General features: G+C 64.9%; 49 protein-coding genes (2 of these 49 cut by a window edge). 28 read left to right on the top strand and 21 right to left on the bottom strand.

What is annotated here, in order from left to right; all coding sequences use genetic code 11:
* The 6 genes from KUV82_RS04115 to KUV82_RS04090 form a co-directional block, all read right to left on the bottom strand.
* Positions 1–643, bottom strand: the 5' portion of a protein-coding gene (locus KUV82_RS04115; protein WP_219955626.1) for a serine hydrolase domain-containing protein. Its footprint begins 341 nt before the window's first position; only the first 643 of its 984 coding nucleotides appear in the window; it begins with the start codon at positions 641–643; its stop codon lies beyond the left edge, outside the window.
* A 34-nt stretch (positions 644–677) separates the two neighbouring features.
* Positions 678–2,660 (bottom strand): tetratricopeptide repeat-containing sulfotransferase family protein, encoded by a 1,983-nt coding sequence (locus KUV82_RS04110; RefSeq protein ID WP_219955625.1) that lies wholly within the window; start codon positions 2,658–2,660, stop codon positions 678–680.
* Positions 2,661–2,738: 78 nt separating this feature from the next.
* Positions 2,739–5,399 (bottom strand): TonB-dependent receptor, encoded by a 2,661-nt coding sequence (locus KUV82_RS04105; RefSeq protein ID WP_219955624.1) that lies wholly within the window; start codon positions 5,397–5,399, stop codon positions 2,739–2,741.
* A 377-nt stretch (positions 5,400–5,776) separates the two neighbouring features.
* The gene (locus KUV82_RS04100) at positions 5,777–7,459 is read right to left on the bottom strand and encodes a BCCT family transporter (RefSeq protein WP_219955623.1); all 1,683 of its coding nucleotides are present in this window, start codon (positions 7,457–7,459) and stop codon (positions 5,777–5,779) included.
* Between the two features lie 164 nt (positions 7,460–7,623).
* Entirely contained in the window at positions 7,624–7,896 is a 273-nt protein-coding gene (locus KUV82_RS04095; RefSeq protein ID WP_219955622.1) for a hypothetical protein, read from the bottom strand.
* A 50-nt stretch (positions 7,897–7,946) separates the two neighbouring features.
* Positions 7,947–8,570, bottom strand: a complete 624-nt coding sequence (locus KUV82_RS04090; protein WP_219955621.1) for a TetR/AcrR family transcriptional regulator — start codon at positions 8,568–8,570, stop codon at positions 7,947–7,949.
* 125 nt (positions 8,571–8,695) lie between these two features.
* Between KUV82_RS04090 and KUV82_RS04085 the strand changes: the two genes are divergently transcribed.
* Complete coding sequence (locus tag KUV82_RS04085) at positions 8,696–11,026, top strand: TonB-dependent receptor (protein WP_219955620.1); 2,331 nt, start codon at positions 8,696–8,698, stop codon at positions 11,024–11,026.
* A gap of 56 nt (positions 11,027–11,082) precedes the next feature.
* Here KUV82_RS04085 and KUV82_RS04080 read toward each other — a convergent pair whose 3' ends face one another.
* A complete protein-coding gene (locus tag KUV82_RS04080) occupies positions 11,083–12,384 on the bottom strand; it encodes a sulfotransferase family protein (RefSeq protein ID WP_258319841.1) in 1,302 nt (433 codons plus the stop codon).
* A gap of 131 nt (positions 12,385–12,515) precedes the next feature.
* On the opposite strand from KUV82_RS04080, the gene serS reads away from it, so the two are divergent.
* The 3 genes from serS to KUV82_RS04065 are packed head-to-tail and all read left to right on the top strand — an operon-like array spanning position 12,516 to position 15,737.
* Positions 12,516–13,796 (top strand): serine--tRNA ligase, encoded by a 1,281-nt coding sequence (gene serS, locus KUV82_RS04075; RefSeq protein ID WP_219956205.1) that lies wholly within the window; start codon positions 12,516–12,518, stop codon positions 13,794–13,796.
* The gene (gene surE / locus KUV82_RS04070) at positions 13,796–14,560 is read left to right on the top strand and encodes a 5'/3'-nucleotidase SurE (RefSeq protein WP_219955619.1); all 765 of its coding nucleotides are present in this window, start codon (positions 13,796–13,798) and stop codon (positions 14,558–14,560) included. The genes serS and surE overlap by 1 nt, the downstream gene beginning before the upstream one ends.
* 52 nt (positions 14,561–14,612) lie before the next feature.
* Positions 14,613–15,737 (top strand): potassium channel family protein, encoded by a 1,125-nt coding sequence (locus tag KUV82_RS04065; protein ID WP_219955618.1) that lies wholly within the window; start codon positions 14,613–14,615, stop codon positions 15,735–15,737.
* Between the two features lie 4 nt (positions 15,738–15,741).
* On the opposite strand, the gene KUV82_RS04060 is transcribed toward KUV82_RS04065, so the two are convergent.
* The gene (locus KUV82_RS04060) at positions 15,742–16,152 is read right to left on the bottom strand and encodes a DUF1761 domain-containing protein (RefSeq protein WP_219955617.1); all 411 of its coding nucleotides are present in this window, start codon (positions 16,150–16,152) and stop codon (positions 15,742–15,744) included.
* A 92-nt stretch (positions 16,153–16,244) separates the two neighbouring features.
* Between KUV82_RS04060 and rimO the strand changes: the two genes are divergently transcribed.
* The 8 genes from rimO (at position 16,245) to KUV82_RS04020 (ending at position 26,903) form a co-directional block, all read left to right on the top strand.
* Positions 16,245–17,618 carry a 30S ribosomal protein S12 methylthiotransferase RimO gene (gene rimO / locus KUV82_RS04055; protein WP_219955616.1) on the top strand — a complete coding sequence of 458 codons (1,374 nt, stop codon included), beginning with the start codon at positions 16,245–16,247 and terminating at the stop codon, positions 17,616–17,618.
* 241 nt (positions 17,619–17,859) lie between these two features.
* Positions 17,860–20,220, top strand: coding sequence for an EAL domain-containing protein (locus tag KUV82_RS04050; RefSeq protein ID WP_219955615.1), 2,361 nt, complete (start codon positions 17,860–17,862; stop codon positions 20,218–20,220).
* Positions 20,221–20,442: 222 nt separating this feature from the next.
* Positions 20,443–21,240 carry a transglutaminase-like domain-containing protein gene (locus KUV82_RS04045; RefSeq protein ID WP_219955614.1) on the top strand — a complete coding sequence of 266 codons (798 nt, stop codon included), beginning with the start codon at positions 20,443–20,445 and terminating at the stop codon, positions 21,238–21,240.
* A gap of 87 nt (positions 21,241–21,327) precedes the next feature.
* Positions 21,328–22,770 (top strand): glucose-6-phosphate dehydrogenase, encoded by a 1,443-nt coding sequence (zwf, locus tag KUV82_RS04040; protein ID WP_219955613.1) that lies wholly within the window; start codon positions 21,328–21,330, stop codon positions 22,768–22,770.
* Positions 22,760–24,577, top strand: coding sequence for a phosphogluconate dehydratase (gene edd / locus KUV82_RS04035; protein WP_219955612.1), 1,818 nt, complete (start codon positions 22,760–22,762; stop codon positions 24,575–24,577). The genes zwf and edd overlap by 11 nt, the downstream gene beginning before the upstream one ends.
* Before the next feature lie 2 nt (positions 24,578–24,579).
* Positions 24,580–25,551, top strand: coding sequence for a glucokinase (gene glk, locus KUV82_RS04030; RefSeq protein ID WP_219955611.1), 972 nt, complete (start codon positions 24,580–24,582; stop codon positions 25,549–25,551).
* A complete protein-coding gene (eda, locus tag KUV82_RS04025; protein ID WP_219955610.1) occupies positions 25,548–26,159 on the top strand; it encodes a bifunctional 4-hydroxy-2-oxoglutarate aldolase/2-dehydro-3-deoxy-phosphogluconate aldolase in 612 nt (203 codons plus the stop codon). The genes glk and eda overlap by 4 nt, the downstream gene beginning before the upstream one ends.
* A gap of 84 nt (positions 26,160–26,243) precedes the next feature.
* The gene (locus KUV82_RS04020) at positions 26,244–26,903 is read left to right on the top strand and encodes a L,D-transpeptidase family protein (RefSeq protein ID WP_219955609.1); all 660 of its coding nucleotides are present in this window, start codon (positions 26,244–26,246) and stop codon (positions 26,901–26,903) included.
* Between the two features lie 7 nt (positions 26,904–26,910).
* On the opposite strand, the gene tilS is transcribed toward KUV82_RS04020, so the two are convergent.
* The 5 genes from tilS to KUV82_RS03995 form a co-directional block, all read right to left on the bottom strand.
* Complete coding sequence (gene tilS, locus KUV82_RS04015) at positions 26,911–27,747, bottom strand: tRNA lysidine(34) synthetase TilS (protein ID WP_219955608.1); 837 nt, start codon at positions 27,745–27,747, stop codon at positions 26,911–26,913.
* 103 nt (positions 27,748–27,850) lie between these two features.
* Entirely contained in the window at positions 27,851–28,771 is a 921-nt protein-coding gene (locus KUV82_RS04010) for a hypothetical protein (protein ID WP_219955607.1), read from the bottom strand.
* A gap of 106 nt (positions 28,772–28,877) precedes the next feature.
* Positions 28,878–29,714: a helix-turn-helix domain-containing protein gene (locus KUV82_RS04005; protein WP_219955606.1), complete on the bottom strand. Its 837-nt coding sequence runs from the start codon at positions 29,712–29,714 to the stop codon at positions 28,878–28,880.
* Between the two features lie 140 nt (positions 29,715–29,854).
* Positions 29,855–32,125 carry a phosphoenolpyruvate--protein phosphotransferase gene (gene ptsP, locus KUV82_RS04000; protein ID WP_219955605.1) on the bottom strand — a complete coding sequence of 757 codons (2,271 nt, stop codon included), beginning with the start codon at positions 32,123–32,125 and terminating at the stop codon, positions 29,855–29,857.
* Between the two features lie 71 nt (positions 32,126–32,196).
* A complete protein-coding gene (locus KUV82_RS03995) occupies positions 32,197–32,352 on the bottom strand; it encodes a DUF465 domain-containing protein (protein WP_219955604.1) in 156 nt (51 codons plus the stop codon).
* Positions 32,353–32,520: 168 nt separating this feature from the next.
* Here KUV82_RS03995 and KUV82_RS03990 point away from each other — a divergent pair, with 168 nt between their 5' ends.
* Together KUV82_RS03990 and KUV82_RS03985 are read left to right on the top strand one after the other, a co-directional pair.
* Positions 32,521–32,730, top strand: a complete 210-nt coding sequence (locus KUV82_RS03990; RefSeq protein WP_219955603.1) for a YdcH family protein — start codon at positions 32,521–32,523, stop codon at positions 32,728–32,730.
* A 93-nt stretch (positions 32,731–32,823) separates the two neighbouring features.
* A complete protein-coding gene (locus tag KUV82_RS03985) occupies positions 32,824–33,279 on the top strand; it encodes a DUF1465 family protein (protein WP_219955602.1) in 456 nt (151 codons plus the stop codon).
* On the opposite strand, the gene KUV82_RS03980 is transcribed toward KUV82_RS03985, so the two are convergent.
* Positions 33,280–34,743 (bottom strand): glycerol kinase, encoded by a 1,464-nt coding sequence (locus KUV82_RS03980; protein ID WP_219955601.1) that lies wholly within the window; start codon positions 34,741–34,743, stop codon positions 33,280–33,282.
* Between the two features lie 63 nt (positions 34,744–34,806).
* On the opposite strand from KUV82_RS03980, the gene KUV82_RS03975 reads away from it, so the two are divergent.
* From KUV82_RS03975 to KUV82_RS03950, 6 genes are all read left to right on the top strand, one after another.
* On the top strand, positions 34,807–35,679 hold the full coding sequence (locus KUV82_RS03975) for an MBL fold metallo-hydrolase (RefSeq protein ID WP_219955600.1): 873 nt from the start codon (positions 34,807–34,809) through the stop codon (positions 35,677–35,679).
* Positions 35,664–36,350 carry a DUF4230 domain-containing protein gene (locus KUV82_RS03970; protein ID WP_219955599.1) on the top strand — a complete coding sequence of 229 codons (687 nt, stop codon included), beginning with the start codon at positions 35,664–35,666 and terminating at the stop codon, positions 36,348–36,350. The genes KUV82_RS03975 and KUV82_RS03970 overlap by 16 nt, the downstream gene beginning before the upstream one ends.
* 89 nt (positions 36,351–36,439) lie before the next feature.
* Entirely contained in the window at positions 36,440–37,210 is a 771-nt protein-coding gene (locus tag KUV82_RS03965; RefSeq protein WP_219955598.1) for a hypothetical protein, read from the top strand.
* Positions 37,211–37,312: 102 nt separating this feature from the next.
* The gene (gene nadA / locus KUV82_RS03960; protein WP_219955597.1) at positions 37,313–38,299 is read left to right on the top strand and encodes a quinolinate synthase NadA; all 987 of its coding nucleotides are present in this window, start codon (positions 37,313–37,315) and stop codon (positions 38,297–38,299) included.
* A 27-nt stretch (positions 38,300–38,326) separates the two neighbouring features.
* Entirely contained in the window at positions 38,327–40,447 is a 2,121-nt protein-coding gene (locus KUV82_RS03955) for a prolyl oligopeptidase family serine peptidase (RefSeq protein WP_219955596.1), read from the top strand.
* Between the two features lie 59 nt (positions 40,448–40,506).
* Positions 40,507–41,823: a DUF2254 domain-containing protein gene (locus KUV82_RS03950; RefSeq protein WP_219955595.1), complete on the top strand. Its 1,317-nt coding sequence runs from the start codon at positions 40,507–40,509 to the stop codon at positions 41,821–41,823.
* 4 nt (positions 41,824–41,827) lie between these two features.
* Here KUV82_RS03950 and KUV82_RS03945 read toward each other — a convergent pair whose 3' ends face one another.
* The gene (locus KUV82_RS03945) at positions 41,828–42,733 is read right to left on the bottom strand and encodes a DMT family transporter (RefSeq protein WP_219955594.1); all 906 of its coding nucleotides are present in this window, start codon (positions 42,731–42,733) and stop codon (positions 41,828–41,830) included.
* Positions 42,734–42,786: 53 nt separating this feature from the next.
* Here KUV82_RS03945 and KUV82_RS03940 point away from each other — a divergent pair, with 53 nt between their 5' ends.
* Positions 42,787–43,899 (top strand): alkene reductase, encoded by a 1,113-nt coding sequence (locus tag KUV82_RS03940; RefSeq protein ID WP_219955593.1) that lies wholly within the window; start codon positions 42,787–42,789, stop codon positions 43,897–43,899.
* Between the two features lie 31 nt (positions 43,900–43,930).
* Positions 43,931–44,806: an HpcH/HpaI aldolase/citrate lyase family protein gene (locus KUV82_RS03935; RefSeq protein ID WP_219955592.1), complete on the top strand. Its 876-nt coding sequence runs from the start codon at positions 43,931–43,933 to the stop codon at positions 44,804–44,806.
* On the opposite strand, the gene KUV82_RS03930 is transcribed toward KUV82_RS03935, so the two are convergent.
* Together KUV82_RS03930 and lipB are read right to left on the bottom strand one after the other, a co-directional pair.
* On the bottom strand, positions 44,803–45,126 hold the full coding sequence (locus tag KUV82_RS03930; protein ID WP_219955591.1) for a hypothetical protein: 324 nt from the start codon (positions 45,124–45,126) through the stop codon (positions 44,803–44,805). The genes KUV82_RS03935 and KUV82_RS03930 overlap by 4 nt on opposite strands.
* Entirely contained in the window at positions 45,123–45,794 is a 672-nt protein-coding gene (lipB, locus tag KUV82_RS03925) for a lipoyl(octanoyl) transferase LipB (protein WP_219955590.1), read from the bottom strand. Before lipB ends, KUV82_RS03930 begins: the two co-directional genes overlap by 4 nt.
* A gap of 59 nt (positions 45,795–45,853) precedes the next feature.
* Here lipB and KUV82_RS03920 point away from each other — a divergent pair, with 59 nt between their 5' ends.
* Positions 45,854–46,684, top strand: coding sequence for a glycerophosphoryl diester phosphodiesterase membrane domain-containing protein (locus KUV82_RS03920; protein ID WP_219955589.1), 831 nt, complete (start codon positions 45,854–45,856; stop codon positions 46,682–46,684).
* Positions 46,685–46,702: 18 nt separating this feature from the next.
* Here KUV82_RS03920 and KUV82_RS03915 read toward each other — a convergent pair whose 3' ends face one another.
* Complete coding sequence (locus tag KUV82_RS03915) at positions 46,703–47,275, bottom strand: class I SAM-dependent methyltransferase (protein ID WP_258319879.1); 573 nt, start codon at positions 47,273–47,275, stop codon at positions 46,703–46,705.
* Positions 47,276–47,423: 148 nt separating this feature from the next.
* Between KUV82_RS03915 and KUV82_RS03910 the strand changes: the two genes are divergently transcribed.
* Entirely contained in the window at positions 47,424–48,779 is a 1,356-nt protein-coding gene (locus KUV82_RS03910; RefSeq protein ID WP_219955587.1) for an MFS transporter, read from the top strand.
* Between the two features lie 3 nt (positions 48,780–48,782).
* Here KUV82_RS03910 and arsC read toward each other — a convergent pair whose 3' ends face one another.
* Positions 48,783–49,127 carry an arsenate reductase (glutaredoxin) gene (arsC, locus tag KUV82_RS03905; protein WP_219955586.1) on the bottom strand — a complete coding sequence of 115 codons (345 nt, stop codon included), beginning with the start codon at positions 49,125–49,127 and terminating at the stop codon, positions 48,783–48,785.
* A gap of 162 nt (positions 49,128–49,289) precedes the next feature.
* Between arsC and KUV82_RS03900 the strand changes: the two genes are divergently transcribed.
* Positions 49,290–51,404 carry a TonB-dependent receptor gene (locus KUV82_RS03900; RefSeq protein ID WP_219955585.1) on the top strand — a complete coding sequence of 705 codons (2,115 nt, stop codon included), beginning with the start codon at positions 49,290–49,292 and terminating at the stop codon, positions 51,402–51,404.
* On the opposite strand, the gene KUV82_RS03895 is transcribed toward KUV82_RS03900, so the two are convergent.
* Both KUV82_RS03895 and KUV82_RS03890 read right to left on the bottom strand, forming a co-directional pair.
* On the bottom strand, positions 51,401–51,949 hold the full coding sequence (locus KUV82_RS03895; RefSeq protein WP_219955584.1) for a (2Fe-2S)-binding protein: 549 nt from the start codon (positions 51,947–51,949) through the stop codon (positions 51,401–51,403). The two genes, KUV82_RS03900 and KUV82_RS03895, sit on opposite strands and share 4 nt — an antisense overlap.
* Before the next feature lie 25 nt (positions 51,950–51,974).
* Positions 51,975–52,742, bottom strand: a complete 768-nt coding sequence (locus KUV82_RS03890) for a class II aldolase/adducin family protein (protein ID WP_219955583.1) — start codon at positions 52,740–52,742, stop codon at positions 51,975–51,977.
* Positions 52,743–52,869: 127 nt separating this feature from the next.
* Here KUV82_RS03890 and KUV82_RS03885 point away from each other — a divergent pair, with 127 nt between their 5' ends.
* The 3 genes in view from KUV82_RS03885 to KUV82_RS03875 are tightly spaced (at most 47 nt apart) and all read left to right on the top strand, a layout consistent with a single transcriptional unit that may run on beyond the window.
* Positions 52,870–54,237 carry an MATE family efflux transporter gene (locus KUV82_RS03885; RefSeq protein ID WP_219955582.1) on the top strand — a complete coding sequence of 456 codons (1,368 nt, stop codon included), beginning with the start codon at positions 52,870–52,872 and terminating at the stop codon, positions 54,235–54,237.
* A 47-nt stretch (positions 54,238–54,284) separates the two neighbouring features.
* Positions 54,285–56,672, top strand: coding sequence for a chemotaxis protein CheA (locus KUV82_RS03880; protein WP_219955581.1), 2,388 nt, complete (start codon positions 54,285–54,287; stop codon positions 56,670–56,672).
* On the top strand, positions 56,669–57,010 hold the 5' portion of the coding sequence (locus KUV82_RS03875; protein WP_219955580.1) for a chemotaxis protein CheW. 93 nt of this gene lie beyond the right edge of the window; 342 of the gene's 435 nt are visible here — the first part of the coding sequence; its start codon is at positions 56,669–56,671; its stop codon lies off the right edge, out of view. Before KUV82_RS03880 ends, KUV82_RS03875 begins: the two co-directional genes overlap by 4 nt.

The raw sequence follows: 57,010 nt of genomic DNA, 5'->3' as shown, positions 1-57,010 counted from the left end.
GCAAGAGGTCCGCCGGTGTCGATACCAGCCCGCCGGAGCACTTGAGGAACGGCGGCAGGGGCCGCACAGGCGCGGCCGGTTCGGGCGAGTTGACGAGGTCCGGTATGCCGAACGACAGCCGCGTGTGCTCCAGTCCGGCCGGAACAAGCAGCTTCTCCGCCATCACGCTTTCCAGCGAAGCGCCGGTGACCTGCTCGATCGCGGCCTGCACCAGTATCCAGTTTCCCAGGTCGTAGGACCATTCCTTGGCGCCATCGATCGATCCGGCAGCGAAGCGATTTGACGCTTCGAGCGCGCTCAAATGCGCGCGGGCGATCGTCGGATCGGCCCGAAAGGCGGGAAGCAAGTCATCCGGCAGGCCCGATCGGTTGGCGAGCAGGTCGCGCTGGAGGATATTCTGCGCATCGGGGCCCGAATAGTCCGGTAGAAGATCGCCGATCCGATCGTCGAGCGAAAGGTGCCCTTCTTCGGCCAGTTTTAGCACGGTCAGGGTGCACGCGTATTTCGCCAGGCTGCCCGCCTGGAACTGGCTCTCTGACGACAGCCCCGAATCCGCTCGAACCACGATGGCATCGTGCGCATCGATTTGCGCTTCCACCCCGAGGGACAAGGGGGCGCTGGCAAGGAGGAGGAATGACATCATGGAAGGGATCTCGAGATTCGAATGAGAGTTGGGTCTAGGATGCCGAGACTGGGCCAGCCAGATTGCCTAGCGCCTCGCGCAGAGGGCCAAGCCAGGGATCGTAAGGCTTCCAGGCATCCTGCCCGCTGCGGTTGATCGGTTGGCGCACCTGCTCGCTGCTCGCGGTCCTCACCGCACGTTCGGTTTTGTGGAACGCCAGGCACTGCTCCTCGAAGGGCAGGCCGAGGTAATCGAGCATCCGCCGCGTCTGTCCTTCGAGATCATCAAGCACGTCCTCGTGCTGAACACGCAGGACCTTGCCCGGCAGGACCGTGTCCCATTGGTCCATCAGGTCGACATAGTCCGCGTAATAGCGACCGATCTCGGTGAGGCCGTAAGTGAACTCCTGCCCTTCGGCGAAAAGCTGTTTGAAGCCCGAGAAACAGCAATCCATGGGCGCGCGGCGCGCATCGATGATCTTGGCGTTGGGCAAGATCAGGTGAATGAGGCCGATATGCCGGAAGTTGTTCGGCATCTTGTCGATGAAGAAAGGCGCGTCCTGGCGATGGATGCGGGTGTCCTCGATGAATTTCGCGCCAAAGGCGGTCAGCTGTTCGGCAGTGAGATTGTGCAAGATTTCGGGATAGCGTGACTGCCCAGCCTTGCGCCCGCGCAAGCGGTGGGCAAGCGCGAGGATGTTGGGCAGTTCGAGCGTGCCATCGATCTGGCTGTGGCTGGCAAGGATCTGCTCCAGCAGCGTGGATCCAGCGCGCGGGAGGCCGAGGATGAAGATGGGATCGGACGCCGCATGCCCGGCCCCTGCATGCCGCTCGAACAGCTCCGGCGTGCATTCAGTCTTCTGCTTGGCGAGCTCCGCGCTCATCGCATCGGCGCTGTAGCGGGTCTGCGCGCGCTTGAGGTCGTTGCCGCGCTCGTACTGCGCGAAGCTTTCCTCGTATTCGCCCCGGTCTTCAAGAGCCTTACCAAGTGCGAAGCTGAGATGGACCCGGTCCATGAACGCCAGGTCTGCGCGTTCGACCTCGGCGCGCATCCGGGCGATCTCCCCGTCCTCGAACCGATAAGTCTTGAGATTTGCCAGCGCGTACCAGGCATCGCCATGGTCGGGCTTGGCTGCCACGGCCGCGCGGTAGCTGGCAACCGCATCCTCCTGCGCGCCGGTGGTCTTAAGCGCATGGCCCCTGCTGGTCAGAGTCGCGGGATCGTCTGGCAGCTTTTCGAGGATCGCGTCGAACAGCGTGAAGGCCTGGTCGTAGTCGCCTGTCTGCATGCTCTCGATTGCCAGGTGCGACTGGAACAGGGGGTTTTCGGGATCGCGCGCGTACAGCGCCTCGGCCTCGCCCCGTGCGGTTTCGAACTTCTGCCTCCGGCGCAGCGCATCGATGTAATCGAGCCGCACCTGGACGTTGTCCGGCTCGAAAGTCTTGGCGCTGTCGAGCAGGAACTCCGCATCATCGAGAATGCCGAGCTTGATGCCGATCTGCGCCAGCAGCCGCATGCCTTCCACATTCTTCGGATTGGCGCGCAGGAAGTGGCGGCAGATTTCCTCGGCGCGGAGCAGGCGCCCTTCGTGCAGGTGGTGCGTCACCGCCACCAGCTCGCGCGGGAGCTGGGCAATGCGCTGGGCCTGCGCGCTGGCGGCCTGCGCCTGCGCGCTATGTCCCGCCGCCGTTTCCAGCTCGGCCAGAGCACGCCAGCTCGCCTCGAGCGCGGGGTTGAAACGTGCGGCCCGGCCATAGGCGGCAACAGCCGCCGCGTTGTCTCCCCGCGCACGCGCCAGATGCCCCGCCTCCTGCCAGGCCCTGCCGTATTCGGGCATAGCGGCGTGGAGCGCGGCTAGATGGCGCTCGGCTTCCGGATAGCGCTTGAGATAGCGGGCCGCGACGGCGGCCATGTAGAGCGCGTCGCCATCCGCCGGATCGGCCGCCACCAGCGGCTCGACCAGCGCAAGCCCGCCGGCAAAGTCGCTCGCCTGCAAAGCCTTTTGCGCGCGCGCCAGAATTTCGTCGCGATTGCTCATCCAAAGCGCCCTAACAAAGGGAAACGGCGGAGGCGAACCCCTGTTCGCCCCCGCCGCCCGTTTTTCGCGTTGCTACGCTTAGTAGTCGTAGCCGACCCGGATACCCACCGTCAGCGGACGGTTGGTGGCGATCCGCTCGCGGTCGTTGACGTAGTTGCCCGAAATCTGCGCACGCTCGTCGAAGAGGTTGTCGCCGAAGATTTCGAACTTCCAGTTGTCCGACCGGATGCCGGCAGCAAAATCGACGATCGTGTAGCTGTCGAGTTTGAGCTTGTTGATCTCGATCACGTCGGTGAACTTCGAAGCCGAGTGGCTGACCTGCGGCTGGACATAGGCTTCCAGCGTGTCGGTCAGGTCCCACTCGTAGCGCACTCGCAGGTTCCCCTGGAACGACGGAGCGAAGGCAAGGTCGGAGCCCACCAGCACGTCGTTCGTCGGGATCAGCACCTCGGTGATCTCGGTGTCGAGGATCGAGAAGGCACCAGCGATCGTCAGCCCCGGCGCCGAATAGGGCGCAAAGGTGAAGTCGGCCTCGACGCCCTTGATCCGCGCATCCGCCGCGTTTGCGGAGAAGAACAGGTTGGTGATCGAGGGATCGAAGATCGTCGTTTGCAGACGGCTGATGTCGACATAGAAGGCGCTGCCGTTGAAGCGGAACTGGCCATCGGCAAGATCAAGCTTCCAGCCCAGTTCGTAGTTCTTCACCTCGTCGGTTTCGAGCTCGAACGGGACAGTGAAGCCCGCGCCGTTGGTCGCGCCACCGGGACGGTTCAGCAGGCCCGGACGGAAGCCTTCCGAATAGGTCGCGTAGAACAGCAGGTCCTCGGTCGGGGTGACGGTGACCGTACCCTTGTAGATGAACCCGTCGGTCTGGGCGACATCGGGCGCGCGGATGGCGTTGAACACCTGCTGCGCCTGCGTGGCCGAGAGGCCCGCCGCCTGGATCGTCGCCAGCGTATCGCTGGTGTCGAAGGTCTGGCGCAGGGCCGCCGAACACGATCCGATGAAGGTGAACTGGCCGTCCCCGTCATACAGGTCGTTGATGTTCGTACCGAAGGCGTTCTGGTCATCCGCACTGAACGAGTTACAGAACGAGCCGTTGGCGCTGCCTTCGAAATCGACTTCGATATCGTAGTAACGCGCGCCCAGCGTGATCGTCAGCAGGTCCGGCACGATGTCGAAGCTGGCTTCCCCGAAGATGCCGTACTGCTCGTCCGTGCGGCGAATGTCGTTGCGGAAGATCGTATCGGCCGGGAACGGGCCCGGATCGGTGATGAAACCGGCCTGCGGGAAGTTCGGCTTGAACGGACCGAAGGGCTGCGCGATCACATTGCCCGGATAGGCAAAGTCGTTGCGCTCCTTCAGTTCAAGATCCGAGTAGAACCCGCCTGCGGTCACGCGCCAGCGGTTTTCCGACGGGGTGCTGAACCGCAGCTCCTGCGTGAACACGGTCGTCTTGCTGACCGAGTTCACATAGAGGTTCGGCGCCTGGCAGGTCCCGGTCGGGCCGCCGGCCCCGGGGTAGGTCACGCTGCCATCGCAGATGTAGTAGGGCAGGTACTGGCCGACGAAGAGGTAGTCGGTGTAATCCACCCGCTGCTCGGTCTCGCGGTCGGTGTAGGCACCGGTGTAGACCACATCGAGCATCGCCAGGCGGCCTTCGACCGTCCAGCTGGTGTTCGAGAAATCGTCTTCCAGGCGGTCTTCCTCGAAGCGCTGGATTTCCAGATCGTCGAGCCCGCCAAGGTTGGGATCGGCGAAGAACACCCCGTCGCTTTCCACGCTCTGGCGCGAGTGGGCGACGGTAACCGTCCAGTCGGGGCTGATTTCCCACAGCGCGGTGGCGCGGAAACCGGCGTATTGCGTATCGTTGAAGTCGTCCTCGACGAGGCCGGCGTTGTCGGCCTGCAGGAAGGTCACGTTTGCATCAAGCTGCGCACGCTCGGTCGCCGTCGATTGGAAGCCGCCGCGCAGCGCACTGACGGGGACACCGTTTGAACGGACAGTGCCAGCCGGGCGGAAGCGCGCGCTTTCGCGGGCGCTGCGGGTTCCGGCGATGTTGTCGATGTAGCCGCCCTGGTCGTCGAGGTAGACGACACCGCGCAGCGCGAAGCTGTCGGTAACCGGCACGTTGACCATGGCGTCGACCTTGTAGCTGGTCTCGCCGCCCTTGGTGAAGGACACGCCCGCGTTGAAGCCGGCGTCGAAACCCGACAGGTCGGGCTTGTTGGTGATGAGGCGAACCACGCCCGCCTGCGAGCTGGCGCCGAAGAGCGTACCTTGCGGACCGGACAGCACCTCGATACGCGCCAGGTCGGCAGCGTAGACGTCAAGGTTCCGGCCCGGCTGCGCCAGCGGCTGCTCGTCGAGATACATGGCGACGTTGGGCGCGAGGCCTGCGACACCGGCAGTGGTGAGGTTCGGCGTGGTCGAGGCGAGGCCGCGGATGTAGATCGTGCTCTGGCCCGGACCGCTGCCGCCCGCGGTGACCGTGGGAAGCTGTTCGAGGTAGTCCTCGAAAGTGTCGATGGCGAGCTCTTCGAGCTGCTCTTCACCGATGGCGGAGACCGAAACCGGCACGTCCTGCAGATCTTCGCTGCGCTTTTGTGCCGTCACGATGATGACGTTGACGCCGCCGCGACGCTCTTCTGTCGCCGGCGCGGCATCCTGCGCAGCGGCGGGTACTGCCGTTGCCACAGCCAGCGCGCCAAGCGACGCGCCGCTTACAAGATATTTCATACTGGGAAGCCCCTCTGCCTCAGTTCAAATTCTTCGCAGGCGCGCAACCAGACCCGAAAGCGCCCGACATAATCACGACGCAAATTCGAGTGGGAATTTCCGCCTGTGAGAGCCTTAACAATTGAAGTGAGGACTCACCACCGGACTCCGATACACAACAGGGGATTGATTGTTGTTATGTTGCAGGGAAACAACATTCAAATGCGCATCGAACCTTATTTAAAGAAAAGGCGATGTAATCGAAAAATATTCAGTTTGGGGACTTGTTTTTCGAAGTGTTCGAGATTTTTTACATCCACGCTTCGTAAGTGGCGAGCAAGTGCCCGCGCCTATCCATTTCAACGCGCAACCGATTTAGGAAAGCACTAGGAAATCGGTTACTTGGCCGCATCCAGCTCAGCGCAGCCCTGCGCAGTTGTCGGTACGCCGTGGTGCTTGCGGCGCAGGTCGAAGGCCACGGCCTTCAGGATCGCGACAGCCATGATGGCCACCACGAAGCTGAACGGCAGCGCGCCGATGATCATGGTGATGCGGATCGCATCGATACCGCCCAGGATCAGCATACTGCCGACCACGAAGGCCAGCGCGGCGCCCCAGAACAGGATGTGATGGCGCCGCTCGCCTTCGCTCTCGCCCGCACCGTTGATGGTATTGACGATCAGGATCGCGCTGTCGGCAGACGTGATGAGGTAGGTCATCAGCAGCAGGACGACGAGGCCCGAGACGAGGCTAGCCACAGCAGGGTCAAGCAGGACCGCGAGAGTCGCGAAGAGCTGGTCGGAAATGCCGGTGTCGACGATGGCGCCCTGCGCCACGCCACTGAGTTCCAGGTCGATCGCCGTCCCGCCAACGATTGTCATCCACACGAAGCACATGAGCGAGGGCACGAGGATGACGCCGAAGACGTACTCGCGGATCGTGCGCCCGCGCGAGATGCGGGCGATGAACATGCCTACGAAGGGCGCAAAGGCGATCCACCAGGCCCAGTAGAACACCGACCAGTCGAGCTGCCACTGCACCAGCGCCTCGCCAAAGGGTTCATTGCGGTCAAACAGGCTCAGCGAATTGGGCACCAGCGTACGCACGTAATCCCACAGGCCCACGCCAAGCAGCTGGAGGCCGTAGAGGCCCGAGCCAACAAGAACGAAGAGCGCGAGGAGCGCAAACGACAGACCCATATTCAGGTTGGAGAGCCACTTGATGCCCCGCCCCACGCCGGAGAGCGCGCTGAGCGTCGAGGCACCCACCAGCACGACGAGGGCAAGGATGACGGCCGCAGCGCTGGAAGACCCGTCCTCATCGAGCAGCCAGTCGCCAAGGCCCAGTCTGGCGAGGCCCGCAACGAATTGCTCGACCCCGAACCCCATGGTGACCGCGACGCCGAGAATGGTGGCGACAACGGCAACGATGTCGACCACATGCCCCCAGATGCCCGACAGGCGCAGGCCGAAGAGCGGCGCCAGGCCCGAGCGGATCGTCAGCGGCAAATTGCGGCGGTAGGCGACGTAACCGATCGACAGGCCGACCAGCGCGTAGGTGCCCCAGGCGGCAAAGCCCCAGTGCAGGAAGGTGTAGATATAGGCCGGCCGAACAGCCTCGGCCGAGCGCGCTTCGATCGTGCCGCGAATAATGTCCGGATTGTTCGAGAAATGCGCCAGCGGCTCGCCCGTGGAATAGGTCAGCATGCCAATCCCGATGCCCGCGCCAAACAGCATGGCGAACCAGGAGAACCGCCCGAATTCGGGCTTCTCGCCAGGATTTCCGATCCTCAATGATCCCGATTGCGGGATCACAGCAAGGATGAAGCAGGCCAGCATTAGGAAGGCCACGAGGTAGACGTACCAGCCGGAGAACGATGCAATGATGCTGGAGTTGGCGGCCGAGAGAGTTTCGCTGGCGCTGACCGGAAAGAAGATCGCCCACATGATGATCAGCGAGACGATGATCTTCGAAGGGATCGTCACCTCGCGGCTAAAGCCGTCGTAAAAGCCGCGCTCGGCGGTCTTGATGGGCAATTCAATCAGCGGAGGCTCGATCGGTGCATCGGTCTCGGCTGTCATTGTCTCTCCTGACCCGGGTTTTGTCGCCGGGCGTTTGCGTTATGGTTCTTTCGGAAGGTGCGTGGCGGCCAGCATAGGGAAGGCTCGCCACATTGCAACGCGCACCCCGGAACGCAAAAGGGCCGCCCGTGACGGACGGCCCTCAAAACCCGATTGGGTGCGTGTCAGGCTGCCTTCGAGGGCTTCGCCGAAGTCGTGCCGGAGGTTTCCTTGGCAGAGGTCGATTCCGGCGTCGTATCAGCACCCGAGGTGTTCTTGTCGATCACCTTCTTGGCGACGTAGCCGCCGACACCAAGCGCGATCATGGCGGGCAGGCTCATCCGCCGCAGGACGCTGGTCGCAATGACGCCCAGCGCCGCGCCGCTTGCGCCGCCGATGCCCTTGGTCTGCTTGGCGATCCTGTCGCCCACGAATGCTCCGATAACCTTGCCGATCATATTGAAATCTCCTTTGCCAAACCAACGACAAGGGGCGGCAAGGGTTCCGCTCAGCTCTTGGGCCCCGGCGCGATGCCCGTGGCCAGCAAGGCGTTGGCGCGCCGCGCGATTTCCGCAAAATCGGGGTCTCCTTCGCGCGCCCAGATGACGTAGCGGAGGCCGAGAAAGACGTTCATGCCCATCAGCGCCCAGGCTTCGGGCGTACCGAGGCCCGGGGCAAGCGCGCCGCTCTCGCCGCCGCGCTGCAGGCGCTCCTCGATGCGCAGGCCGATCGTCTCATAGTGCGTCCGGTAGCTTTCCGGATCGACGAACTCGGCTTCATCGATGATCCGGTAGATTTCCTTGTGCTCCCCCGCAAACTCGAGGAAGGCGCGCAGGGCCTCGCGCTCTATCTCGAGGGCATCCATGGCCGGATCGAGCGCCTCGCGCGCGGCGGCCGCCACGCCGTTGCTCATGTCGCTCACTAAGGCCCGGAAGATGGCATCCTTGCTGTCGAAATAGGTGTAGAACGAGCCCAGCGCGACGCCGGCCGAACGGGTGATCCCGCTGATCGAGGCTTCGTGAAATCCCTTTTCGGCAAACTCCTGCGCCGCTGCGTCGAGCAGCTTGCGCAGGGTTTTGCGCCCGCGTTCCGTGCGCGGCGTCTTGTCACCCGATACCTGCGGTGCAGCCATAATCCATCCCCCCGACCCCTGCTGCCTAAGCAATACGTCGCATGCAAGCAACATGTAACTTGAAAGGTGGTTCAGGTTTCAGTATCGGAGTCGAAACAAGGGAATTCGGGAGGGAGAAACCCAACATGCGTGAGACATCCATTCTGTCAGCCGGCCTGCTGTGCTCGACCGCCGCGCTGGCTCTTTGGGCCGCACCGGCCAGCGCGCAGTCCACCGCCGCAGAGGCTGCGGACGCCGGTGAGCAGGCGCAGGGCAACACCATCATCGTCACCGCGCGTCGCCGCGAGGAACGGCTGGTCGACGTGCCGCTCGCCGTCACAGCGCTGAGCGGCGACGAACTCTCGCAGCGCGGCGCGCTCGACATCACCGATGTCGGCCAGACCGTTCCCAACGTGACGTTGGAAGCCAGCCGCGCGACCAACTCGACCCTCTCAGCCTTCATCCGCGGCATCGGCCAGCAGGACCCGGTTTCAGGCTTCGAACAGGGCGTCGGCATCTATCTCGACGATGTCTACCTCAACCGTCCGCAAGCCGCGGTGCTCGATATCTACGACGTCGAGCGGATCGAGGTGCTGCGCGGGCCGCAAGGCACGCTCTATGGTCGCAACACGATCGGCGGCGCGGTCAAATATGTGACCAAGCGCCTGCCGCTCGAAACCTCGGTCAAGGCGCGCGCCACCTACGGCACTTACGATCAGGCCGAAGGCGTCGTGACCGCGTCCACCCCGCTCGGCGACCTCGCCCGCCTCGGCGCGAGCTTTGCGCGCCTGTCCCGCGGCGGCTTCGGCGACAATCTCACCACGGGGCTGGAGAATTACAACAAGGACATCTGGGCCGGCCGCGCCAGCCTGGAGGTCGGCGGCTATGGCGAACCGGTGTTCATCCGGGTGCAGGGCGATTACACCAAGGACAAGAGCAACCCGCGCGGCGGTCACCGTCTGATCCCCGGCCTCGCCTCGGGCGCGCCGGTGCTGGACAATGTCTTCGACACGCGCGGCGCGCTCAACGATCCCGAACAGGACGTGGAAAGCTACGGCCTGTCGCTCCACGCTGAAATCGAGGTGAGCGACGCGCTGACGCTCCGTTCCATCTCGGCCTGGCGCAAGGATGAGAGCTTCACGCCGATCGATTTCGACGCCCTGCCCGCTGTCGACCTGGACGTGCCGGGCGCCTACCTGAACGAGCAGCTCAGCCAGGAAGTGCAGCTCCTGTGGGACGATGGCGGCCCGTTCAGCGGCCTGCTCGGCTTCTACTATCTCGACGCCAAGGCGGACACTCTGTTCGACGTGCGCATCTTCACCACCTTCCCCGGGCTGACCGCGTTCACGCAGGCCAATGTCGATACCGAGACCTACGCGATCTTCGGCGACTTCACCTACGACATCACCGAACAGCTGAGCCTGTCGGTCGGCGGGCGCTACACCTGGGATGAACGCAGCGCGGAAATCCTGCGTCAGAACTATCTTGGCGGCGGTTCGCCCATCTTCGGCGGCGCCGGCGTGCCCTTCGGCGGTCCGAGCACCGATTTCGACGGCAGTCGCAAGTTCAAGAAATTCACCCCGCGCGCGTCGATCAGCTTCATGCCGACGCCCGACCACAACATCTACGCAAGCTATTCCAAGGGCTTCAAGGGTGGCGGCTTCGACCCGCGCGGCGTGGGCGCAAACGCACCGGCTGCCGTCCCGGGCGCGCCGACCGATGCCGAAGTGGCGGCCTTCCTGAGCTTCGCTCCGGAAGAGGTCGACAGCTACGAGATCGGCTACAAGGGCGTGATCGGGATCCTGAACCTCGCCGCGGCAGCCTTCTATGCCGATTACAGCGATGTGCAGATCCCCGGTTCGGTCGCCTGCCAGGTTGCCGGCCTTCCGACCTTCTGCGGCGTGGTGACCAACGCGGGCAAAGCGACCTTCAAGGGTGTCGAGCTGGAAGCCAACCTGCGCTTCGACAGCGGCTTCGGCCTGGCCGGTTCCTTCGGCTACATCGACGCGCAGTACGACGAGTACATCACCAACATCGGCGCAACTCCGACCGATGTTGCCGCCTTCCGCGTCGTGCAGAACACGCCGGAGGTCACCGGCAGCTTGACTGCCAGCTACGATACGCCGCTGGGCGACGGGGATCTCTACCTGGGCGCGACGGTTTCCTACCGCAGCAAGACCAGCCAATTCGAAATCCCGAACCCCTTCCTTGACCAGGACGGCTTCGCGCTGCTCGACGCGAGCATCGTCTACACCACGGCCGATGATCGCTGGAGCTTCGGCATCTACGGCAAGAACCTGCTGGACAAGGAATACAAGACGAGCGGCTATACCTTTGTCGCCACCGATCCGGTGACGGGTGCGATCGTCAACGGGGCCAACGGTTTCCCCATTCCGACGCTGGGGCCCGAAGGCACGCTGACCGCCTTCTACGGCAACCCGCGCCAGGTGTTTGCGACGGTCACCTTCTCCTACTGATCGCAAACCGCGAGTGAGGGGGTGCGGGGGCTGGCCTTCCGCACCCCCTTTTCGTGTCAGCGCCGGAAGCGGCGCCGCTGAGGAAGGTTCTCGCTTTCGACCGGGATGCTGTATGTGTCGATGTAGTCGGCAAAGCGTTCGGCAACCTCGCCCTGGCTCAAGCCGAATTCTTCGAGACTGTATTGGTGCGGCGTCCGCTTGAGCTTTGCCGAGCGGTCGAGATAGCGCTGCATGCCATCGACCGCGGGCTCCATATCGAGCTTCAGGAAGCGGTAGACACGCTCCATCGTGCCGCGCCAGTCGCGCTCCATGTCGTCATACTGCACGTCGATCATGCGCTCGCGCGGAATGCTGTCTCGCGCTGCGCGCATCCGTTCGATCATGGTGGATGTCTTCTCCAGCCACTCGCGCCCGGTGCGCTGCGGGTCGTGGTAGTCGGAATAGATGATCGTCTGGTTCCAGGCGAGCGAGGCGGCGCTACCAACGATCTTCTCAGGATCGCGGTGCGTGAAAATCAGACGCGCATCGGGGAACACTTCGAGCAGCGCGGGCAGGTCGAGCATGTGCTGCGGCGTCTTGAGAATCCATGGGCGCAGCGAGCTTTCCTGCTGCGACCAGCCGATCAGGCGCAGGAGGTTCGCCATGTGGCGATAAGCAGGCACCGCGCTCTCGCCCTCGCACCACTGGGCGTAGGACGGCACGTGCCACTGCGCGTCGTGCTTCATGCTCCACATGCTCGCCACCAGAAGTCCAAGTTCCTCTTCGGGCTCATACGGCCCGGTGGGGTGGATCGAGAGCGTGCGCGGGTTGGCCAGCCGCGCGACTTTCATGATGCGCGCGGCGAGCTTGGGCCGGAAGTCCTTCTTCTCGCCCGCCAGCACTGCCTCGAATTCGGGCCGCGGTACGGGGCTGATCGTCTCGAAACTGCGCAGGAAGGCAAAGCGCTTGTCGCTCGCCAGCAAGCGATGAAGCCGCGTGGTGCCCGAGCGCATGGGGCCGACGATGACCACCGGAGCGCGCAAGGGACGCTCGAGGATTTCCGGATGCCGACCGAACCACATCTGCGCATAAAGCCGGTCTCGCAGCACGTGGTGAAACTGCTTCACGGCGGAGAAATCGCCCGCCGCGTTTAGCCGCGCCTCGCGCTTCACGCTGTCGAGCAGGGCTTCGAAGGGCCGCTCGAACCAGTGGTCGCCGAAATCGCACAGGCCGGTCGCTTCGACTGCCTGGTCGAGCAGGAAATCCTTGTCGAGATTGGCCTTGCCGATCCAACCCATTCGTCGCCCGCCCCGGATCACGCTGTCGGCGATATCGATGAAGCGTGTACGGCGCGGGGGCTTGATGGGGTGATCGTTCACGAAGGCTGGACCTTTCAACGCCTTGGATTTGTTCACTAACGGGCCCGCGCTGAATTGGTGCCCGAATACGCAGGACCACGCAGGAGCGAAGCCACTGGCCAAGCGCCATGCGAAAAGGCATAGGCCGCGCCATGCACGATATCGCTTTCATCCGCGCCAATCCCGAAGCCTTCGACGCCGGCCTTGCCCGCCGCGGGGCCGAGCCTGTTGCCGACCAGATCGTCGCTCTCGACGCGAAGAAGCGCGAGGCAACCACCAAGGTCCAGGAAGCGCAGAGCCGCCGCAACGAAGCCTCCAAGGCGATCGGCCAGGCCATGGGCCAGGGCGACAAGGACAAGGCCGAAGCGCTCAAGGCCGAAGTAGCCGAAATCAAGGCCTCGATGCCCGAATGGGAGGCCGCCGCTGCCGAAGCCGGCGCCGCGCTCGACGACATGCTTGCCCGCCTGCCCAACCTGCCCGCCGAAGACGTGCCGGAAGGCGCGGACGAAGAAGGCAATGTCGAGCTCCACCAGTGGGGCACTAAACGCACCTTCGACTTCGAGCCCAAGGAGCACGCCGATATCGGCCCTGCGCTGGGCATGGAATTCGAAACCGGCGCCAAGCTTTCCGGCGCGCGCTTCACCTTCCTGCGCGGCGATATCGCCCGGCTCCACCGCGCGCTTGCCCAGTTCATGCTCGACCAGCAGACGCGCGAGAACGGCTACACCGAATGCAACCCGCCGGTGCTGGTCGGCGACGATGCCATGTATGGCACGGACAAGCTGCCCAAGTTTGCCGAAGATAGCTTCCGCACGACCGACGACCGCTGGCTCGTGCCGACCTCGGAAGTCCCCCTCACCTATTCGGTCGCCGGCGAGATCCTGACTGACCTCGACCAGCCGATCCGCATGACCGCGCACACGCTTTGCTTCCGTTCGGAAGCAGGCTCGGCGGGCCGCGATACGCGCGGTTTCATCCGCCAGCACCAGTTCGAAAAGGTCGAGCTGGTCAGCGTCTGTCGCCCGGAAGACAGCGAGGCCGAGCACGAGCGTATGACCAAATGCGCCGAAGGCATCCTCGAAGCGCTGGGCCTGCCCTATCGCCGCATGCTGCTGTGCACCGGCGACATGGGTTTCGGCGCGAAGAAGACCTTCGACCTCGAGGTGTGGCTGCCCGGCCAGGGCGCCTGGCGCGAGATTTCGTCCTGCTCCAACACGGGCGACTTCCAGGCCCGCCGGATGAACGCGCGCTATCGCCCCGAAGGCGAGAAAAAGACCCGCTTCGTGCACACGCTGAACGGCTCGGGCCTCGCCGTGGGCCGCACGCTGGTCGCGGTGATGGAAAACTATCAGGAAGCGGACGGCAGCGTGACCGTTCCCCAAGCCCTCGCCACCTACATGGGCGGCGTCACCAAGCTGGAGCCTGCCGCCTGATGCGCATTCTGCTTACCAACGACGATGGTATCCGCGCACAGGGTCTCGAGGTTCTCGAAGGCATTGCACGCCAGTTTTCCGACGACATCTGGATCTGCGCGCCGGATGAAGAACAGTCCGGCATGGGCCATGCGCTCACGCTGACCCGCCCGGTGCGCCTGCGCAAGCATGGCGAGCGCCGGTTCTCGGTCACCGGCACGCCGACGGATTCGGTCACCATGGGCCTGCGCAAGGTCATGGACGGCACGCCCGACGTGATCCTCTCCGGCGTCAACCGCGGCGCGAACCTAGCCGATGACATCACCTATTCGGGCACGGTCTCGGCGGCGATCGAAGGCGCGCTGGCAGGGGTTCGCTCGATCGCGCTGAGCCAGGTCTACGCCAAGGAAGGCGCTGGTGAGAACGTGCCCTTCGATGCCGCCATCGAATGGGGCGCCAAGGTTCTCGCCCCGCTGCTCGATGCCCCGCTGCCCAAGCGCACGCTGGTCAATGTGAACTTCCCGCCGCTGCCGGCAAGCGAGGTCAAGGGCATCCGCGCGGTGCGCCAGGGCTTCCACGATTATTCGCGCGGCACGGTGGTCGAAGGGCGCGATCCGCGCGGCTTCCAGTATTACTGGTTCGGCCTCGAGGCGATCGAACACACGCTCGACCACGGCACCGATCTGGAGGCGGTCGACGAGGGCTTTATCTCGGTTACGCCGCTCCAGCTCGACCTGACGCACCACGCCTCGCTCGGCGCTCTGGCAGAGCGCTACGAGGGGTGAGGACGCGCTATCCTATTGACCCGGCGGGGTTCCGCGCGCACCTATTCGCGCGATGAGCAGCGACAAGCAGGTCGACCGGATCGCGCCCAGCGCCCCGCCACGCGCGTACCGCGGCCCGCGGTTCCAGCCGCTGCGCCGGGCCGTCAAGCTGCCGGTCTGGGGCGATCTCGGCATCCGCCTGGGCGCCGCCCTGTTCCTCATCTCCATCGTGGTCATGATCCACTGGTGGGACCGCGAAGGGCTGGTCGACAATCTCGATGGCGAGGTCAGCTTCCTCGACGTCATCTATTTCACCATGATTTCGATCACGACCACGGGTTTCGGCGATATCGCCCCGATTTCCGACCGCGCGCGGCTGGTCGAAGCGGTCATCGTGACCCCCATCCGCTTTGCCGTCTTTTTCATTTTCGTCGGCACGGCCTACAATTTCATCATCAAGCGCAGCTGGGAGAAATGGCGCATGGCCCGCATCCAGGAACAGCTATCCGGTCACATCGTGGTGCTCGGCTATGGCATCTCCGGCTCCGAAGCGGTCGGCGAGCTGATCGAGCGCGGGACCGACCCGTCCTGCATCGTCGTGATCGACCCGAGCGAGGAGCGGCTCGCCGAGGCAGAGGCGCTGGGCTGCAACGTCATGGCTGCCGACGCCACGCGCGACCAGACGCTCAAAGCCGTCCGCATTGCCGAAGCGCAGAACGTCCTCGTTTCCGCAGGCCGCGACGACACGACGATACTTATCACGCTGACTGTCCGCGCCCTTGCACCGAACGTGCCCATCAGCGCTGTGGTCCGCGCCGACGACAACGAATCGCTCGCGCGGCAGGCAGGCGCCGACAATGTCATCAACCCGGTGCGCTTTACCGGCCTGCTGCTGGCTGGCAGCGCCAAGGGCGAACACATCGCCGAATACCTCGCCGATCTCGCCAGCGTTTCGGGCCGCGTCCAGCTGGTCGAGCGCAAGATCACCGAAGAGGAATGCGGCTGCGCGATCAGCGAGCTGCGCACTGGCGGCCGGGGCCTTCGGATCTATCGCAATGGCAAGGCGCTCGGCTTCTGGGAAGACGAATGCCAGAACCTCCAGCCGGGTGACGTCGTGGTCGAGATCGTGCCCACCCGCAACGGGGAGACCCGCGGCGACGGGCACGATCGCGAAGACCTAACCGAACAAGAGGCTTGAGGCGCTAGCCCATCAGGCCGTGGACCAGCCCCATGGCCGTGTAGAACAGCAGCCAGTAGCCCGCGTCGATGAAGAACAGCGTCTTGGTCTTCTGGCTGAACAGGTAGTTGGTGCCGATAGCCGGGACGATAAAGCCCAGCGCCACGCCAAAGGCCGTAAGCACTTTCACCACCAGCGACAGATCCTGCGCGTAGGTTGCGAAGGTGTGCGCCAGCGTCCAGCTGGCGAGGAGCGAGAAGGCAAAGGCACCGCCATAGATCGCGCCCATGCTTCCTTCCTTGATCTGCTCCTCGGTAAGGCCGACAGCGCCCATCCATTTCTTGCCCATGATCGGCCCGTACCAGATGCCGCCGACTACGAAGCCTGCCAGCGCTGCCAGGACGACAGCCAGCCAGTTTACATCGAATATGTTCATGATTTCCCTCCCCAAAGGGCCACGACCCTCCGACACGCTAGCGAAAAGCCGCCGACAGGTGTAGAGGCGCGCGCAATTCACGGACAATTGGCATGACTACCACCACCACTCCGATCCCCGACCAGAAGAAGGTCGGCATGGTTTCCCTCGGCTGCCCCAAGGCGCTCGTCGATTCCGAGCGCATCCTCACGCGCCTGCGCGCCGATGGCTACGCCATGAGCCCCGACTACGCGGGCGCCGACGTCGTGCTCGTGAACACCTGCGGCTTTCTCGATTCCGCCAAGGAAGAGAGCCTGGCCGCGATCGGGGAGGCGATCTCGGAGAACGGCCGCGTCATCGTGACCGGCTGCATGGGCGAAGAGGCCGATGCGATCCGCGCTGCCCACCCGCAGGTCCTCGCGGTGACGGGCGCGCACCAGTACGAGCAGGTGGTCGAGGCCGTGCACGAACACGCTCCGCCGAGCCAGGGTCCGTTTGTCGACCTGATCCCGCAACCGGATGTGAAGCTGACGCCGCGCCACTACAGCTACCTGAAGATTTCCGAGGGCTGCAATCACTCCTGCGCCTTCTGCATCATCCCGGACCTGCGCGGAAAGCTTGCCAGCCGCCGGATCGACGCGGTTCTGCGCGAAGCGGAAAAGCTGGTTGCAGCGGGCACGAAGGAACTGCTCGTGATCAGCCAGGACACGAGCGCTTATGGCGTCGACACCCGCCACGAGAGCCGCAGCTGGAAAGGTCGCGAAGTCCGCGCCCACATGACCGACCTCGCACGCGAACTGGGCCAGCTCGACATTGGCGGCGGCACGCCCCCGTGGGTCCGGCTGCACTACGTCTATCCCTATCCGCATGTCGACGCCGTCATCCCCCTGATGGCGGAAGGGCTTCTGACCCCCTACCTCGACATTCCCTTCCAGCACGCCAGTCCCAAAGTGCTGCGCGCGATGAAGCGCCCGGCGAACGAGGCCAAGGTCCTCGAGCGCCTCAAGGGCTGGCGCGAGATTTGCCCGGAGATCGCCATCCGTTCCAGCTTCGTGGTCGGCTTCCCGGGCGAGACCGAAGAGGACTTCCAGTACCTGCTCGACTGGCTGGAAGAGGCCCAGCTCGACCGCGTCGGTGCCTTCCGCTTCGAACCCGTCGAAGGCGCACAGGCCAACGCCCTGCCCGATCCGGTCCCTGAAGAAGTCAAGGAAGAGCGCTACGCCCGCGTCATGGAAGTGACCGAGCGGATCAGCGCCGCCAAGCTTGCGGCCAAGGTCGGAAAGACGATCCCCGTCATCATCGACGAAGTCGGCGAGCCTGACGAGGACGGCGATATCGGCGCGACCGGGCGCAGCCAGGCCGATGCACCGGAAATCGACGGGGCCGTGTACCTGCGGACCGTGCCGCAGGACCTGGCGGCCGGAGATATCGTCGATGTCGTGGTCGAAGAGAGCGACGCGCACGACCTTTTCGGTGTGGTGGCCTGATACGGTCTTTTACCGGCGTTAACCACGCCCGGTCATGGGCGCGTTTTTGCGCTAGCCCGCTCTATTGCAACAAGAAACCTGTAGCTGTCCGCCCCGGCCGGCGGATCCGGCCCGATTTCCCTTAACTCTCATTTCTAAACCGCAATTTACCATCGAAACCCGCCGCCAGCGCCGGACGGGTTGCGGTTCCGCGCCCGGCATCAAAGAATTCTTAAGTTTAAGGCCCCCATAAGGGCGTCTGATGGGTGACACACGCACCTCTACGCCTACCGGGCCGTTCCTCGCCCGTGCGCGCACGCTCTTGAGCGGGCGCCTGTTCGAGCGCGTGCGTCATGTATTGTGGGCCGGTCTCCTCAGCCTCGGCATGTATGCGATCCTGCTGTTCCAGCCGGGCGACCAGCTGCTCTGGCTGATTCAGTCGCGCATCGCCGGATCCAGCCCGTCGGGCGAAGTGGTCTTCGTCACGTCCGACGAAGCGCTTAACGCCCCAGACCAGCCCGAAACCCGCTACGAGGTTGCCCGCGCGCTTGACGAGCTCGACCGCCTCGGCGTGGGCAAGGTGTTCCTCGATGTGACCTTTGCGCCATCCGAGGACAGCGCAGCCGACCAGCGGCTCGCAAAGGCAATTGCCGATCTCGGGCCGCGCATTATCCTCGTCGATCGGGTGGCGCCCACCTCCACCAAGGGCAAGACCTTGCGGAGCACGTCGCCCTGGATTGCCGGTGATGTCGACCGCGTTCTGGCCGATCAGACCGATCGCAACGTCTTCGGCTTCGCCTGGGAATCGCGGTACAGCTACGTCGTGGAAGGCCGCGCCTATCGCTCGCTCGGAGCTGCGATCGGCGGCGTGAACGACATCCGGCCGGGGCAGTTTTCCATCGACTATGGTTTCGACGCTACCGAGATCCCGGTCCTGCTGATCGACGAACTGACCGACGAGGCGCTGGAAACCGAGCGCATGATCGTCACCGGCAAGACCGTGGTCGTTGGCCACAGCAACCACGTCGGCGGCACTCCCCAGCCGATACCGGGCAGTATGAACGCCCCCCCGAGCCTAGTCGACATTTATGCGGGCGAGAGCCTGCGGTCGGGCCGCACGACCTATATTGTCGGCAGCACCGTCCTCTCCGTCTTCGCAGCGCTACTGCTGTTCGCCCTTCTTCTGGGCACAACGCGCAAGCGCCGCTGGATGGCCTACACGGGCATCGTGGCCCTGTTGCCGCTGGTTTTCGTCGCGTCCGCCCGGTTCGGATTCCGGCTCGACCTTACTTACGTGTTGAGCTTCCTTGTCCTGTACGGGGCAATGCGCTCGCGCATGCGGTGGAAGCGCCGGGTGGAGATGGTCAACATCGAGACCGGTCTGCCCAAGCTGCGCGCGCTGGAAGGACGCCTCGTGCGCGACAATATTCGCAGCGGCCACGTCGTCATTGCGAAGATCCAGAATTACGAACGCGTGCTCAAGACGCTGCGCAGCGACGAGAAGGGCAGCTATGTCCTCAAGCTGGTCGATCGCCTTCGCGCTGCCGACCCCAATCTGGCGATCTACAGCGACGGCCACCACCTTGGCTGGCACGTGCCGTCGGACGAAACGGACGCTGTTACGGACCACCTGGAAGGCCTGCGGGCCATCTTTGCCGCGCCCGTGCAGGTGGGCGGCTATTCTGTCGACGTGGGCATCACCTTCGGCGTAGCCGCTATCGAGGGTGATCCGGCACCCCGTCTCGCCGCAGCCGTCGCAGCCGCCGAGGAAACGTCCGAAGCCCACAACCCCATCTCCATCGCCGAAACCGGTTCGCAGACCGACCTCCTGTGGGACATCTCGCTGCGCGCCCGCATCGACGAAGCGATGGAAGCGGGCGAGATCTACTGCGTCTACCAGCCCAAGTTCGAACTCGCGACCAACACCATCGCCGGCGTAGAGGCGCTGGTGCGGTGGCACGACCCGGCGCGCGGCTTCATTTCCCCGATGCACTTCATCCAGCAGTGCGAGAAGGCCGGCCGGATGGAGCACCTCACGCGCTATGTCCTGCAAAGCGCGTGCTCGGCCGGGCAGCTCCTGCATTTCCGCGGCCGGATGATCACAATGTCGGTCAACATTTCGGCCACCCTGCTCGGCGACATGCGCATCGCGGGTATCGTCCGCAATGTGCTGCAGGCGACGCGCTTCGACCCCGAGTATCTGACGCTCGAAATTACCGAGACGGCGCGCATCACCGATCACACGGTCGCAGCAAGCATCCTTGAAGAACTCAAGGGCCTCGGCGTTAAGATCTCGATGGACGACTTCGGCGTCGGTGCCGCGAGCTTTGAAGCGTTTTACGAACTTCCGTTTGACGAGCTGAAGATCGATCGCCTGTTCGTCGCCAACATGGCCAAGGACCCGAAAGCAAAGGCAATTGTCGCGAGCATCGCCGCAATGGGCCGCGATGCGCGAATCACTGTCGTCGCAGAGGGTCTCGAGAACCCCCAGGACATTGGATTGCTTAAGAAAATCGGCTGCCAACAGGTCCAGGGCTTCGCATTTTCGCGACCCGTCTCATTGTCTAACCTATTGGAATTCAAGGAGTTCGTGCAGACACCCAGCGCCGCAAACATGGTTTAGGCTTTACAAACATACATGGTTAATGACATGTGCTTCCTGGACTAACAGGAGGTATGACTATGTGGAGCTTCTGGGATTGGCTGCTGGGTGGCGATAAGTAAGCCACGACAACAGTCTTCAAATTAAAGGGCCCCCTCGCGGGGCCCTTTTCCGTTTCTGGGCCAGACGCACCGCTTTTCGGTCGCCCGAAACGATGGCGGGGCAGCCGCGTTGGGAGCGTGTATGCCTATCGCCATAGAGACCCAATTCGCCTTCGAGCTGCCCTCCCCGACGGATGCGCTCCTCCAGTTCGAAGCGGCTCGCATTCCCGAGCAGACCATCCTCGAAACCGACACACAGGTGACCCCGAGCGAACACGTCGCCCGGGTTCCCGCACAGGAGAACATCGGAGAGCGCCTGCTCGTGAGGGCTGAAGGGGCCCTCGAGGTGTCCTACTCGGCCCGCGTCGACATTGCGCGCGCAGTCAGCGACCTCGCCCGCCACGGTGCCATTCCCCCCCACGAGATTCCTGGCGAGGCTGTCGAATACCTCTTCGACAGCCGGTATTGCCCCGCGGACGATTTCCAGAGTTTTGCGGAGGCCGAGTTCGGTGGCACCTCAGGCGGCGCAAGAATAGCCGCCATCAGCGACTGGATTGCCGATCATTTCAGCTACGTCCCGGGAAGCTCGACGACCGAAACCGGCGCGGTGGACAGCTTCGTGGCGCGGCAGGGCATCTGCCGCGATTACGCACACGTCCTCATCGCGCTTGCCCGCGCCAGTGCCATCCCGGCGCGTTACGTCGCCTGCTACGCCCCCGGCGTCGACCCGCCCGATTTCCACGCCGTGGCCGAAGTGTTTCTCGCCGATCCGGCCAAAAGCGCTGGCGGCGTCTGGCAACTCGTCGATGCAACCCGCATGGCCTGCCCGTCCGAAACCGTAAAGATCGGGGTCGGGCGCGATGCGGCCGACGTGAGTTTCCTGACAACCTTCGGGCCGAGCACATTCCGTTCAAGCTGCGTGCGTGTCACGAAAGAATAGGAATGCAATCATCTGGCCTGCGCATCCCCCCGCTGGTAACCGCTGGCCCACAGGAGAGACGAAGACAATGACCCCAGAGGCTGTGCGATGATCGCCACCGCAGACCGCTTGCTGCTGTTCGGCGCCACTGGCGACCTGGCCCAGCGCATGCTCTTGCCGTCCCTTTGCGCACTGCATGCCGACGGGCTTTTGTCGAACGATCTGCGCATAGTTGGAACCGCGCGCTCGGACATGACGACGCAGGAATACCGTGCCTTTGCCCGCGAGGCGCTGGAACGCTTCCTGCCGAGCAATCGCCGCGGCGGCGTGGCCGAATTCCTCAATCGGCTAAGCTATGTTCCGGTCGATGCCACTACGCTCGAGGGCTACGATGCGCTGGCTGAAGAGGTAGGCGAGTACAAGAAGGGCCTCGCCATATTCCTGTCGACCGCGCCCAGCCTGTTCGAAGCCACGATCGACGGTCTCGTCCATGCCGGCCTGACCAAGGGCAATGTGCGCATCGGGTTGGAAAAGCCGCTCGGCACGGACCTTGGCAGCAGCGAGGAAATCAACGATGCTGTCGCCAAGGCCTTCAGCGAAGATCGCATCTTCCGGATCGACCACTACCTCGGCAAGGAAACCGTCCAGAACCTGCTGGCGCTGCGCTTTGCCAACCTGATCCTCGAGCCGGTCTGGAACGCCAATTACATCGAGCATGTCCAGATCACCGTCGCCGAGACGGTCGGGCTGGAATCGCGCGTCGCTTATTACGACGACAGCGGGGCGCTTCGCGACATGGTGCAGAACCACATGCTCCAGCTGCTCGCCCTCGTGGCGATGGAGCCGCCGACCAGCTTCGATTCCACCGCCGTGCGCGACGAGAAGGTCAAGGTCCTGCGCGCCCTTCGCCCGATCGACAAGGACGAGACGGTCACCGGTCAGTACCGGGCCGGGACGCTGACCGGCAAACCGGTGCCCGGCTATGACGAGGAGCTTGGCAAGGACAGCGGGACGGAAACCTTCGTGGCCCTCAAGGCCCATGTCGACAACTGGCGCTGGAAGGGCGTGCCCTTCTACATGCGCACCGGCAAGCGCCTGCCCGAACGCGTGACCGAAATCGTGATCCAGTTTCGCTGCATCCCGCATTCGATCTTCGAAGGCCGCGGCGCGACCACCCAGCCCAACCGGCTGGTGATCGGCATCCAGCCCGAAGAGAACGTACAGCTGTCGATGATGGCGAAAGTCCCGGGGCTCGACCGCGAGGGCATTCGCCTGCGCCAGATCCCGCTCGATATCGCCATGCCCGACGCCTTTACCGGCACGGTCCGGCGCATCGCCTATGAACGCCTGCTGCTCGACCTCATCGAGGGCGACCAGACCCTGTTCGTTCGCCGCGACGAAGTGGAGGCCCAATGGGAATGGATCGATGCGATCCGCGCCCTGTGGGGCAAGGCAGATATCACCCCCGCCCCCTACGCCGCCGGCAGCTGGGGTCCCGACGCAGCCATGCAGCTGCTCGAGCGCGACGGAGTAAGCTGGCATGACGAATAAGCCGCTGAACGACACTATCCACCGGGTGACCCAGCGGGTCATCGAGAATTCGCGCGACAGCCGCGCAACCTATCTCGACCTGATGGACCGCGAAGGCGACCGGCAGGTCAACCGCGGCTCGCTGTCCTGCTCGAACCTCGCCCATGCCTTTGCTGGCGCCGAAGAGGACCAGGCCGCGATCATGGCCGCCAAGGGGCCGAACCTGGGTGTCGTTACCGCCTATAACGACATGTTGTCGGCCCATCAGCCCTACTACCGCTATCCGGAACGCATGAAGATCTGGGCCCGCGAAGTCGGCGCGACGGTGCAGGTCGCTGGCGGCACGCCGGCGATGTGCGACGGGGTGACGCAGGGCGAGGCAGGCATGGAGCTCTCGCTCTTCAGCCGCGACACCATCGCGCTTTCGACCATCGTCGCGCTCAGCCACGCCATGTATGACGGGGTCGCGCTGCTGGGCATTTGCGACAAGATCGTGCCCGGCCTCCTGATGGGCGCGCTGCGCTTCGGGCACCTGCCCGCGATCTTCGTGCCGTCGGGTCCGATGGGCAGCGGCATCTCGAACAAGGAAAAGCAGCGAACGCGCCAGCTTTACGCCGAGGGCAAGGCAACCCGGCAGGAACTGCTGGCAAGCGAGATGGGCAGCTACCACTCACCCGGCACCTGCACCTTCTACGGCACAGCGAATTCTAACCAGATGATGATGGAGATGATGGGTCTCCACGTTCCGGGCGCTGCGTTCGTCCAGCCGGGCGCCAAGCTGCGCCAGGAACTGAGCCGTGCGGCCACGCACCGCCTCGCCGCCATCGGCAAGTCGGGCGAAGATTTCCGCCCGCTGTCTCGCGTGGTCGACGAGAAGGCCATCGTGAACGCGGCGATCGGCCTGCTCGCCACAGGCGGATCGACCAACCACGCGATCCACATCCCGGCCATGGCCCGCGCTGCGGGGATCAAGTTCGACTGGACCGACCTGTCCGAACTGTCGAGCGCAGTCCCGCTCATCGCGCGCGTCTATCCCAACGGGTCGGGCGACGTGAACCATTTCCACGAAGCCGGCGGCATGGGCTACGTCATCGGCGCGCTGCTCGAGGAAGGCCTCGCGCATGGCGACATCCTGACCGTTTGGGACGGCGGTTTCGAAGCCTACAGCCGCGAGCCCGGCATGGACGGCGATGCGCTGACCTGGCGCGATCCGGGCCCCTCGGGCGACACCGAGATGCTGCGCCCGGCCTCCGACCCGTTCCAGCCCGATGGCGGCATGCGCCTTGTGGAAGGCAATCTGGGCCGCGCCTGCTTCAAATCCTCCGCTGTAGAGCGCGAACGCTGGACCATCGAGGCCCCGTGCCGGGTGTTCGAGACGCAGCACGATGTGAACGAGGCCTTCAAGAAGGGCGAACTCGACCGCGACGTGGTTGTCGTCGTACGCTTCCAGGGGCCGCGTGCCAACGGCATGCCCGAACTGCACAAGCTCACCCCTGCCCTCGGCGTCCTGCAGGACCGTGGCTACAAGGTCGCGCTGGTAACCGATGGCCGCATGTCGGGCGCTTCGGGCAAGGTCCCGGCCGCTATCCACTGCACGCCTGAAGCGCTGGGCGGCGGTCCGCTTGCCAAGCTCGAAGACGGCGATATCGTGCGGGTCTGCGCGGCCACGGGCGAACTTTCGACCACGGCCGACCTCGACAGCCGCGAAGCGGCCAGCGAACCCGCTCCGGAAGTCGGAATGGGCCGCGAGCTCTTCGCGATGTTCCGCACCAGCGCCGATGGCGCCGAACAGGGAGCGTCATCGATGATGGCGGTAGCCGGACTGTGAGCATGGAGATTGTAGCCGTCGATATCGGGGGCACCCACGCGCGCTTCGCCATTGCGACCGCCAATGACGATGGCACGATCACGCTGGGCGAGCCCGAGACGCTCCACACCGAAGATCACGCCAGTTTCCAGACCGCCTGGGAGGATTTTCGGGACCGCATGGGCGGATCGCTGCCCCCGCGGGTCTCGATGGCGATTGCCGGCCCGGTTGGCGGCGACGTCATCCGCTTCACCAACAACCCGTGGATCATCCGCCCGGCACTGGTGAAGGAAAAGCTGGGCGTCGAACACTATTGCATCGTCAACGATTTCGAGGCGGTGGCGCACGCTGTTGCCCGCGTAGGCGAAGACCAATTCATCCACCTGACTGGCCCCGAAAAGCCGCTCGCCCCGACCGGACGGCTGAGCGTGCTGGGCCCCGGCACCGGCCTTGGCGTCGCCCATCTCTACCGCGAGCCCGATGGTACCTATCGCGTCTCGGCGACCGAAGGCGGCCATATCGACTTCGCCCCGCTCGACCAGATCGACGATGCGATCCTCGCCCGGCTGCGCAAGCGCCACACGCGCGTGTCGGCCGAGCGTGTCGTCTCCGGCCCGGCAATCTCGGACATCTACCAGGCGCTGGCCGCCATGGAGGGCAAGCCGACCGCCGATGAGGACGACATCGCCATCTGGACCCGCGGCCAGGACGGCAGCGACAGCCTCGCCGCCGCCGCCGTCGATCGCTTCTGCATGTCGCTTGGCAGCGTGGCGGGCGACATTGCGCTCGCGCAGGGCGGCTTTGGCGGCGTCGTGATTGCCGGCGGTCTTGGCTACCGGATCCGCGAGACGCTGGTGAAATCGGGCTTCGCCGAACGCTTCAAGGCCAAGGGCCGCTTCCAGGAGCTGATGGCCTCGATCCCCGTCAAGCTCATCATCCATCCGCAGCCGGGCCTGTTCGGCGCGGCCGCCGCATTCGTCAGGGAACACGGATGACCATTGCCGATATCATGCAGACCGCGCCGGTCATTCCGGTCATCGTGGTCGACGAGGTAGACCACGCCAAGCCGCTCGCCGACGCACTGGTTGCCGGCGGCCTGCCGGTCCTCGAAGTAACCTTGCGCACCGAGGCTGCGCTCGACGCCATTCGTATCATGAGCGAGGTCGAGGGTGCGATCGTTGGTGCCGGCACGGTGACCAACCAGCAGGACCTCGCGAACGCGATCGATGCAGGCAGCCAGTTCATCGTTTCGCCCGGCCTTACCGAACCGCTCGGCAAGGCAGCGATCCGCGAGAACATCCCCTTCCTGCCCGGCATCGCCAACGCGGGCGACATCATGCGCGGGCTCGACCTGGGCCTGACGCATTTCAAGTTCTTCCCCGCGATGGCGGCGGGCGGCCTTCCGGCGCTCAAGGCGCTGGCCGCTCCCTTCGGCCAGTGCCGTTTCTGCCCCACGGGCGGTGTCTCGCTGGCCAACGCGCCCGACTGGCTGGGCTTCGATCCGGTGCTGTGCGTCGGCGGCAGCTGGGTTGCTCCGCGCGGCCCGGTCGACAGCGCCGAGGTCGAGCGGCTGGCGCGCGAAGCGGCCGCTCTCGGCGGCTAAGAACCGTCCGGCCATCCGTGCCCGTGTGGGACGGATCGCGCGCCGTTGCTGGAAAATTCAGGGTTTCGTGCGCATAATGCGCCGATGGACGTGATTCTGAAGTGGATCGGAGGCGGCACGGTCGCCGCAGCGCTGGTGCTTGCCGGCGTGGCCGTTGGCGGGCGCGCGGTGGCAGAGAACGAGCCGGCTGCGCCAGTTGCCGCGCCCGAGCCCGAAGCTCAGCCCGCTCCTCTTCACCCGCATGGCGCAATTGCTGCCAAGGCGGTGGCCGATGCCAAGCGCCTCTATACCGTGCGCCGGATCCTGCCGATCGAGGGCCCGATCAAATACGGCGAATGGCATTGGGACGATGAAGGCGTTCCCGACGGACCGCTGCTGGTAACGGTGGACCTGCAGGCCCGCGTGATTTCGATTTTCCAGGGCGGCTACGAAATCGGCGCCGCCGCCGTGCTGCTGGGCACGGACGAGCACCCCACGCCCACCGGCGTCTTCCCGATCCTTTGGAAGCAGCGCCACAACGTGTCCGAGAAATACGGCAACGCCCCCATGCCCTGGAGCATGTTCCTGACCCTCGACGGTGTCGCCATCCACGGCGGCAGCGAGGTTGAGAACGGCTATGCCAGCCACGGCTGCATCGGCGTGCCCGATGATATTGCCAAGCGCCTCTTCGCGATCGCCAAGAAGGGCGACAAGGTTGTGATCACCGACGGCAAGCGCATGGGGCTTGGCGACAGCATCATCTGATGACGGCCTAGCCCGTGCGGCGAGGCGGCTCAGGGGTACAGACGTAGAATTCGCCGACCCGCTCGATCAGCACCCCGGCGATGTTTCCGCTTTTGCTGAATCCCTTCAGGAAAGCCATCACTTCGCCGTGCGATGCGCCGCCACCTAGTGCGGAAATGGCCCGGGCCAGCAAGCGCGATGCCGTGTCGGGCTGGCGCGTCGCGGGCACCGAAATGCGGGACGGCGACATTGATGCCTTCTCCTCCCACACCTCATCGGCAATCGCCTGGAGCGTTGCCTCCGCCTCTTCCATATGCGCAGCCGAGCGCGCGAGGGCCAGCGGGTCGATCCAGTCGGCCTGCTCAAGCTGGCGGCGCATGCGAACGCGGTCGAAACTGGCATCGCGGTTGCTCGGATCCTCGACAAACGGAAGGCCGAGATCTTCGACCAGCGCGCGAAGCTCGTTCTTGCGAAAGCCGAGCAAGGGTCGGAGGATGGGAACAGGGCAATCGCCGATCATCGTCCGGCTGCGAATTCCGGTAAGGCCTGCCAGTCCGCTTCCCCGGTTGAGCCGCATCAGCAGCGTCTCGGCCTGGTCGTCGGCGTGATGCGCGGTTGCGATGGCGGCAAGCCCGCGCTCTCCGGCCCACTGGCCTAGAGCTCCGTATCGCGCGGCCCGCGCACGGTCCTGCAGGTTTCCATCCTCAATGGTCACTCCCAGCACGCGGCATGCGATGCCCCGCTTGGCGCAGACCCGTTCGACAAGGGCGCATTCCTCGCGCGCCTCGGGTCGCAGACCGTGATCGACCGTGGCGACCTCCACGCCGTCGCCCAGCAGCGCATGGGCGAGCGCCAGCAGCGCCATGCTGTCCGGTCCGCCGGAAACCGCGAGGCCTAGTGTTCCTTCCGGGCGATGCGCGCGAAATCCCTCTTCGAAGCGCGCGAGAACCGCCTCGGTCAGAGGGCTATCAATCGCAGGTCACCTTCTGGCGATTGGCCGCATACTGGGTCTGCAAACGGCCGGCGGCGAGGCCGGGATAGGTCTCGGCAAACTCGGCCAGCGCGATGCAGGCGCGGCGTGTGTCGTCGAGCGCGATCATCGCTTCGGCGAGGTACAGCAGGCTGTCACCAGCGCGGGCGCCGCCCTTGTCGTCCTGGTAGTTCTTGAGGAACCAGGGCGCTGCTTCGCGCGCCTTGCCATCGTCGAGATAGGCCCGGCCGAGCAGGTTGCGGCCATAGGTGGCGCGCCAGTGATCGGAGTGCTGTTCGACAAACAGGGTAAGCTGCTGCTGGGCTTCGGGATAGAAGCCTGCGTTCCACAGGCGATAGCCATAGGAATATTCGTCGTCCGCCGCATCGTCGGTCTGCGGCTTAGTGATCGACTGGACAGCGGCAAGGCGTTCGTCCGTCGGACCGGAAGCGGCAGGCGCCGGCGTCGGCGTCTCGACCGTCCGCGCAGCCGGCGCAGGCGCGCTGGTCGTAGGCGTGGGATCGACCGTGGCGACAGTGGTGGCTGTGCCCGCTCCTTCCAGCGCCTCGATACGCGCGGTCAGCAGACTGACCGCGTTTGCGTTTTCCTCATTGAGCGCGGTCTGGCGCTGAAGCTGCGCTTCGAGGGCATCGAGCCGCGCAAGAATATCGGTGACGGCCGTCGTCGTGGTCGAATTGACGGTCGAGCTCACGCTGGGTCCTGCGCTGATCTCGGGCTCGAAATAGCGGCCATCGCCGCCCGGGAAGACGCGGCGTTGCAGCGCGCGCACTTCGGCTTCGAGGCGGCGGATGCGCGCCTCGTCATCGGCGTCCTGCGGCAGGGCCGGCTGGGCAGTCGCAATGAGGGCAAATCCCGCCCCGAGGAAAGAAAGGTTACGCGCTAGGGGTCCGAATGCCATCGGGAAGGCTCCTCGTGGGGGATCGGTTAGGGTTACGAAAAATGCCTTAGAGCCCCGAATCTGTCGAGGCCATGAAGGGGCTTATCCCCTTTCGCAGACAGGAAAATTAACCGCTGGTTGCGGCGGTTTCGGCGGGAGTAGCGCTGGGCGCAGGCCGCGCGAGCAAGGCTTCGGCCGTGATCGGCACATCGCGCACCACCTCGTCCACTTCCGAAAGCTTGGGTACGCTTCGTCCGCCGATGGTTATGGCGAGCGCATAGGGGCGCCCGGTCCAGACCTGCGGGCCCTCCGCATCGGCTGGCACGGTATAGCTGTCTCCCGCTGCCATCTGCGCTTCGTAAAGGCGTTCGCCGTTCGCGTCGTAGAACTTGACCCAGGTGCCATCCATCTCGCTGGTGAAGACGACGGGTCCAGTGGCCGCGGGTTGCCCCGCAGCCGCTTGCGCGGGAGCCTCGCCATCGCTCTCGTCAGCCAGAGCCTCGGCAGCTGCCGGATCCTCCAGCGGGGCCGGGCCGAGGCCGGGCGCGAAATAGCTGGAGTAGAACGCGTAGATACCGCCCACGAGAAGCACGGCGGCAAACAGGGCGAACCAGGCAAGCCCGCGCCCCGGGACCCGGGCCGGATCGCCGGGTTCGAACTTGGCCGGTGCGGCGCCGTATTCGTTGCCTTCCGCCAGTTCCTGGCGCGCCTGTTCAACGATCTCGCGCTCGTCGAGGCCGACAAGCCGTGCGTATGTTCGCGAAAATCCGACCGCGTAAGTCCGCGCCGGAAGCTCGGTCAAAGCCCCGTTTTCGATCGTGAGAAGGTGGCGTTGCGGGATCCGCGTTTCGGCAGCAACCTGGGCAAGGTCGAGACCCTTGGCTTCGCGGGCCGCCTTCAGCCTGGCGCCCACGCCGCCGGTTTCCTCGACCGGCTGCTGCTCAAGTGTGTCTTCGTCGCTCATGCGATCCCCGAATAATGCGTCACTGCGGTTTTCCCGCATGTCTGTTGACGCAGGAAAAGCGGCTTCGCGGTGCCCCTGTCAAGCGCGCAAAGCGCCCGACAGGCTTGGTACGGACAGAAAGAGGCTGCCGCGCGATGAAATCAGTCGGTTTCGATGTCGCGCTCTTCCGCCCATTGCTGCAATGCAGCACGCATATCATGCGGGGGCGAGGCAAGCCAGAGCGCCATTTGGTCGGAAAGCTCGTTGAGATCGACCTTGCGGACCAGTTCCTTGATCGGCCCGACCGCTGCCGGCGTAATCGACAGCCGGCGATAGCCAATGCCGAGCAGCGCCAGCGCCTCGAGCCGGCGCCCGCCCATTTCGCCGCACACGCCAAGGCGGACATCCTGCCCCACAAGCGATTTCGACACGCGCGCCAGGAACCGCAGGATCGCAGGGCTCAGCCAGTCGTAGCGTTCGGCAAGCTTGGGATTGGCCCGGTCCGCAGCGAACAGGAACTGAGTGAGGTCGTTGGTCCCCACCGATAGGAAGGCGATCTTGGGCGCGAGCAGGTCGAGCACATCGGCCAGCGCGGGCACTTCGAGCATGCAGCCGTACTCGATGCTCTCGGGCACCAGCTTGCGGCGCTTGCGCAGGAAGTCGAGCTGGTCTTCGAAGACCTGCTTGCCGGCGTCGAATTCCCAGGGTTCGCTGACCATGGGGAACATGACCGAAAGTGACCGACCGGCGGCCGCTTCAAGCAGTGCACGTGCCTGCGCTTTCAGCAGGCCTTCGCGTTCGAGCGAGAGGCGCAGGGCGCGCCAGCCCATGGCCGGGTTTTCGTCGCGATCCTCCGGCGCGTGGTCGAGATAGGGCACCGCCTTGTCCCCGCCGATATCGACCGTGCGAAAAACGACTTTCTTGTCGCCCGCCGCATCGAGAACATCGCGATAGAGGCGCATCTGACGCTCGCGCTGCGGCAGGGTCGAGGACACAAGGAACTGGAACTCGGTGCGGAACAGGCCAACGCCGTCCGCCCCGCTCATGGCCAGCGCGCTCATATCATCGCGCAACCCCGCGTTCATCATCACGGTGATGCGCGTGCCGTCACGGGTGAAGGGCTCGACATCCCGCAGCTCGGCATAGGTCGCCTGCTTTTCGCGAGTGCGGGCAAAGCGGGTTTCGAACGCGTCGAGCACCGGCTGGTTGGGCCGCAGGGTCACCGTGCCCTTGTCGGCATCGAGGATAACCTCGTCGCCCTCCGCGACCCGCGTGCGAAGGCCGGAAACCCGGCCAAGCACGGGAACGCCCATGGCCCGTGCCACGATCACCACATGGGCGGTGAGCGAGCCTTCTTCCAGCACCACGCCTTTGAGGCGGCGGCGGTCGTATTCGAGCAGTTCGGCCGGGCCGAGGTTGCGCGCGAACAGGATCGTGTCGCGGCGAAGCCCCTGGGTTGCAGCGGTGCCCAGCTGGCCGGACACGATCCGCAGCAGGCGGTTGGAGAGATCCTCCAGGTCGTGCATGCGGTCGGCCAGCAGCGGATCGTCGATTTCGCGCATGCGCATGCGCGTGCGCTGCTGGACCCGCTCGATCGCAGCCTCCGCGGTCAGCCCGCTGTCGATCGCCTCGTTGATGCGCCGTCCCCAACCTTCATCGTAGGCGAACATCTTGTAGGTCTCGAGCACCTCGACATGCTCGCCGCCCTTCCCGAATTCGGGCTCTTTGCCCATCGCGTCGATCTGGTCGCGCATCTTGTCGAACGCGCGGTAGACGCGCTGGCGTTCGGCTTCGATGTCTTCGGCCACCACCTGGTCGATCTCGATGCGCGGCTGGTGGAACACGGCCCGACCCGCAGCAAGGCCTTTGACCAGCGTCAGCCCTTCGAGAACGTCGTTCTCGACATGGGCAATCTCGAGGTCGATTTCCTCCTCGTCGTCGACCAGTTCCTTGTGGGCGATCAGTTCGGACAGGACCATGGCGGTGGTCTGCAGCGCCTCGATCTCGACTTCCTCGTAGCGCCGTGGTTCGACATGCTGCACGCACAGCACGCCCACCGCACGCTCGCGGTAGACTATCGGGACGCCGGCGAAGGAGTGGAACTTGTCCTCCCCCGTTTCCGGGCGATAGGCGAAGTCCGGATGCGCCTTGGCTTCTGCCAGGTTCAGCGTCTCGATGTTCTGGGCAATGGTGCCGGTGAGGCCCTCGCCGACCGCAAGCCGCGTTACGTGGACCGCTTCGGGGTTGAGACCCTGGGTCGCGTAAAGCTCCAGCGCCCCTTCGCGCAGCAGGTAGATCGAGCAGACCTCGCTCGTCAGGCTATCGGCGATAATCTCGACCACGCGGTCGAGCTTGTGCTGGGCGTGGGTACGCCCGGCCATGATTTCGTGCAGGCGGGTAAGAATTTGGCGAGCAGAAGCAGCAGCTGACATGGCCGCAGGCTATAGCAAATAAGTTAAGGAGCGGAAGCGGGGCGCCTTGCCCCGCCCCCTGATTGCCGTGTTCAGCAGGAAGCGAGCTCTTCCTTGATCTTGAGCTTCTGCTTCTTGATTTGCTGGATCATCGAAATGTCGGGCGCCGGTCGGAGTTGCTCCTCGTGCAGGCGGGCCTCGAGACCGGCGTGCTTGGCTTTGAGCGCGTCGACATGGGATGATTGCATCGGGCTGTCTCCTAGTTGGGTTGTGCGACCCCAGGAGCGACTCGTGTGCTTCACGCGGCACGGGCCGCTAGGACGAGTATCAAACCACAGGATTGAGAATTTACAAAGAAGCTTCTTATAGGCATGCGGCGAAGCGGTCGCATAAGGCGATTGTCCGGGAAGGTCCGCGTGAACGAACAGGAACTGCGCAAGAGGCTGGCACTGCTCCGCAGCGAACACCGCGATCTCGATGTCGCGATTGCCGCGCTGATCGAGGCGGGCGAACAGCGCGGCTTCGTCGACCAGCTTCAGCTGGCGCGGCTGAAGAAGCGCAAGCTGGCGTTGAAGGACCGGATCGCGATCATCGAAGACACGCTCCTTCCCGATATAATCGCTTGATTTCAATGTTTTAGGTAATTCGCCGTGCCATTGCGGGACACGCACGGTTAACGCGCTGGAAGGATGGCTTGCGAGCGCCTATCCGGTGCACCCATGGCCGCTAAAAATATAAATGAAGAGATCATCGAAGAGCTCTATTCCGAAGCGCTTGTGCTTGCCGACGACGCACGCGCCGCTTTCGATCTGAGCTTCAACGAGAACCAGTCGAACGCCGATGACCTGACCCGCGTCGCCCTGTCGATCGAAGGCCTGCGAACCACGACGAGGGTCATGCATGTGCTGGCCTGGCTGCTCAACCAGCGCGCCTATTTCGCCGGCGAGCTGAGCCGACAGCAGCTGGAACGCTGCGGCACCCTGCCCGAAGAACGCGCGGCCGATGCCGACAACCTCCAGCGCCTGGAGCCCGAAACCCGCGCGCTGATCGAAGAGACCGAGCGCCTGCACGCGCGCGTCGCGCGGCTTGACCGGGACTGGCGCGCAACGGGCGAAGAAGCGACACCGGTCGCCTCGCTGCAGGGCCGCATTGCGCAGGCCTTTGCCATCGGCTGATCAGGCCGCTGCCAGCGCCCTCGCGTAGCGCGCCAGCCGCGCGTCGCGCACATCGGTTGTCATATCCGGAGCAAAGCTGCTCGCGCCGCCGCGCATAGCCGCTGCCGCGCTTTCGAGGTCGGGATGCAATCCGCACCCGACCGCGGCAAGGATCGCAGCGCCAAGCGCCGTTGTCTCGATAAAGTCGGGCCGTTCGACCTCGAGGTCGAGAATGTTGGCAAGGTCCTGCGCCATCCAGTCGTTCGCGCTCATCCCACCATCGATCCTCAGGCGCGACCAGGGCGCACCATCGGCGGCAAAAGCACTGGCGAGGTCGTGTGTCTGGTGCGCCATCGCCTCCAGCGCTGCGCGGGCGATCTGCGCCCGTCCGCTTGCGAAGCTGAGGCCGGAAATCACGCCGCGCGCATCGGGTTTCCAATGCGGCGCGCCCAGCCCTGCAAGCGCTGGGACAATGACCACCTCACCGCTATCCTCGATGCTGCGGGCGAGGTCTTCGGTCTCGGCGGCGCTGCCGATCAGGCCAAGCTGGTCGCGCAGGTACTGCACCAGGCTGCCCGCCACGAAGCAGGCACCCTCGATCGCATAGGTCCGCGTACCGCCTTCCTGGTAGAGCACGGTTCCGAGCAGCCGGTTGTCCGAATGCGGGATCTCCTGCCCCTTGTTGGTCAGCACGAAGGCGCCGGTGCCGTAGGTTGCCTTGGTTTCGCCGAAGGACAGGCAGCCCTGCCCGATCGTGGCGGACTGCTGGTCGCCCGCAAGGCCGCAGATGGCGATCGGCGCCCCGAGCCATTGCGCATCACAAGTGGCAAGCTGCCCATGCGTGTCGACCACTTGCGGCAGGCTATCGCGCGGCACGCCGAACAACTCGCACAAATCCTCGTCGAACTGCGCGCCATCGAGCGCGAGCAGGAGCGTGCGGCTGGCGTTGCTCGCATCGCTGAGGTGCGCGCCGCCCGACAGCTTGTAGACCAGCCAGCTCTCAACCGTCCCAAAGGCCAGCCGCCCATCCTGCGAGGCGCTTCGCACTGCCTCGTCATTATCGAGCAGCCAGCGCATCTTGGTGCCGGAGAAATAGGGATCGAGCAGCAAGCCGGTGCGCTTCTGCACCTGCGGTTCGTGGCCATAGTCCTTCATGCCTGCGCAGAAATCGGCGGTGCGGCGATCCTGCCAGACCATCGCGCGCGCCAGCGGCTCGCCTGTGTCCCGGTCCCAGGCCACCACGGTTTCGCGCTGGTTGGTGATGCCGATGGCGGCAATGCGACCGGCATCTTCGCCCACGACCGTTCGGGCGCAGGCCAGCGTCTTCTCCCAGATCTCGCCGGCGTCATGCTCGACCCAGCCCGGCTTCGGATAGTGCTGCGTAAGCTCCTCCTGCGCCACGGCCTCCATCGACCCGTCGGCGGCGAAGACCATCGCGCGTGTCGAAGTTGTCCCGGCGTCGAGGACGAGGATGCAATCGGCCATGCTTTCTCCCTTCCAAAGCAGCGGGAGGTGACATGGCGCAGCCAGTGCCCCATATGCAAGACCATGGCTGGACCTCCTCCCAAACCGTGGCCGACCGGCAAGGCAATGCAGCTCGAGCCGCTTGTTCGCCGGGTGCTCGCCCCGAACCCTTCGCCCTACACCTTCACCGGGACGCAGAGCTACATCGTCGGACTGGGCGATGGCTGCGCAGTGATCGATCCCGGCCCGGACGACGAGGCGCATCTCCTGGCGCTCGATGCGGCCATCGGCGAAGAGCATGTCTGCGCCATCATGTGCACGCACACCCACCGCGACCATTCGCCCGCCGCCAAGACGCTGGCCGCGCGCACCGGCGCGCCGGTTGTCGGCTGCGCACCCCTGGTGATCGAGAGCGACCTGCCGCGCGCCGATGAATCCTTCGACAGCACATACGCGCCCGACCGCGTGCTCGAGGACGGTGAGCAGATGACCGGCCCGGGCTGGACGCTGACCGCGGTCGCAACGCCCGGCCACGTGTCGAACCACCTTTGCTTTGCGCTGGAAGAAAGCGGCGCGCTGTTTACCGGCGACCACGTCATGGGCTGGTCGACCAGCGTCGTGATCCCGCCCGACGGCGACATGGCCGATTACATGAAGAGCCTCGACAAGCTCTACGCGCGTGAAGACACCGTCTTTTACCCCGCCCACGGCGAGCCGGTGGACAAACCGCGCCAGCTGGTGCGCGGGATGATCGGCCACCGCCGACAGCGCGAAAACCAGATCGTGCGGCATCTCGGCGAAGGGCCCCATGCGGCCAGCGATTTCGTGCCCAAGTTGTACAAGGGGCTCGATCCCAAGCTGCACAAGGCGGCCGAGATGTCGGTGACCGCACATCTCATCGATCTGGAACAGCGCGGCCTCGTCGCCCGTTCAGGCGATGTATGGCAGACGATCTGAAGACCCGCGACACCGCTGAAACCACCCTAGAGCCTGATCTGCGCCGCGAGCAGCCGCTTGCCCGCGTGCAGGCTCTGCCGTGGATGATCGTGATCCTTCTGATCGCCGCCGTGGCCTGGCTCGGCTGGCGGGCGTTCTTCTACCAGGAAGAGGGCGATCCGGTCGGCAGCGCCATGCTCGCTTTCGAGAAGCAGAATTCGCTCACGGTCTTTTCCTCGCGCTTCGAGGTGGTGGCGGAAAGCGTCGACACGCGCGGCGTGCTCAACATCGACCTGCTCGAAAGCCGGCAGGCGGCGATCATCCCGGCGAGCGTGGAATACCGGCTCGACCTGTCGGAAATGGACCGGGCGGATTTCACCTGGGATCCCGATGGCGAAACGCTCGGGGTGACCCTCCCCCAGCTGCAGATTTCGCGCCCCAATCTCGACGAAGGCGCGCAGCGTGTCTTCACCGAAGGCACCTATGTCAGCCGCGATGCGAGCGCCGACCTTGCCCGCAACAATTCGCAGCAGGCCGAACGCAAGGCCGCCGCTTTCGCCAAGAACCCGGAAATCCTCGCGCTAGCCCGGCAAGCCGCCAAAGAGGCCGTCCGCCAGAACCTCGCCATACCGATGCAGGTCGCAGGCTATGGTGATGTGGAAGTCGACGTGCGTTTTGCGGACGAGCCTTAAAGGCTCCGATTGACGTCCTCCCACCCCGCCGATAGCTTCGCCAAAACAGATAGTTCGGTCGCTTGGGCTTTGTTGGGGGACACGAAACCATGGCCACGCTTGCCGATACACCGCCGCACACGGCTGCGGGCGAGCATCGCTTCTTCCTGATCGCAACCTGGCTGCTGGCCATCCTGACGGTGGGCGGCTTTGCGCTCAATGCGGCGGCCGGACGGTCGAGTTTCAACGTTCCGCTGGTCTATCACCTTCACGCGGTTGTCTTCATGGGCTTCATCGGGCTCTACACCGTGCAGGCAACGCTGGCGGCCAAGGGCAATACGGCGCTGCATATGCGGCTCGGGCAAATTTCCGCCATCTACATCCCGCTGATGCTCGCGCTCGGTACCTGGCTCACGTTCGAGACGCTGCGCGTGCTCGGAGGCCCGCCCTTCTTCTCGCAGAGCGAATTCCTGGTGGTGAACCTGTTCCACCTCGCCGCCTTCGGCGTGCTGGCCTTTGCCGCGCTGCGGATGCGCCGCCAGCCCGATTGGCACAAGCGCCTCATGTTCGGCGCTATGGTCACGGTCAGCATCCCGGGCCTTGCCCGCCTGTTGCCGCTGCCCTTCGTGGTACCCTTCGTGTTCCCCGTCATCTTCGGGGTCGCCGCGCTGTTCATCCTTGCAGGCATGATCATGGACAAGCGGGTCCACGGATCAGTGCACAAGGCCTGGTGGTGGGCACTGATCGGCCCGATTGCGGCCATGGGCGTGGGCGAGGTGATCGGCGCCACCGGCTACGCCAAGACCTGGGTCGCGGGCCACGTGGCTGGCACGCCGGGCGGCGAACGCTCGCCCGATCCCTTCATGCCGCCGGGCATGTGACGAAGCGGGTGAGCGCCGGGCAAGCCAGCTTGCCCGGAACGCACTCGCCTTCAGGGCCGTTCTGTCTATAAGCGCATCCAATTGCAGCAGACGGGACCAACCATGACCGCCCAGACCGACCTTCCGACCGGCCAGGATTTGCTCGCCGAGATCGATCGCCTCCGCAAGGAGAAGAACGCGATCATCCTCGCGCATTACTACCAGACGCCCGACATCCAGGACATCGCCGACTTCGTGGGCGACAGCCTCGAGCTGAGCCGCAAGGCAGCCGAAACCGACGCAGACGTAATTGTGTTCTGCGGCGTGAAGTTCATGGCCGATACCGCCAAGATCCTTAGCCCTGAGAAGATTGTCGTCCTGCCCGACATGGACGCTGGCTGCAGCCTCGAAGACAGCTGCCCACCCGAGAAGTTCAAGGCTTTCCGCGAAAAGCACCCCGACCACATCGCGCTGACCTACATCAACTGCTCGACCGAGGTTAAGGCGCTCTCCGACGTGATCGTAACCAGCTCCTCGGCCGAGACGATCATCAGCCAGATCCCCGAAGACCAGAAGATCATCTTCGGCCCCGACCGGCACCTTGGTGGCTACATGAGCCGCAAGTTCGGCCGCGAGATGCTGCTGTGGCCGGGCGTGTGCATCGTGCACGAGGCTTTCAGCGAGACCGAGCTGCTGAAACTGAAGGCCCAGCATCCCGATGCGCCGATCGCCGCCCACCCGGAATGCCCGCCGACCATCGTCGACCACGCGGACTACGTGGGCTCGACCAGCGGCATCCTGCAGTTCGCCAAGACCTTCGAAGGCGACACGCTGATCGTCGCCACCGAACCCCACATCATCCACCAGATGGAAAAGGCGCTGCCCGAAAAGACCTTCATCGGCGCGCCGGGTGCGGACGGGAACTGCAGCTGCAACATCTGCCCCTACATGGCGTTGAACACCATGGAGAAGATGTACGCCTGCCTGCGCGACCTCGAACCGCGTATCGAGATCGAGGAAGGCCTGCGCCTGAAGGCCAAGCAGAGCCTCGACAAGATGCTCGAAATGGCCAGCGGCACGATCGGCAAGGGCGATCTGGGCAAGGTCTGACGCCCCTCAACACCGGGAGAGAACACCATGGTCGCACGTTTTGCGCTGGCCGCTTCGCTTGCCTTTGCCGCTGCCCCGCTGGAGGCGCAGGAAACCGATGCGGACGATCCGTATATCTGGCTGGAGGAAATCCAGGGCGAAGATGCGCTCGCCAAGGTCCGCGAATGGAACGCCGATACCGAAGCGGTGCTGGCCGCGCAGCCGGAGTACCCGGTCGCCAAGGCCTGGGCGAAGCAGATCCTCGAAGACACCCGCCAGATCGCCATGCCCTCGGCGATCATGGGCGATCAGGTCACGAACCTGTGGCGCGATGCGGACAATCCGCGCGGGCTCTGGCGGATCGCGAGCCTTGAAAGCTACCAGGCCGACGCGCCCGAATGGCGCACTCTGATCGACGTCGACCAGCTTGGCGAGGACGAAGGCGTGAGCTGGGTATGGCACGGAGCCAATTGCCTTGCGCCCGAATACACCCGCTGCCTCGTTTCGCTCAGCCCGGGCGGCACCGATGCCGATGTCGTGCGCGAATTCGACATGACGACGGGCGGTTTCGTCGAGGGCGGCTTTACCCTGCCGGAAGCGAAGTCGAACGTCGCCTGGTACGATGCGGACACGCTGTTCGTAGGCACCGACGAAGGCGAAGGATCGCTCACCGATTCCGGCTACCCGCGCCTCGTGAAGCTGTGGCAACGCGGCACGCAATTCTCCGAAGCGCGTCTGATTGCCGAGGGCGAGCAGGCCGATATCAGCATGAGCGGCTTCTCGATCCTCGATGGCGAGACTCGCTGGCGCTTCGTGCGGCGCGGCCCGACCTTCTGGACCAGCGAATACAGCCTTGTCGCCGAAGACGGCTCGCTCATTTCGCTCCCGCTGCCTTCGGACGCAGGCTTCGAGGCCGTGCTCGATGGCCATGTGATCGCCAAGATGAACTCGCTGCAGGTGTCGAGCGCCGGGTGGAGCGCGCCGGTGGGTGCGCTGGTCGCCTGGTCGCTTGAGGATATCGCGGCCGGCCGCAGCGCCGCCCCGACCGTGATCTTCGAGCCGAGCGAAACGCAGGCCGTCGAAGACGTCGCAGCGTCGGAAACCAAGCTCTGGGTCACCGTGCTCGACGATGTGTCGGGCAAGCTGATCGAACTGACACCGAGCGCCGAGGGCTGGACCCAGCGCGCCATGGAACTGCCCGCCAACAGCACGATCCAGATCGCAGAGACCAGCGGCAAGGGCGACACCGCCTTCGTCACGGTCGAGAACATGCTGACCCCACCCACGCTCTACGCCGTGCCGAGCGAAGGCGAAGCCGTCGCGGTGGCGAGCGAGCCGGCGCAATTCGACGCGAGCAAGTTCGCAGTCGAACAGGAGTTCGCCATCTCCAAGGACGGCACGCGCGTGCCCTATTACCTCGTGCGGCCCAAGGACGCCGAAGGCCCGCTGCCGACGCTGATCCACGCCTATGGCGGTTTCCGCGCGGCGCAGACGCCCAAGTACCTGACCGCCGAACCCTATCGCAGCGGTCCGCTCGGCCTGTTCTGGGTGGAAAGCGGCAACGCCTATGTCCTCGCCAACATCCGCGGCGGCGGCGAGTACGGACCGCGCTGGCACGAAGACGCGCTGCGCGAAAAGCGCCAGAACAGCTTCGATGATTTCCACGCCGTGGCCGACGATCTCGTTGCCAACCGGCTCGCCACTCCCGGCCGGATTGCGGCCAGCGGACGCTCGAACGGCGGCGTGCTCGTCGGTGCGGTCGCCAACCAGCGGCCGGACCTTTATGGCGCGATCATTTCGGGCAGCCCGCTCATTGACATGCGGCGCTACAACAAGCTGCTCGCGGGCGCTTCGTGGATGGCCGAATACGGCAACCCGGACGTGGCCGAAGACTGGGCCTTCATGAAGGCCTGGTCGCCCTACCAGAACATGCGGCAGGGCCCGGACGTGCCCGCAGCCTTCTACTACCTCTCGACGCTGGACGACCGCGTACATCCGGGCCACGCCCGCAAGGCGGCGGCGAAGCACGAAGCCTGGGGCCAGACCTTCTACTACCGCGAGGCGACCGAAGGTGGCCACTCGGTCGGGTCGGACAAGGAAGAGGACGCGGCGCGCGCGGCCCTGCTGCTGGCCTATCTCAACCGCGAGATCGGCTCAGGAGTGGAGTAAGGCACCCATCGCGCTTTCGGGCGTTCCCTAGCTGACCGCAACCGTCAGGGAACGCCCGTTTGACCGCCGACATCCGCTTCTTCTGGGCGCGCCTCAACGCCAATTACTGGTTCTACCCGGCGCTGTTTTCGATCATCGCAGCGGCGCTGGCCTTCGGCATGGTCGGCCTCGACCGCGCGGGCTTTGCCGAAGTCCTCAACGACGTCGACTGGATTGTCCCTGCACGGCCCAAGGGTGCATCGGACATGCTGACGGTGATGGCCGGCAGCATGATCGGCGTCGCCTCTACCGTGTTCTCGATCACCATTGCCGCCGTCGCTTACGCAAGCGGCAATTACGGGCCGCGGCTGCTCACCAATTTCATGGAGGATCGCGGCAACCAGCTCAGTCTTGCGACCTTCATCGGCAGCTTCGTCTACGCGCTGATCGTGCTGCGCGCCGTGCGGGCCGAGGACGAGACACCTGCCACAGGTGCCGACGCCGCGGCAACCGCCCTGCCCGGCTTTACGCCGCAGCTGTCCCTGCTGGTCGCCTACGCGCTGATGGGTCTGTGCGTCGCGGTGCTCGTCTTCTTCCTCAACCACATCCCCTCCAGCATCCGGATCAACAAGGTGCTCAAGGGCATCGGGGATCGGCTGCTTGAGGCCATCCGCGAAACCTATCCGGTAGAAGACGAATTTTCCGACGCTGTCGAACCGGTCGGAGGAAAGCCGCTGCTCGCCTGGGGCACGGGCTATGTGCAGATGATCGACTTCGAGGACCTCGAGGGAATCGCGCGGGACTGCGGATGCACCTTTTCCCTTCGCGTGCGCACGGGCGATTTCGTCCACCGCGACATGCCGCTGATGGACATCGACGGCTGCGAGCCCGATGACATCGAGAAGAAGGTGCGCGGCGGCTTCACCCTCGGCTCGACACGCACGCCCGAACAGGACCCGCAGTTCCTGATCGACGAACTGGTGGAGATCGGCCTTCGCGCGCTGTCGCCGGGGATCAACGATCCCTTCACCGCGATAACCGCGCTGCACTGGCTCGGCGCCGCCACCGCCGAGATCGGTCGGCGCGACCTGCGCAAGGACGTGTGCGGCGAGGATGCAGACGACTGCCCCGTCATTCCCGTTGCCGACAATTTCGACCATTATGTGAAGCGCGGGTTCGGCGCGATCCGCAGCGCGGTGGCGAGTTCGCCGATCGCCGCCGAAGTCATGCTCGACACGCTCGCCAACGCCGCCGTGCCGATCAAGGACGAACGGCGCCAGAAATTGCTTAAAGTCGAAGCAGAACGCCTCGCAGACCAGGCGCGGCTGATCCTAGTCGGCCCGGACCTCGAACAGTTCGAGGACCACCTCACCGCCTTCAACAAGTCCTTCTGGTGAGGCTCTAGCGCACCCGGCTGCGGCCCGGCGCGCGCGCCAGCACAAGCGCCGCCCCGACCAGGGCCATGCCGAGGATGTCGAGCGGGACGAGCAGTTCGCCGAAGACCAGCCACCCGACCAGCGCGGCAATCGCCGGCTGGGTCAGCAGCGCCATGCCGATGATGAGCGGCGGGAAATGGCGCAGCGAGAACACCAGCAGCCCCTGACCGACGATCTGGCTGCTGAAGGCAAGCAGCAGGATCGGTGTCCAGCCTGCGGGCCCCGGCAGCACGGGTTCGCCCGCAACTAGTGCCATGCCTAGCAACAAAGGCGATGCGGCCAGGCTCACCAGCAGCAACACCGCCCAGGGGCCAAGCGTCGCCCGCGCTTTCTGGGCGGGCAGCAGGTAGAAAGCGTAGAAAATGCCGGCCGCGAGGCAGAACAGGTCGCCAACGAACGAGCTCGCCGAGATCTCGAGGCTTCGCCCAAGCAAGATTGCCGCTCCGGTCAGAGCGGCCAATACCCCTACCCCCTCGCGACCGCTCGGCGCGCGCTTGGCAGCAACCATTCCCCAGACCATCAGGATCACGCTGCCCGAGTTGCCGAACAGCACGGCGTTGGCGAGGCGCGTCTGCTCGATCCCGACGTGCCAGCTCGCAAGGTCGAAGGCGAAGAAGGCGCCCGCCGCCATGCACAGTAGCGCCAGCCTGCGATCAATCGGCCCTCCGCCATGCGCCCGCCAGGCGAGGACGGCCAGGATCGGTACGGGCAAGAGCAGGCGCCAGAACGCGGCCGAGACGGGACCGGTATCGGAAAGCCGCACAAGCCACGGCCCAAGCGCAAGCGCGACGTTGCCCGCCAGCAGCGCAGCAAAGTGCCATGCGCTGGCCTGAAAGCCATTCTTGTCCGGCGTGGCGGTTGCGCTGCTCATGACCCGCCCCTAGCTCAATGGCCAAGTCGCGCCAGCAAAAAGGATTTGCCCGCATGCACGATACTCTGTTCCAGCCGCTCACCATGGGCGCTCTCGAAGCCAAGAACCGCGTCTTCATGGCGCCGCTTACCCGCGGCCGTTCGACCCAGCCGGGTTCGGTCCCCAACGAGATGATGGCCACCTACTATCGCCAGCGCGCCAGCGCCGGGATGATCATTTCCGAAGCGACCGGCATCAGCGTCGAAGGTCTTGGCTGGCCGGCAGCGCCCGGCATCTGGAGCGACGAGCAGGTCGAAGGCTGGAAGCTGGTGACCGATGCCGTGCACGAAGAAGGCGGCCTGATCGTCCTTCAGCTGTGGCACATGGGCCGCCTCGTCCACCCGCTCTTCCTCGGCGGCAATCCGCCGGTTTCGGCGAGCGCCACGACTGCCCCCGGCCATGCCCACACCTTCGAAGGCCGCAAGGATTACGAACAGGCCCGCGAAGCTACGACGGACGATATCAAGCGCATCGTCGAGGATTATCGCCACGCGGCGGAGAACGCGAAGAAGGCCGGTTTCGACGGCGTCCAGCTGCACGGCGCCAATGGCTACCTTGTCGACCAGTTCCTGCGCGACAGCACCAACCTTCGCACCGACGAATACGGTGGCAGCCCGGAAAACCGCACGCGCTTCCTGCGCGAAGTCCTGACCGCGCTGATCGACGTCTGGGGCGCCGACCGCGTCGGCGTGCGCCTGTCGCCCAATGGCGAAACGCAGGGCTGCGACGACAGCGATCCGGCCGCCACCTTCGGCGCGGCTACCAAGGTCGTCGAAGAGCTCGGTCTTGCTTTCCTCGAGCTGCGCGAGCCGGGGCCCGACGGAACCTTCGGCGCAACCGACGTTCCCAAGCAGAGCCCGCTTATCCGCACGCTCTATTCGGGTGCGCTCATCCTCAACAGCGACTATTCGCCCGAGGACGCTGTGGCCGATATCGACGCCGGCAGGGCCAACGCGGTCAGCTGGGGCCGTGACTTCATCTCCAACCCCGATCTGCCGGAGCGTTTCCGCCTCGGAGCCGAGATCGCGCCCAACACCAATGTCCCGCACAGCTGGTACGGCCAGGGGCCGGAAGGCTACATCGATTACCCGATGCTAACCAAAGCGGAGCAGACTGCCGCCGGATGATTCGCTATCATGCGAACAAACGGAGGCATGGATGCGCTCGTGGATCTTAGTCCCGGCGGATAACGACAAGGCGCTCGACTCGGTTGCCGGGGCGGGCGCCGACGTCGTGGTCGTCGACCTCGCGCGGGCGATGACGTCGACCCAGCACTCCAAGGCCCGCATCGAGACCACCAACTGGCTGCGCTCGCACCGCGAACAGGTGGTGGCGGCGCGCCGGTTCGAACGCTGGGCCCGGATCAGCGGTCTCGACACGCCGCACTGGCGCGAAGACCTGGACGCCGCGATGGACGGCTCGCCCCACGGCATCGTGCTCGCGAATTGCCGGGGTACGGACGATATCCGTCAGCTCGCCTCCGTCCTTTACGAGATCGAGGACCGCCTCGGCCTTGCAGCCAATGTCACGCGGATCGTGCCCGAACTCGGCTCCACTCCGAGTGTTGCGCTGACTGTCAATCGGCTCACCGAAGAACTGCATCCGCGCGTGTCGGCGCTTACGTGGGACGCGGTCGGCCTCGCCCATGCCATCGGCGCGCGGCGCCTGCGCGGCCCCGGCGGTCGCTGGAGCGACGCGCTGGCGCATGTCCGCGCGCAGGTCCTCCTCATCGCGCATGCGCGTGGGATCGGGGCGCTCGAGCATCCGTTCCGCGACACGCGCGATACCGATACGGGGAAAAGGGTAGCCGAAGCCGCGCGAGCGGACGGCTTCACCGGAATGTTCGCCATCCACGCCGGCCAGCTCGCCGGAATAAACGAGGCTTTCGCCCCGCTCGACAGCGAGTTGGCAGAAGCCCGTTCGATCGTATCCGCATTCGCAACCAATCCGGGCGCGAGCCAAGTCGCACTTGGCGACAGGCGGATCGGGCAGAACGATTTGCAGCGGGCCAAGCGCCTGCTCGGCGAAGATTAGCCTTCGGGAGCGGGCTCCACAGCTGCGGCTTCTGCTGCGGGCGCAGCTTCGGCGCTGGCCGCCTCTTCGGAGGTTTCGGCAGCGGGCGCAGCGTCAGAGCCGCCGGCGGCGGCAGGTCGTGCGGGCGCTTCGCGAACCGGGGGCGATTGCGAACGCAACCGGTCGAGCGGGATCATGTCGTCGCTTATGGTACCGCCCAGCACCTCGCCCTGCGCATTGCGGTCCGCTTCGGCCGCGGTCTCCTCGCTGGGCGTATCGCTGCCGCAGGCGGACAGGACAACGGCCCCGAGCAACAGGCAAATCACGGGACGAAACGTCATGGCAGCGCGCAGGCCTTTCCTTGGAGCGCTTCGAGGAAATCGCCGAAGCGGCCCCGCAATGCCTCATCGAAGGCCGCCGGTGCAAGGTCGATTCCGAGCCTTTGCAGGCTCGTGACCCCGAATTCGTCGATCCCGCAGGGCACGATGCCCGTAAAATGGGACAGATCAGGCGCAAGATTCACCGAGAAGCCGTGCATGGTGACCCAGCGCCGGACCCGTACGCCGATGGCGCCGATCTTCGCCTCGCGCCCATCGATGTCGCGCGTCCAGATGCCGATACGCCCCTCGCTGCGCCAACTCTCGACGCCGATATCGGCGAGGGTAGCAATGACCCAGCCCTCGAGCGAGTGGACGAAACAGCGCACATCGCGGCCGCGTTCCTTGAGGTCGAGCATGACATAGCCGATCCGCTGACCCGGCCCGTGATAGGTGTAGCGCCCGCCCCGTCCGGCTTCGACCACCTCGAACCGCGGGTCGAGCAATTCGGCACCGTCGGCGCTGGTGCCAGCCGTGTAGACAGGCGGGTGCTCAAGCAGCCAGACCTGCTCGCGCGCTTCGCCTTCCGCGATCGCCCGGTTGCGCTCGGTCATCACTTCCAGCGCATCGCGGTAGCCGATCTGGCCGGCTTCGGCGCGCCATTCGACAGATTGGGTGGGATCGCTCGACATGCACGATTGCGTGGCGACTGGCGAAGCGCTTATCAAGAGGCAAACGGGAGCGCTGTGCCATGAAATTCGACCTCGACACTGCCTGGAAAGACGCGATGGGCCTGCTGACGCGCAACGCCAGCCTGCTTGGCGTCGTCGCCGGCGTGTTCTTTTTCCTGCCGTATGCGGGAATTGCCATCGGCATCCCGGAGATGAAAACGCTGGGCGAAGCGCAGGCATCGGGCAACCTTGAAGTCATGATGGCTGCGGTCGAGGCGGTCTATGGCAAGTACTGGTACCTCTTCCTCGCCATGGCGGTAATCCAGGGCATCGGCCTTCTGGCCATGCTTGCCCTGCTGCGCCGACGGGCCAATCCCACAGTGGGCGAGGCGCTGGGTTCGGGCGCCCGTTCGGTGGTCAGCTATATTGCCGCGCAGATCCTGCAGGGCTTCCTGATCATCGGCGTTGCCTTCTTCCTGACCGCCCTCTTCGCCCTGACCGGCGTGGTTGCGATTGCAGCGCTGGGCGGCGTGATGGCCTTCGTTGTCGCCTGCTACCTCGTCACGAAACTGTCGCTGGTGGCGCCGGTCATCGGGATCGAGGGCGAACGCAATCCGGTGGCGGCACTGAGGCGTTCCTGGGCGCTGACCAAGGGCAATTCGATGCGCCTGTTCCTGTTCTACGCCCTGCTGATCGTGGCTTTCCTCGTGGTCTCGCTGCTGATCTCGCTGGTGCTGGGTCTCGTTTTCGCGCTGGCAGGCGAGCAGGCCGCCGCACTTGGCGAGGCGGTTACCTCGGGCCTCATCAACGCAGTCATGATCGTGGTGATGGTCTGCGTGATGGCCGCCGCACACACCCAGCTCGCCCGGTTCGAGGCGAAGCCAGCGCGCGGAGAGGATCTCGAAGCCTAGTCGGCCGGCCCAGCCGCCCTAGTCCTTCCAGCCCCAGAACAGCTGGCAGGGCAGGACATTCCAGAACTCGAAGCCGCTATCGATGCGCGCGAAATGGCGCGCCATGAAATCGCGCGCCTTGGCCGAGAACTGGTAGACCAGGAACCCGCCGCCGGACCGCAGGACTGTGTGGGTCGCCTCGGCGATGGCCGGCCCCACCCCGTCCGGCAGGGTCGAGAACGGCAGGCCGGAGAGCACGTAGTCGGCCCCATCGTGGCCGTGCGCCTTCACGATCTCGACCACGTCGGCGGCCGATCCGTGAACGGCGTGGAAGCGGCTGTCGCGGAAGTGCTTGCGGAGGTAGTCGATGTAGAGGGGGTTCGTGTCGATCACGATCAGCGTACCATCGCGGCGCAGACGGTCGAGCACGGGCTGGCAAAAGGTGCCGACGCCCGGACCGTATTCGACGAAAACCTCACAGCGATCCCAGTCCACCGGGGCAAGCATCTTGGCGACGGTGAAGCGCGAGGACGGGATGATCGAGCCGACCATGCGCGGCTCTTCGAGGAAGCCGCGGAAAAACACGCCCCACTGGCCGAAGTAACGGCTCAGGCGCCGTCGGAGACTCGGCCGTTCGAGGGCTCCAACACTTTGATGTCCTGACACAATTGCGACCCTTGAAACCTGACGAGAGGTCCATCGATGTGACAGGCGCGTTCGGCCATTGCAAGCGCGCTGGCAGGAGCCTACCCCCGAATTCATGGTCGATGCTGAACCCGCCGAAACGATAGCCGCGCCCCGCTCCGGCGGCACCGGAGGCATATCGCGCGCGCGCATGGGGCTGCTGTTTGCGGTCATGCTGACGACGGCTGCGGGCAACACGGCCATGCAGTCGGTCATGCCGTCGATCGGCACCTCGCTCGGCGTGAACGATGTCTGGATCAGCCTGGCTTACAGCTGGTCGGCGCTGCTGTGGGTCGTGTGCGCGCCGATCTGGGCGGAACGGTCGGACCGGCGCGGGCGCAAGGCGATGATGGCGCTTGGGATGCTGGGCTTCATCGCCAGTTTCCTGTTGTGCGGGCTGATCCTATGGATCGGGTTGGTTGGCCTTCTGCCCGCGTTCTGGGCGCTGCTCCTTTTTGCGGCGGCGCGCAGCCTCTATGGCGGGTTCGGCAGCGCCGCGCCGCCGGCGGTGCAGGCATACGTCGCCAGCCGCACGCCGCGATCCGAGCGCACGCAAGCGCTTTCGCTGATCGCTTCGAGCTTCGGGCTCGGCACCGTGATCGGCCCTGCGCTTGCACCACTGATGGTGCTGCCCTTCGTAGGCCTCGCCGGCCCCTTCCTGGTCTTCGCGCTGATCGGCATCGTGACCCTGATTGCCTTGCGCCTGCGCCTGCCCAATGACGAACCGCAGTTCCCGGCGCGCGGTAGCACTTACGAATCGCCCTATTCCGGCAGTCCATCCGCCGACGTCGCCAAGGACGATGAAGATGAGGAGGAAGAAAGCGTCGAGCCGCACAAGTTGCGCTGGTTCGAGCCGCGCCTCAGGCCCTGGGTCATATCGGGCCTGATCGGCGGGCATGCGCAGGCGATGATCCTTGGGATCGCGGGCTTCCTCGTGCTCGACCGCCTTGGCCTGCGCGAGGATCCGACAGCTGGCGCCGGTCCGGTCGGGCTTGTCTTGATGTCCGGCGCGATTGCCACGCTGCTTGCGCAGTGGGGGCTGATCCCGCGGCTCGACCTCGGACCACGCGCCGCATCGCTTTGGGGGATCGCAATCGCCGCGCTCGGAACATTGGTGCTCGGCCTCGGCCAGAACCTGCACACGATTGCGCTCGGCTATTCGATTGCATCGCTCGGCTTCGGGCTGTTCCGCCCGGGCAACACCTCAGGCACATCGCTCGCCGTGACCCGTGCCGAGCAAGGGCAAGCCGGTGGCGTTACGGCCTCCGTTGCCGGGGCGAGCTTCATCTATGCGCCGGCGCTTGGCGTGTGGCTCTATAATACGAGCGACTGGCTCGGCTTCAGCCTAATCATCGCGCTGTGTCTGATCGTGTTCGTCTACGGCTGGCGCGCGCTGCAGGCCGACGCTCTCCTTACGCAGGACCGCCGCTGACGCTCAGAGAATTTCGAGCACCGTATCCTGAGGGCGGCAGAGACGCGCGCCTTTCTCCGTCTCGACCAGCGGGCGTTCGATCAGGATGGGATCGGCCGCCATGGCAGCCAACACGGTGACGTCGTCGGCGTCGGGCAGTCCGCGCTCCTCGGCATCGGTGCCGCGCCGGCGCAAGCCCTGCTGGGGCGTGATCCCGGCATCCTTATAGAGCTGCGCAAGCTTCTCCGCCGTGGGCGGCGTCTTGAGATATTCGACGACCTCGACATCGACCTTCGACAGGTTCTCCAGAATGGCGAGCGTCTTGCGCGACGTGCCGCATTTCGGGTTGTGCCAGATGGTCGCTTTCATGTGCCGAATCTCCTCAGGTTTGGGCGAGGCCTAAGCGACCCTTGCGATCAGTGAAAGCGGCTCTTGCGATTTTTTCACGCAGAATGCGCTTGCAATTGAGAATGGCTCGCAATAGCAGGCCATCAGCAATTGATAATCATTCTCAAGAATAGAAAGCACTTCATGAGGCACTCACTCACTCGTCCGGCCCTTCTCGCTGGCGTCGCATTCCTGGCCACAGCTTCGGCTGCACAGGCCGAGGATGCCCAGCCCGAGCGCGACTACCTGCCGACCGACATCATCGTCACCGGCGACCGCGACACGGGCTACGACAGCGAGGACGGATCGAGCGCGACCAAGACGCCGACCCCGCTGATCGACGTGCCGCAGGGTGTCAGCTTCATCACCGCCGACCAGCTGGAAGATCAGTCCATCCGCCAACTGAACGAAGCGCTGCGCTATGTCCCCGGCATCAGCATGGAAACCGGCGAAGGCCACCGCGACGAAGTCTTCATCCGCGGCCAGGAATCGACCGCCGACTTCTATATCGACGGCCTGCGCGACGACGCGCAGTACTACCGCTCGCTCTACAACATCGAGCGCGTCGAAGTGCTGAAGGGCGCAAACGCGCTGATCTTCGGCCGCGGTGCGGGCGGCGGCGCCATCAACCGTGTCGCCAAGCGCGCCGAGCTCGGCGCACAGGCCATCGCCGGTGAAGCGTCGGTCGACAGCTTCGGCGCCTTTGCGCTGATGGCAGACCTCAACCAGCCGCTGTCGAACGATGTCGCGCTGCGCCTCAACGCGACCTACGAGGAGTTCGACAGCCACCGCGACTTTTACGAGGGCCGCTTCTTCGGCATCTCGCCGACGCTCACGGCGCAGCTGGGTCCGCAAACCACGCTGATCGCCAGCTACACCTATGACGATGACCGGCGCGTAACCGATCGCGGCGTTCCCTCGGTCGGCGGCACCGGTCCGCTGCGCGGCTTCGACGACACCTTCTTCGGCGACCCGGACTTCAACGAAGCCGAAGCCCAGGTGCACATCGGCCGCGTCCGCCTCGAACATGACTTCGGCGGCGGCCTGACCGCCAACGCGACCGTCCAGTATGCCGATTACGACAAGGTCTACGCCAACATCCTGCCCTCGGGCGTGGATACCGCGGCGAACACGGTCTTCCTCGGAGGCTACCGCGATTACACCAATCGCGAGAACTGGATCGGTCAGGGCAATGTGGTCTGGCAGGCGGGCAACGACACGATCGAATCGACCCTCCTTGTCGGTATCGAGGCAAGCCGCCAGGACACGGTGAACGGCCGAGACACGGTCAGCTTCACTCGCGCCGATGGCGTCAACGGCCTCGCGCCGAACGAAACGCCGCTGGCCGAGACGATCTTCGTTCCGCCCTTCGCGCTGAACGTGGGCGCGCGCCTGCGCGATTCGCAGCTGGAGACGCTCAGCCTCTACATCCAGGAACAGCTCCAGATCGGCGAGCACATCGAGCTCGTCGGCGGCCTGCGCTGGGATCGCTTCGATCTTGAGACCGTGGACCTCGTCGGCGGCGTGGTCGGCGACCGGGTCGACAGCAAGGTCAGCCCGCGCCTCGGCGTGATCGTAAAGCCCACGCCGGACATCTCGATCTACGCGTCCTACGCGGAAAGCTTCCTGCCGCAGGCCGGCGACCAGTTCCTGCTGCTCAGCCCGACCTCGGCCCAGTTCGAGCCGGAGAAGTTCACCAATTACGAGATCGGTGTGAAATGGGCGCCGATGGCCAAGGTCCTGGTGACCGGCGCCGTCTTCCGTCTCGAGCGCAGCAACACGCGCTTTACCGACAGCCTCGGCAACACCACGCTCACCGGCGAAAGCCGCGTCGAGGGCTTCGAGATCGGCGCGGTTGGCGAGATCACCGATTTCTGGAAGGCCAATGTCGGCTACACCTATCTCGATGGCGAGCTGACCAGCGACAGCGTGTTCGGCCCGGCAGGCCAGCGCCTGCAGCAAACGCCCAAGCACCAGATCGCCGCCTGGAACCGTTTCGATGTGACCAAGGCGCTAGGCTTCGGCCTCGGGGTGATCCACCAGTCGAGCCAGTTCGCCAGCTTCTCGAACACGGTCGAGCTGCCGAGCTACTGGCGGGTGGATGCTGCGGCCTACTACACGGTGAGCGACCGCATCAGCGTGCAGCTCAACATCGAAAACCTGTTCGATGAAACCTACTATCCGAGCGCGCACGGCAACAACAACATCCAGCCCGCTGAACCCTTCAGCGCGCGGATCGGTGTGCGTTTCGCGATCTAGTCTTCGCCGTCGGGGGCGCTCAGCGCAGGAACTTCCTGCGCTGCGTCCCCGGCGCTGATCCCCGGTGCGGGCGCGGCGCTGATGGTCTCGGCCCGCCGCGCCACGCGCCCGGCCCGTTCGATTGCGCGAACAAGCCGCGGGTAGACACCGCAGCGGCAAAGGTTCGGGATAGCGGCCTTGATTTCCGCTTCCGAAGGCGCGGCGTTCTTCGCAATGAGAGCGCTTGCCGCCATCACGATCCCCGGCGTGCAATAGCCGCACTGGATCGCCTGTTCGGCCACCATAGCCTGCTGCACCGGATGCGACCGGTCGCGGCTCAACCCCTCGATCGTGGTGATAAACCGCCCTTCGGCCTCGGCAATGGTGATGAGGCACGAGCGCAGCGCCTCGCCATCGACATGCACCATGCAGGCGCCGCAATCGCCCTCGCCGCAGCCGTATTTCGTGCCGGTCAGGTTCGCCGCATCGCGCAGCGCCCACAGCAGCGGCGTGTCGGGATCCATCAGGAAGCGCATCGGCTTCCCGTTGACGGTCATGCTAGTCATGCGGCGATTGGCCCGGCGCTAGGGGTCAGTATTTCCAGCTGTCGTCGATCTTCGAGATGCGCCGTTTCCAGGCCTCGAAGTCGAGCACGCCGGCCGCGCCCTGCGACGACATCACCGACAGGTCGCGCTGGTGCACATCGACCACCTCCTGCGAGATCACATTGGCTTCGCCCTGGCTGAGCGTGGCGACCTGGATTTCGCAGGCGCGCTGCAGGGACCACATCTTCACGAACATGCCCTGGATGGTCTTGTCCATCACGACGGGACCGTGGTTGCGCAGCATCAGGATAGAGTGCTTGCCGAGGTTCTCGACCAGCCGCTCGCCCTCCTCGGGGCGCACGGTGACGCCCTCGAAGTCGTGATAACCGATCCGGCCCTGGAAGTTGCAGGCGTAGAAGTTTGACGGGATCAGCCCGTCCTTGTGGCTGCACACGGCCATGGTCGCGGTGGTGTGGACGTGGCAGATCGCGTTGGCCTTGGCGCCGAGGTGCTGGTGGAAATAGGCGTGCTGGGTGAAGCCGGCCTTGTTGACCATGTATTGCGACGGACCGACATTGTTGCCCTCGACATCGATCTTCACGAGGTTCGAAGCGGTCACTTCGTCGTAAAGCAGGCCGAAAGGGTTGATGAGGAAGGTGTCCTCTTCCCCAGGCACGGCAACCGAAATGTGGTTGTAGATACTCTCGCCCCAGCCGAGGTGATCGAAGATGCGATAGCAGGCCGCCAGGTCCTGCCGCGCCTGCCATTCGGCGTCGGTGCATTCGAAATCGCGGGTCTTCATCTGGGTGGCCATGGCTCTCGCTCTCTCCGATATCGGTTGTCTCTTGCAGCCAGCGTATCGCACGCACGGCGCACAGTTCGCAAGCAATTGGGACTTCGCGCTAGGCAAGGCGCACCTCCCCCGCTAACGCCGCACATTCATGAGCGAGACGGCCAAACTCACCCGCGGCAGTGTGCGCGGCCATCTCGTCGGACAGACGCTGCCGATGGTGTTCGGCGTTGCTGCAATCATGTCCGTGGGCCTGATCGACGCCTATTTCATCGGCCAGCTAGGCGCGCAGGAGCTGGCAGCGGTCAGCTTCATCTTCCCGATCACCATCGCGATCTCCAGCCTTGGCGTCGGAGTCATGGTCGGTATCAACTCGGTCATCGCCCGCGCGCTTGGAGAGGGCGACGTTGCCAGGGCAGAACGGCGAGCGAATTTTGGAGCGGCGCTGGCCCTTGTATCGGGCGTTGTCCTAGGCCTCCTGCTCTACCTCCTGCTCGACCCGCTTTTTCGCCTGATGCAGGCTCCTGACGAGCTGCTGCCCCTGATCCGCGAATACATGCGGCCCTATGCTCTGGGCCTGCCGGTGCTGCTGCTCCAAATGGGCCTCAACGGCGTGCTGCGTGGTCAGGGCGAGGCGCGCAAGACGAGCTATGTCTCGCTCACCTATTCCGGTGCGAACTGGATCCTCGACCCGATCCTGATCACCGGAGCGTTCGGCATCGGAGGCTTCGGTGTCGCGGGCGCGGCCTATGCCAGCATCATTGGTTTTGGCATCGCCATCCTGGTGGCGCTGTGGCTGATCAAGGACGCGCAGCTGCCGATCCGTCCCTCGACCATCCCGCAGTGCGATGTGAAGGAATCGACCAAGGCGATCATGTCGGTCGCAGGGCCTGCGGCCTTTTCCAACGCCATCAACCCGATCGGCCTGTCCGTCCTGACCGCGCTTCTTGCCAGCCAGGGTGAAGCAGCGATTGCCGGCTTCGGCGCGGCGGGTCGCCTCCAGGCCTTCGCAACCGTGCCGCTGCTGGCGCTGTCGGGTTCAATCGGCGCGATCGTCGGACAAAACTGGGGCGCGCGGCGCGCCGACCGTTCGCGCCGCGCGATGAAATGGTCGGCCGCGTTCTGCGTGGCCTACGGCCTTGCCACCGCCATCCTCCTCTATTTCACCGGAAGCTGGTTCGCCGATTTCTTCACCAATGATCCGGCGGTGATCGAGGAATTCTCGCGCTATCTTGCCATCTCGGTCTGGGGTTATGCCGGTTTCGGCCTGCTGATCGTGGCCAATGGCGCGCTCAACGCGGTCGACAAGGCCGGCTTCGCCCTCGCACAAAGCGCGGCGCGCGTGTTCCTGGTCATGCTGCCTTTCGGCTGGATCTTGCGCGCCAGCTGGGGTTCTGAAGCCATCTACGCAGCCGAGCTGGTCGCCAATCTGGCCGGCGGCGCGCTGGCCGCCTTCGTCGTCTGGCGTGTGCTCCGCAGCGGCCCCGGTGACGAGGAAACCGGCACAACCAATCGTTAACCATCTTCGTCCATAGCCTCTTCTAATCGCATGAGGGGCAATGAATCATGGACGACCTGCTGGCGGATTTCGTAGCGGAAACCCGCGAAATGCTGGAAGCAAGCGGCGGCGAAATCGTCGCCTGGGAAGCCGATCCTTCGGACAAGGCGCGGCTCGATACGATCTTCCGCTTCGTTCACACCGTGAAGGGCAACTGCGGCTTCTTCGACTTCCCGCGGCTTGAGAAGCTCAGCCACGCCGCCGAAGACGCGCTGGCCGAATGCCGCGCCGGACGCCGCGAACCTGACAGCGCGCTGGTGTCTGCCGTGCTGGCAATCATCGATCGCATCAGCGAAATGACCGACGCCATCGAGGCCGGCGAAGACTATCCCGAAGGCGGCGACGACACCCTCATCGACGCGCTGCAGTCGGGCGAGGACGTCGAAATCGTCGGCGAAGCCAAGGTCGAAGCGGCCGAAGCGAGCCAGCCCGATGCGGCCGCTGCTGAAGCCGCCCCGAAGGCGGCGCGCAGCGCCGGCGTGCAGCGCTCGATCCGCCTGCCGACCGAACTCCTCGACGAGGTCATGAAAGGCGTTTCGGACATGGTCCTGGCGCGTAATGACCTTGCCCGCCGCCTGCGCGAAGCCGGCGAGCAGCCGACCATTGACGGCCCCTTCGACCGCCTCAGCACCATCCTTGCCGATGTGCGCACCTCGATCACCCGCATGCGCATGCAGCGCCTCGAGCACCTCTTCACCTCGCTCCCGCGCCTCGTGCGCGACCTGTCTAACGAACTCGGCAAGCAGGTGATGGTCGATTTCGAGGGCGGCGAAGTCGAACTCGACCGCGAGATGGTCGAAATGGTCCGCGATCCGCTGACCCACATCATCCGCAACGCCATTGATCACGGCCTCGAAGGCCCCGGCGAGCGCATCAAGAACGACAAGCGCGAAATCGGCCTGCTCAAGTTCGCAGCGCGCCAGGCCGGCAACCAGATCACGCTGGCCATCACCGATGACGGCCGCGGCATCAACACCGACCGCCTCGCCGCCAAGGCCGTGGCCGCAGGCATCTACAGCCAGTCCGAAGTCGACAAGATGTCGGATCGTCGCAAGCACTACCTGATCTTCGAGCCCGGTCTTTCGACGGCCGATGAAGTCAGCTCCGTCTCGGGCCGCGGCGTCGGCATGGACGTGGTGCGCGCCAATATCGAGCGCGTCGGCGGTTCGATCGATGTCACCAGCAAGCCGGGCGAAGGCACCAGCTTCTATCTCAAGCTGCCGCTCACCCTGAGCATCATCGCCGCGCTAACCGTTGGCAGCGGCGGCCAGCGCTACGCCATTCCGCGCAGCTATGTCGAAGAAATCGTTTTCGGCTCTAGCGACCATGTCGATTTTGCCGAGGCCGGCGAACGCCGCCTCGTGACCTTCCGCGGCAAGCGCGTGCCCTGCCTCTCGCTTGGCGAGATCCTGGGCACCGAAGCCAACGAGGAAGTCGAGTGGGAGGACAAGACGCTGGTCCTCATCCGCCTTGCCACGGACGATGTCTTCGCGCTCGCCGTCGACCGGGTATACGATCACGAAGACGTGGTGGTGAAGCCGATCGCACCGGCGATCATGGAAACCAGCCTCTACGCCGGCACCACGCTGCTCGACGACGGCAAGCCGATGATGCTGCTCGACCTGCCGAGCATCGCCCAGGCGCGCCAGCTCGTGAACGAGATGCGCAGCACCACCCGCGTGGTCGAGGAAGACACCACCGAGCGCCGCAAGACCCATCCGATCATGCTGTTCACCGGCCTCGACGGGCGCCGCCGCGCGGTGCGTCTCGAACTGGTCCGCCGGATCGACACGATCGCCCGCGACGCCATCGATATCGAAGGCTCGCGCGCACAGGCCGTCATCGACGGCGCGATCTTCTCTCTGGTCGGGCACGACTATGGCCCGCTGCCGGAAGAAAAATGCCGCCTGCTGCGCCTGTCCGATGGCGAATGCGAAGTGGTCTATGCCGTTCGCGAGGTGGTGGATGCAGCCGACATGGACGGCGAGATCGTCCCCTCGAGCGCCGATCCTTCGGTCGAGGGCGTCACGCTCATCGACAACCAGCCGGTGCCGGTCATCGACGGACACGCCCTGTTTGCCAGCCACCGCGCACCGCGCCGCGTGGACCAGCCGATGGTCTGCCGCCTGCCCGAAGGCAGCGACTGGGCCCGAACGATCCTCGAGCCGCTTGTCGAAGCCGCCGGTTACCGCGTTTCGAGCGATGCCAGCGAGGAAGCCGACGTCTCGATCGAGCTTGCCGAAGCGGCCGAAGCGCCTGCTGGCCCGGCGCGCAACACGATCCGCCTGCGTCCTGAACCGGACGCAGCACAGGACGATGGCGACAGCATTTATCGCTATGACCGCGAGGCCCTGATGGCCGCGCTCAAACAAGCCCGCATGGAGAAGCGCGCATGAACGAACTGCTCCTCATGTGCCTTGTCGCCGGACGACGCGCCGCCATCCCGGCCGTGCGAGTCCAGTCGGTGATCGAGGTCCAGGACATCACGCCGATCCCGGGCGTGCCGCCTTTCATCCGCGGTCTTACCGCCCTTCGCAGCCAGGCGCTGACCGTGATCGACTGCCCGGTGGCCCTCGGCTTCGAAGGCCAGGAAGAGGTATCCAGCCAGCGCGCGGCGGTCGTTGATGTCGACGGCCATCTCTACGCCCTGCTCGTGGACGAAGCCTATGACGTCGGCGAAGCCCGCAGCGAACCGATTGATGTTCCGGGAGGTTTCGGTCCCGGCTGGCAGGCT

The sequence above is a fragment of the Qipengyuania flava genome (genome assembly GCF_019448255.1).
GTDB lineage: Bacteria > Pseudomonadota > Alphaproteobacteria > Sphingomonadales > Sphingomonadaceae > Qipengyuania > Qipengyuania flava_A.
Note: the sequence above shows the minus strand (reverse complement) of the source record. Positions and strands in the feature narration are given on the sequence as shown.

Coding starts and splice junctions, on each gene's coding strand:
- KUV82_RS04095 (WP_219955622.1), bottom strand. CDS start 7,896: ATGATCGGCAAGGTTATCGGAGCATTCGTGGGCGACAGGATCGCCAAG.
- tilS (WP_219955608.1), bottom strand. CDS start 27,747: ATGGCGCTGCTGGCGCTCGCCCATGCGCTGCTGGGCGACGGCGTGGAG.
- KUV82_RS04005 (WP_219955606.1), bottom strand. CDS start 29,714: ATGAGCGACGAAGACACACTTGAGCAGCAGCCGGTCGAGGAAACCGGC.
- zwf (WP_219955613.1), top strand. CDS start 21,328: ATGATCGCCACCGCAGACCGCTTGCTGCTGTTCGGCGCCACTGGCGAC.
- KUV82_RS03985 (WP_219955602.1), top strand. CDS start 32,824: ATGGCCGCTAAAAATATAAATGAAGAGATCATCGAAGAGCTCTATTCC.
- rimO (WP_219955616.1), top strand. CDS start 16,245: ATGACTACCACCACCACTCCGATCCCCGACCAGAAGAAGGTCGGCATG.
- KUV82_RS03920 (WP_219955589.1), top strand. CDS start 45,854: ATGAAATTCGACCTCGACACTGCCTGGAAAGACGCGATGGGCCTGCTG.
- KUV82_RS04100 (WP_219955623.1), bottom strand. CDS start 7,459: ATGACAGCCGAGACCGATGCACCGATCGAGCCTCCGCTGATTGAATTG.
- KUV82_RS04090 (WP_219955621.1), bottom strand. CDS start 8,570: ATGGCTGCACCGCAGGTATCGGGTGACAAGACGCCGCGCACGGAACGC.
- serS (WP_219956205.1), top strand. CDS start 12,516: ATGCACGATATCGCTTTCATCCGCGCCAATCCCGAAGCCTTCGACGCC.
- KUV82_RS03940 (WP_219955593.1), top strand. CDS start 42,787: ATGCACGATACTCTGTTCCAGCCGCTCACCATGGGCGCTCTCGAAGCC.
- KUV82_RS03880 (WP_219955581.1), top strand. CDS start 54,285: ATGGACGACCTGCTGGCGGATTTCGTAGCGGAAACCCGCGAAATGCTG.
- KUV82_RS04045 (WP_219955614.1), top strand. CDS start 20,443: ATGCCTATCGCCATAGAGACCCAATTCGCCTTCGAGCTGCCCTCCCCG.
- KUV82_RS03885 (WP_219955582.1), top strand. CDS start 52,870: ATGAGCGAGACGGCCAAACTCACCCGCGGCAGTGTGCGCGGCCATCTC.
- KUV82_RS03910 (WP_219955587.1), top strand. CDS start 47,424: ATGGTCGATGCTGAACCCGCCGAAACGATAGCCGCGCCCCGCTCCGGC.
- KUV82_RS03980 (WP_219955601.1), bottom strand. CDS start 34,743: ATGGCCGATTGCATCCTCGTCCTCGACGCCGGGACAACTTCGACACGC.
- KUV82_RS04020 (WP_219955609.1), top strand. CDS start 26,244: ATGGACGTGATTCTGAAGTGGATCGGAGGCGGCACGGTCGCCGCAGCG.
- nadA (WP_219955597.1), top strand. CDS start 37,313: ATGACCGCCCAGACCGACCTTCCGACCGGCCAGGATTTGCTCGCCGAG.
- KUV82_RS04060 (WP_219955617.1), bottom strand. CDS start 16,152: ATGAACATATTCGATGTAAACTGGCTGGCTGTCGTCCTGGCAGCGCTG.
- KUV82_RS03965 (WP_219955598.1), top strand. CDS start 36,440: ATGGCCACGCTTGCCGATACACCGCCGCACACGGCTGCGGGCGAGCAT.
- KUV82_RS03890 (WP_219955583.1), bottom strand. CDS start 52,742: ATGGCCACCCAGATGAAGACCCGCGATTTCGAATGCACCGACGCCGAA.
- lipB (WP_219955590.1), bottom strand. CDS start 45,794: ATGTCGAGCGATCCCACCCAATCTGTCGAATGGCGCGCCGAAGCCGGC.
- ptsP (WP_219955605.1), bottom strand. CDS start 32,125: ATGTCAGCTGCTGCTTCTGCTCGCCAAATTCTTACCCGCCTGCACGAA.
- KUV82_RS04050 (WP_219955615.1), top strand. CDS start 17,860: ATGGGTGACACACGCACCTCTACGCCTACCGGGCCGTTCCTCGCCCGT.
- KUV82_RS03900 (WP_219955585.1), top strand. CDS start 49,290: ATGAGGCACTCACTCACTCGTCCGGCCCTTCTCGCTGGCGTCGCATTC.
- KUV82_RS03970 (WP_219955599.1), top strand. CDS start 35,664: ATGGCAGACGATCTGAAGACCCGCGACACCGCTGAAACCACCCTAGAG.
- KUV82_RS03945 (WP_219955594.1), bottom strand. CDS start 42,733: ATGAGCAGCGCAACCGCCACGCCGGACAAGAATGGCTTTCAGGCCAGC.
- KUV82_RS03930 (WP_219955591.1), bottom strand. CDS start 45,126: ATGACGTTTCGTCCCGTGATTTGCCTGTTGCTCGGGGCCGTTGTCCTG.
- KUV82_RS03975 (WP_219955600.1), top strand. CDS start 34,807: ATGGCTGGACCTCCTCCCAAACCGTGGCCGACCGGCAAGGCAATGCAG.
- KUV82_RS04085 (WP_219955620.1), top strand. CDS start 8,696: ATGCGTGAGACATCCATTCTGTCAGCCGGCCTGCTGTGCTCGACCGCC.
- KUV82_RS04010 (WP_219955607.1), bottom strand. CDS start 28,771: ATGGCATTCGGACCCCTAGCGCGTAACCTTTCTTTCCTCGGGGCGGGA.
- surE (WP_219955619.1), top strand. CDS start 13,796: ATGCGCATTCTGCTTACCAACGACGATGGTATCCGCGCACAGGGTCTC.
- KUV82_RS04065 (WP_219955618.1), top strand. CDS start 14,613: ATGAGCAGCGACAAGCAGGTCGACCGGATCGCGCCCAGCGCCCCGCCA.
- KUV82_RS03955 (WP_219955596.1), top strand. CDS start 38,327: ATGGTCGCACGTTTTGCGCTGGCCGCTTCGCTTGCCTTTGCCGCTGCC.
- KUV82_RS04110 (WP_219955625.1), bottom strand. CDS start 2,660: ATGAGCAATCGCGACGAAATTCTGGCGCGCGCGCAAAAGGCTTTGCAG.
- KUV82_RS03995 (WP_219955604.1), bottom strand. CDS start 32,352: ATGCAATCATCCCATGTCGACGCGCTCAAAGCCAAGCACGCCGGTCTC.
- eda (WP_219955610.1), top strand. CDS start 25,548: ATGACCATTGCCGATATCATGCAGACCGCGCCGGTCATTCCGGTCATC.
- KUV82_RS04105 (WP_219955624.1), bottom strand. CDS start 5,399: ATGAAATATCTTGTAAGCGGCGCGTCGCTTGGCGCGCTGGCTGTGGCA.
- glk (WP_219955611.1), top strand. CDS start 24,580: ATGGAGATTGTAGCCGTCGATATCGGGGGCACCCACGCGCGCTTCGCC.
- edd (WP_219955612.1), top strand. CDS start 22,760: ATGACGAATAAGCCGCTGAACGACACTATCCACCGGGTGACCCAGCGG.
- arsC (WP_219955586.1), bottom strand. CDS start 49,127: ATGAAAGCGACCATCTGGCACAACCCGAAATGCGGCACGTCGCGCAAG.
- KUV82_RS03895 (WP_219955584.1), bottom strand. CDS start 51,949: ATGACTAGCATGACCGTCAACGGGAAGCCGATGCGCTTCCTGATGGAT.
- KUV82_RS03935 (WP_219955592.1), top strand. CDS start 43,931: ATGCGCTCGTGGATCTTAGTCCCGGCGGATAACGACAAGGCGCTCGAC.